This is a genomic window from Pseudoalteromonas shioyasakiensis (assembly GCF_022398475.1).
In the GTDB taxonomy this organism is placed as follows: domain Bacteria; phylum Pseudomonadota; class Gammaproteobacteria; order Enterobacterales; family Alteromonadaceae; genus Pseudoalteromonas.
In genome coordinates, this window is sequence record NZ_JAKEVM010000013.1 from 1 (window position 1) to 52606 (window position 52606).

Annotated in this window: 45 protein-coding genes; 26 read left to right on the top strand and 19 right to left on the bottom strand. The window is 41.7% G+C overall.

The genetic code is table 11. The features are described 5' to 3' along the window. The first annotated feature begins 236 nt into the window (after positions 1 to 236). From L1D51_RS04370 to L1D51_RS04390, 5 genes are all read left to right on the top strand, one after another. Entirely contained in the window at positions 237 to 899 is a 663-nt protein-coding gene (locus L1D51_RS04370) for a tRNA-uridine aminocarboxypropyltransferase (protein ID WP_055197840.1), read from the top strand. 790 nt (positions 900 to 1689) lie between these two features. After that, a complete protein-coding gene (locus L1D51_RS04375) occupies positions 1690 to 2694 on the top strand; it encodes a Fe(3+) ABC transporter substrate-binding protein (protein WP_239962818.1) in 1005 nt (334 codons plus the stop codon). Between the two features lie 77 nt (positions 2695 to 2771). Continuing rightward, positions 2772 to 4406 (top strand): ABC transporter permease, encoded by a 1635-nt coding sequence (locus L1D51_RS04380; protein ID WP_054562781.1) that lies wholly within the window; start codon positions 2772 to 2774, stop codon positions 4404 to 4406. After that, positions 4403 to 5446: an ABC transporter ATP-binding protein gene (locus L1D51_RS04385; RefSeq protein WP_055021165.1), complete on the top strand. Its 1044-nt coding sequence runs from the start codon at positions 4403 to 4405 to the stop codon at positions 5444 to 5446. Before L1D51_RS04380 ends, L1D51_RS04385 begins: the two co-directional genes overlap by 4 nt. Positions 5447 to 5507: 61 nt before the next feature. Continuing rightward, on the top strand, positions 5508 to 6407 hold the full coding sequence (locus L1D51_RS04390) for a Dyp-type peroxidase (RefSeq protein ID WP_054562779.1): 900 nt from the start codon (positions 5508 to 5510) through the stop codon (positions 6405 to 6407). On the opposite strand, the gene argR is transcribed toward L1D51_RS04390, so the two are convergent. Next, complete coding sequence (gene argR, locus L1D51_RS04395; RefSeq protein WP_054551012.1) at positions 6404 to 6871, bottom strand: transcriptional regulator ArgR; 468 nt, start codon at positions 6869 to 6871, stop codon at positions 6404 to 6406. The two genes, L1D51_RS04390 and argR, sit on opposite strands and share 4 nt — an antisense overlap. 225 nt (positions 6872 to 7096) lie before the next feature. On the opposite strand from argR, the gene mdh reads away from it, so the two are divergent. Continuing rightward, a complete protein-coding gene (mdh, locus tag L1D51_RS04400; RefSeq protein WP_054562778.1) occupies positions 7097 to 8032 on the top strand; it encodes a malate dehydrogenase in 936 nt (311 codons plus the stop codon). 89 nt (positions 8033 to 8121) lie between these two features. Here the strand turns inward: mdh and ispB are convergent, their stop codons facing one another. Then, positions 8122 to 9093 (bottom strand): octaprenyl diphosphate synthase, encoded by a 972-nt coding sequence (gene ispB, locus L1D51_RS04405; RefSeq protein ID WP_239962820.1) that lies wholly within the window; start codon positions 9091 to 9093, stop codon positions 8122 to 8124. Between the two features lie 410 nt (positions 9094 to 9503). Between ispB and rplU the strand changes: the two genes are divergently transcribed. The 5 genes from rplU (at position 9504) to L1D51_RS04430 (ending at position 12411) form a co-directional block, all read left to right on the top strand. Continuing rightward, positions 9504 to 9815 carry a 50S ribosomal protein L21 gene (gene rplU / locus L1D51_RS04410; protein ID WP_036965957.1) on the top strand — a complete coding sequence of 104 codons (312 nt, stop codon included), beginning with the start codon at positions 9504 to 9506 and terminating at the stop codon, positions 9813 to 9815. Between the two features lie 16 nt (positions 9816 to 9831). Further along, complete coding sequence (rpmA, locus tag L1D51_RS04415) at positions 9832 to 10089, top strand: 50S ribosomal protein L27 (RefSeq protein WP_054551015.1); 258 nt, start codon at positions 9832 to 9834, stop codon at positions 10087 to 10089. A gap of 150 nt (positions 10090 to 10239) precedes the next feature. Beyond that, a complete protein-coding gene (cgtA, locus tag L1D51_RS04420; RefSeq protein WP_054562776.1) occupies positions 10240 to 11394 on the top strand; it encodes an Obg family GTPase CgtA in 1155 nt (384 codons plus the stop codon). 80 nt (positions 11395 to 11474) lie between these two features. Continuing rightward, positions 11475 to 11954, top strand: a complete 480-nt coding sequence (gene folA / locus L1D51_RS04425) for a type 3 dihydrofolate reductase (RefSeq protein WP_082401652.1) — start codon at positions 11475 to 11477, stop codon at positions 11952 to 11954. A 79-nt stretch (positions 11955 to 12033) separates the two neighbouring features. After that, entirely contained in the window at positions 12034 to 12411 is a 378-nt protein-coding gene (locus L1D51_RS04430) for a DUF3718 domain-containing protein (RefSeq protein WP_054562775.1), read from the top strand. Positions 12412 to 12590: 179 nt separating this feature from the next. On the opposite strand, the gene L1D51_RS04435 is transcribed toward L1D51_RS04430, so the two are convergent. The 7 genes from L1D51_RS04435 to lptD all read right to left on the bottom strand — a co-directional run bounded on the left by L1D51_RS04435 (position 12591) and on the right by lptD (position 21319). Next, positions 12591 to 14606 (bottom strand): methyl-accepting chemotaxis protein, encoded by a 2016-nt coding sequence (locus tag L1D51_RS04435; protein ID WP_054562774.1) that lies wholly within the window; start codon positions 14604 to 14606, stop codon positions 12591 to 12593. 141 nt (positions 14607 to 14747) lie between these two features. After that, positions 14748 to 15563 carry a symmetrical bis(5'-nucleosyl)-tetraphosphatase gene (locus L1D51_RS04440; RefSeq protein WP_055197656.1) on the bottom strand — a complete coding sequence of 272 codons (816 nt, stop codon included), beginning with the start codon at positions 15561 to 15563 and terminating at the stop codon, positions 14748 to 14750. A gap of 6 nt (positions 15564 to 15569) precedes the next feature. After that, positions 15570 to 15959, bottom strand: a complete 390-nt coding sequence (gene apaG / locus L1D51_RS04445) for a Co2+/Mg2+ efflux protein ApaG (protein WP_054550996.1) — start codon at positions 15957 to 15959, stop codon at positions 15570 to 15572. Next, positions 15943 to 16749: a 16S rRNA (adenine(1518)-N(6)/adenine(1519)-N(6))-dimethyltransferase RsmA gene (rsmA, locus tag L1D51_RS04450; RefSeq protein ID WP_054550997.1), complete on the bottom strand. Its 807-nt coding sequence runs from the start codon at positions 16747 to 16749 to the stop codon at positions 15943 to 15945. Before rsmA ends, apaG begins: the two co-directional genes overlap by 17 nt. Beyond that, positions 16746 to 17738, bottom strand: a complete 993-nt coding sequence (gene pdxA, locus L1D51_RS04455) for a 4-hydroxythreonine-4-phosphate dehydrogenase PdxA (RefSeq protein ID WP_054562772.1) — start codon at positions 17736 to 17738, stop codon at positions 16746 to 16748. Before pdxA ends, rsmA begins: the two co-directional genes overlap by 4 nt. A 5-nt stretch (positions 17739 to 17743) precedes the next feature. Further along, entirely contained in the window at positions 17744 to 19036 is a 1293-nt protein-coding gene (surA, locus tag L1D51_RS04460) for a peptidylprolyl isomerase SurA (protein ID WP_054562771.1), read from the bottom strand. 36 nt (positions 19037 to 19072) lie between these two features. Then, positions 19073 to 21319 (bottom strand): LPS assembly protein LptD, encoded by a 2247-nt coding sequence (lptD, locus tag L1D51_RS04465; protein ID WP_054562770.1) that lies wholly within the window; start codon positions 21317 to 21319, stop codon positions 19073 to 19075. Positions 21320 to 21422: 103 nt separating this feature from the next. Here lptD and L1D51_RS04470 point away from each other — a divergent pair, with 103 nt between their 5' ends. From L1D51_RS04470 to djlA, 3 genes are read left to right on the top strand one after another with little or no spacing between them, the layout of a single operon-like run. Continuing rightward, a complete protein-coding gene (locus L1D51_RS04470) occupies positions 21423 to 22424 on the top strand; it encodes an aminoglycoside phosphotransferase family protein (protein WP_239962822.1) in 1002 nt (333 codons plus the stop codon). Then, positions 22421 to 23077, top strand: coding sequence for an N-acetylmuramate alpha-1-phosphate uridylyltransferase MurU (gene murU / locus L1D51_RS04475; protein WP_055197664.1), 657 nt, complete (start codon positions 22421 to 22423; stop codon positions 23075 to 23077). Before L1D51_RS04470 ends, murU begins: the two co-directional genes overlap by 4 nt. Positions 23078 to 23100: 23 nt before the next feature. Further along, the gene (djlA, locus tag L1D51_RS04480; RefSeq protein WP_054562767.1) at positions 23101 to 23973 is read left to right on the top strand and encodes a co-chaperone DjlA; all 873 of its coding nucleotides are present in this window, start codon (positions 23101 to 23103) and stop codon (positions 23971 to 23973) included. Here djlA and L1D51_RS04485 read toward each other — a convergent pair. Both L1D51_RS04485 and rluA read right to left on the bottom strand, forming a co-directional pair. After that, positions 23956 to 24888 (bottom strand): DUF3530 family protein, encoded by a 933-nt coding sequence (locus L1D51_RS04485; RefSeq protein ID WP_239962824.1) that lies wholly within the window; start codon positions 24886 to 24888, stop codon positions 23956 to 23958. The genes djlA and L1D51_RS04485 overlap by 18 nt on opposite strands. Positions 24889 to 24968: 80 nt before the next feature. Beyond that, positions 24969 to 25622 carry a bifunctional tRNA pseudouridine(32) synthase/23S rRNA pseudouridine(746) synthase RluA gene (gene rluA / locus L1D51_RS04490; RefSeq protein ID WP_082401641.1) on the bottom strand — a complete coding sequence of 218 codons (654 nt, stop codon included), beginning with the start codon at positions 25620 to 25622 and terminating at the stop codon, positions 24969 to 24971. Positions 25623 to 25755: 133 nt separating this feature from the next. On the opposite strand from rluA, the gene L1D51_RS04495 reads away from it, so the two are divergent. Next, positions 25756 to 25986, top strand: coding sequence for a hypothetical protein (locus L1D51_RS04495; protein ID WP_055197672.1), 231 nt, complete (start codon positions 25756 to 25758; stop codon positions 25984 to 25986). A gap of 56 nt (positions 25987 to 26042) precedes the next feature. On the opposite strand, the gene rapA is transcribed toward L1D51_RS04495, so the two are convergent. Beyond that, positions 26043 to 28937, bottom strand: a complete 2895-nt coding sequence (gene rapA / locus L1D51_RS04500; protein ID WP_239962826.1) for an RNA polymerase-associated protein RapA — start codon at positions 28935 to 28937, stop codon at positions 26043 to 26045. Between the two features lie 299 nt (positions 28938 to 29236). Here rapA and L1D51_RS04505 point away from each other — a divergent pair, with 299 nt between their 5' ends. From L1D51_RS04505 to L1D51_RS04515, 3 genes are all read left to right on the top strand, one after another. Beyond that, a complete protein-coding gene (locus tag L1D51_RS04505; RefSeq protein WP_055197676.1) occupies positions 29237 to 30634 on the top strand; it encodes a PhoH family protein in 1398 nt (465 codons plus the stop codon). Between the two features lie 62 nt (positions 30635 to 30696). After that, on the top strand, positions 30697 to 34125 hold the full coding sequence (locus tag L1D51_RS04510) for a response regulator (RefSeq protein WP_239962828.1): 3429 nt from the start codon (positions 30697 to 30699) through the stop codon (positions 34123 to 34125). After that, positions 34094 to 35017, top strand: a complete 924-nt coding sequence (locus L1D51_RS04515; RefSeq protein WP_054562760.1) for a GGDEF domain-containing response regulator — start codon at positions 34094 to 34096, stop codon at positions 35015 to 35017. The genes L1D51_RS04510 and L1D51_RS04515 overlap by 32 nt, the downstream gene beginning before the upstream one ends. A 32-nt stretch (positions 35018 to 35049) precedes the next feature. On the opposite strand, the gene L1D51_RS04520 is transcribed toward L1D51_RS04515, so the two are convergent. Both L1D51_RS04520 and L1D51_RS04525 read right to left on the bottom strand, forming a co-directional pair. Beyond that, a complete protein-coding gene (locus tag L1D51_RS04520; protein WP_054562759.1) occupies positions 35050 to 35430 on the bottom strand; it encodes a DUF3192 domain-containing protein in 381 nt (126 codons plus the stop codon). Positions 35431 to 35592: 162 nt separating this feature from the next. Beyond that, positions 35593 to 36537, bottom strand: a complete 945-nt coding sequence (locus tag L1D51_RS04525) for a D-2-hydroxyacid dehydrogenase (RefSeq protein ID WP_239962830.1) — start codon at positions 36535 to 36537, stop codon at positions 35593 to 35595. A 94-nt stretch (positions 36538 to 36631) separates the two neighbouring features. On the opposite strand from L1D51_RS04525, the gene zntR reads away from it, so the two are divergent. The 4 genes from zntR to L1D51_RS04545 all read left to right on the top strand — a co-directional run bounded on the left by zntR (position 36632) and on the right by L1D51_RS04545 (position 40102). Next, a complete protein-coding gene (zntR, locus tag L1D51_RS04530; protein WP_082401639.1) occupies positions 36632 to 37045 on the top strand; it encodes a Zn(2+)-responsive transcriptional regulator in 414 nt (137 codons plus the stop codon). Continuing rightward, positions 37029 to 38309 (top strand): SO_0444 family Cu/Zn efflux transporter, encoded by a 1281-nt coding sequence (locus tag L1D51_RS04535; protein WP_239962832.1) that lies wholly within the window; start codon positions 37029 to 37031, stop codon positions 38307 to 38309. The genes zntR and L1D51_RS04535 overlap by 17 nt, the downstream gene beginning before the upstream one ends. A 155-nt stretch (positions 38310 to 38464) precedes the next feature. Next, on the top strand, positions 38465 to 39595 hold the full coding sequence (locus tag L1D51_RS04540) for a 1-acyl-sn-glycerol-3-phosphate acyltransferase (protein WP_054562756.1): 1131 nt from the start codon (positions 38465 to 38467) through the stop codon (positions 39593 to 39595). A gap of 261 nt (positions 39596 to 39856) precedes the next feature. Beyond that, positions 39857 to 40102 carry a DUF1289 domain-containing protein gene (locus L1D51_RS04545; RefSeq protein ID WP_055021180.1) on the top strand — a complete coding sequence of 82 codons (246 nt, stop codon included), beginning with the start codon at positions 39857 to 39859 and terminating at the stop codon, positions 40100 to 40102. Here L1D51_RS04545 and L1D51_RS04550 read toward each other — a convergent pair. Beyond that, entirely contained in the window at positions 40099 to 40800 is a 702-nt protein-coding gene (locus L1D51_RS04550) for a type 2 periplasmic-binding domain-containing protein (protein WP_235575491.1), read from the bottom strand. The two genes, L1D51_RS04545 and L1D51_RS04550, sit on opposite strands and share 4 nt — an antisense overlap. Positions 40801 to 40953: 153 nt before the next feature. Here L1D51_RS04550 and L1D51_RS04555 point away from each other — a divergent pair, with 153 nt between their 5' ends. The 3 genes from L1D51_RS04555 to L1D51_RS04565 are packed head-to-tail and all read left to right on the top strand — an operon-like array spanning position 40954 to position 46097. After that, positions 40954 to 41154, top strand: coding sequence for a DUF3283 family protein (locus tag L1D51_RS04555; RefSeq protein ID WP_054562754.1), 201 nt, complete (start codon positions 40954 to 40956; stop codon positions 41152 to 41154). Positions 41155 to 41156: 2 nt separating this feature from the next. Then, complete coding sequence (locus L1D51_RS04560; protein WP_054562753.1) at positions 41157 to 41582, top strand: GNAT family N-acetyltransferase; 426 nt, start codon at positions 41157 to 41159, stop codon at positions 41580 to 41582. Positions 41583 to 41597: 15 nt separating this feature from the next. Further along, a complete protein-coding gene (locus L1D51_RS04565; RefSeq protein WP_239962834.1) occupies positions 41598 to 46097 on the top strand; it encodes an EAL domain-containing protein in 4500 nt (1499 codons plus the stop codon). A 27-nt stretch (positions 46098 to 46124) separates the two neighbouring features. Here L1D51_RS04565 and L1D51_RS04570 read toward each other — a convergent pair whose 3' ends face one another. Both L1D51_RS04570 and L1D51_RS04575 read right to left on the bottom strand, forming a co-directional pair. Then, positions 46125 to 47078: an ion transporter gene (locus tag L1D51_RS04570; protein WP_239962842.1), complete on the bottom strand. Its 954-nt coding sequence runs from the start codon at positions 47076 to 47078 to the stop codon at positions 46125 to 46127. Between the two features lie 10 nt (positions 47079 to 47088). Then, positions 47089 to 49758 carry a bifunctional acetate--CoA ligase family protein/GNAT family N-acetyltransferase gene (locus L1D51_RS04575; protein ID WP_239962836.1) on the bottom strand — a complete coding sequence of 890 codons (2670 nt, stop codon included), beginning with the start codon at positions 49756 to 49758 and terminating at the stop codon, positions 47089 to 47091. 169 nt (positions 49759 to 49927) lie between these two features. Between L1D51_RS04575 and L1D51_RS04580 the strand changes: the two genes are divergently transcribed. Next, positions 49928 to 50644, top strand: coding sequence for an SIMPL domain-containing protein (locus L1D51_RS04580; protein WP_054562750.1), 717 nt, complete (start codon positions 49928 to 49930; stop codon positions 50642 to 50644). On the opposite strand, the gene L1D51_RS04585 is transcribed toward L1D51_RS04580, so the two are convergent. Together L1D51_RS04585 and L1D51_RS04590 are read right to left on the bottom strand one after the other, a co-directional pair. Beyond that, positions 50633 to 51889 carry a lipopolysaccharide biosynthesis protein gene (locus L1D51_RS04585; protein ID WP_239962838.1) on the bottom strand — a complete coding sequence of 419 codons (1257 nt, stop codon included), beginning with the start codon at positions 51887 to 51889 and terminating at the stop codon, positions 50633 to 50635. The genes L1D51_RS04580 and L1D51_RS04585 overlap by 12 nt on opposite strands. Positions 51890 to 51893: 4 nt before the next feature. Next, positions 51894 to 52577, bottom strand: coding sequence for a hypothetical protein (locus tag L1D51_RS04590; RefSeq protein WP_239962840.1), 684 nt, complete (start codon positions 52575 to 52577; stop codon positions 51894 to 51896). Positions 52578 to 52606 lie beyond the last annotated feature (29 nt).

Here is a 52606-nt window from a genome sequence, read left to right on the forward strand (position 1 = left end):
CCACTAACCACTAACCACTAACCACTAACCACTAACCACTAACCACTAACCACTAACCACTAACCACTAACCACTAACCACTAACCACTAACCACTAACCACTAACCACTAACCACTAACCACTAACCACTAACCACTTAGATTAATATCTATTCCCCATATTTTTAGCTACAATACGCGCCGTTTAATTTTCTGGTAAATACGCAGTGGCTACTATCTCAAATAATTCAGTGTTAATGCTTCGTGCTCAGCAAATGACTGAGTCTCGTCGTGAATTTAAAGCGCGAGGAGCAAAGCTAACGCGTTGTGAGCGTTGTTTATTAGCGGAACACTATTGTATTTGTGAAGGCGTTGAGCAAGCTCAGTGTGATGCCGCGGTCTGTTTACTTATGTACCATAATGAGAGTTTTAAGCCGTCAAATACTGGCCGTTTAATTGCTGAAATCGTGCCAGATAACCATGCCTTTAAGTGGGATAGAACAAATCCAGATGAAGCCTTATTAAGCTTGTTGGCAAATCCTCAGTATCAGCCAATGGTTATTTTTCCTGCCAGCGATGTTGATGATGAAGAGCGGGTGATCACCGAAGTAACTCCTGTTGAAGGTAAGCGTCCTTTGTTTATCTTTTTAGATGGGACTTGGCGCGAAGCAAAGAAAATGATCCGTAAAAGCCCTTATCTAGATAATTTTCCTGTGCTTTCAATTACGCCTGAAAAGCTATCTGATTATCGATTACGTGTTGCTCCGCATGAGCATCAGTTAGGCACCGCTGAGGTGGCTATTATGGTACTTGCCCTTGCGGGTGAAGACGAGGCTACACAAAAGCTTGAGCAACATTTTATTAAGTTTAGAGATGCTTATCTGCTAGGTAAGCGTAATAAGGGACGCCCAGAGCAATAACTCTTTACTAAATTTTAGGCAAAAGAAAAGCGCGTACTATCTCTAGTCGCGCTTGCGGAATCTTCTTAATTTTTTGCATCCTGCAATTGAATCTAATCAACTCCCTAAACTTTGCCAATCCATGCGATTACACTTTACTTATTGGTTCTGTGCAATATAAGGCAATCCCGCCTTGTTTCCTTGTTAGTCCTTTACATCCATGCTGGTAATTACTTTACCACTCCCTTACGTGCCATCCTGACACTATCCCTTTGTTTGCAAATCCATTGCGATGCCCTAACGGCCTGTCCTTTATTCCACTTTTTGAACTTCCTGTATAACAACGTCCTGTTGTCATGCCATTCCACATCATCCTGATGTTGTCCGTAGGTTGTCACTCCATTGCGTTACTCTTCCTGAGCCTGTCCTTGATTCCTTATTCTCCTAATGAACCTTATTCCGCGGTATTATGAGTAATGCTTCCTTATCCATCTACTCATTAAGCTTCTTGCTTAGTTGATGTAAGTAATTATAGAGAAATGGGCGAAGCTGAGTAGGTCAAAATCTTACTTAATCTGCTGGTTATTTTATTGTCATTTAAAAGATGTTGTTGTATTTCAAGCGCTTATATTGTTTTGTGCAGTGTTTGCTGGTGGTTTTTACTCAATAACTGCCATGTGGGTGAGATATGTCTTACATGCAAATTCCTAAATGGCAGTTAGGTTGATTGAAATATAAGTTTAAACGGGTGCACTTTGCCTTAACTCTAGGTAAAATATTTTGATAATTGTTACTATTTAGGTGCTATAAAATGAAGAAAACAGCCTTAGTATTACTTAGCGCATTATTAAGCGCGCCTACATTCGCTGCAGATGTAGTAAATATTTACTCGTTTCGTCAACCATTCTTAATTCAGCCTATTTTGGATGATTTCACTAAGCAAACAGGTATTAAAACTAATGTGGTTTTTGCCAAAAAAGGTTTAATTGAGCGTGTAAAGCGTGAAGGTAAGCACAGTAAGGCTGATTTAGTATTAACCTCAAATTTTAGTGCGCTGATTCAATTAGAAGATTTAGGCTTAACGCAATCAATTAATAGTGATGTGGTTAATGCGAATGTGCCAAGCACTTTTCGCGATGCCGACGGTCAATGGATAGCACTTACTAAACGTGTACGTAATGTTTACTCTGCAAAAGAGCGTGTTGGTGCACTTGCTGAATTAACTTACGAGGATTTAGCCGATCCAAAATACAAAGGTAAGATCTGCACTCGATCTGGTAAACACCCTTACAATTTAGGTTTAGTTGCTTCTATGGTTGCTCACCATGGCGAAGCAAAAACTAAGCAATGGCTTGAGGGCGTAAAAGCCAATTTAGCACGTAAGCCGCAAGGTAATGACAGAGCGCAAGTCAAAGCCGTAAAAGAAGGTTTATGCGATCTGGCGTTAGGCAACAGCTATTATTTTGGCAAAATGATGCAAGATGATCAGCAAAAATCATGGGCTGAAGCGGTTTATATTAACTTCCCTAACCAAACAAACCGTGGCTCTCATATCAATGTATCGGGCGTTGTTATGACCCGTTATGCTAAAAACCCTGAAAATGCCTTGAAACTGGTTGAGTATATGACCGACAATAAGGCGCAAAATATGTATGCTTCAGTTAATATGGAATACCCTGTAAAGCAAGGGGTTGCATTATCTGAGATGGTTGCATCATGGGGTGAGTTTAAAGAAGATAGCCTTCCTCTTGATGAGATCAGCAAATATCGCCCTGTGGCACTGAAGCTGATTGACGAAGTAAAGTTTGATTTATAACGAGGATATTTCTCGTAACACATTTTTATAAAAGCTGTTTTTTAACAGCTTTTATTTTATCTGGTATTAATCCACTTATGCATGTGAAGTTTTCGCTGTCGCGTTGGCAGCTTATAGCCTGGCTTATTGGCCTGTTGCTTGTTACGCCATTAGGCTTTTTACTATTTGAATCTCTGCAAGGAGATTCAGATGTATTTCAGCACCTTTTCGATACTGTGCTGTGGGATTATACCCGTAATACTCTCATACTCATTGCAGGGGTAGGGCTGCTGAGCTGTGTAATAGCATTGCCGTTAGCTTGGTTAACTGCATATTGTGAGTTTCCTGGGCGTAAGCAATTTGAATGGGCATTAATGCTTCCATTAGCAATGCCAACTTATCTAATCGCCTATGTGTATACTGACTTACTAGATTACGCTGGGCCAGTACAAATCGCCCTTCGAGACTGGTTTGGTTGGCAGTCACCAGACGATTACTGGTTTTTTGATATTCGTACATTATCTGGGGCTATTATTATGATTGCCTTGGTACTCTATCCCTACTTATTCCTTATTTTTAAAACGGCACTCAGAGAGCAGTCTTTTAAACTAGTACAAGCTAGTCAGCTGATGGGGTTATCGCCATTACAAAGCTTTCTGCGCGTTAGTTTGCCTCTTGGTCGTGGGGCGATTGTGGCAGGGGTTACATTAATCAGTATGGAGGCCATGGCTGATTTTGCTACCGTCAATTACTTTGCTGTAAGTACGCTCACTACCGCTGTATACGATACGTGGCTTGGCTATTACTCATTAACGGCAGCGGCGAAAATTTCAGGTATCATGTTATTGATTTTGTTTTTAACCATCATGGTTGAACGTTTTAGTCGTCGTAATCAAGCTGTGTATGAACGTCAGTCAAGCGTTAACAGTGCAACCTTGTATCGCTTAAAAGGCAGTGCCGCATGGGCTGCAAGCTTGGCTTGCACAGTTGTGCTGGTATTGGCTTTTATCCTACCGGTTGGGGTATTAGTTAAATACGCTATTGTCTATGCAGATGAAGCATGGAATGGGGCATTTTTTAATTACGCTTGGCAAAGTTTTAAAGTGGCTGTTGTGGTGAGCATTGCAACTATCCTATTGAGCTTATTGGTATTGTTTTATCAGCGCATTGCGAAACAAGCTTACCCTTTGATCCCAGGACGTTTAGCAAGTACTGGCTACGCCTTACCTGGTACTGTGTTAGCTATTGCCGTATTACTACCATTAACTCAGCTGGATGATGCGTTAAACAATTGGCTTGAGCCTTTTGGTTTATCACCAGGATTACTTTTGAGCGGCACTTTATTTGCGATGATTTTTGCTTATGTTGTACGTTTTTATGCGATTGCGCATGGCGCGCTTGAAAGCAGTTTTTTACGTATTAGCCCATCGCTAGATATGGCCAGTCAATCAATGGGCAAAGGGCCCTTACAAACCCTTTGGCGAGTACATTTACCGCTATTAAAACGCGGCATTTTAACAGCTGGCTTGTTAGTGTTTATTGAATGCATGAAAGAGTTACCTGCGGCTTTATTACTCAGACCTTTTAATTTTGAAACCCTGGCAACTCATGTTTTTCAATATGTTAGTGATGAGCAATTGGAGCTTGCGTCAATTTCAGCCTTGTTTATCGTGTTAGTTGGGTTAATCCCTTTGTATTTCGTTAATCGTTCGATGGAGCAAAATCACTCATGAGTCATTTGATAATTAAAGACTTAGCTTATCAGTACAATGCGACTCAGGTGTTGAGTGAACTAAACCTCAATGTTGAACAAGATGAAATCGTCTGTTTGCTTGGCGCAAGTGGCTGCGGCAAAACTACTACCTTAAAGGCAATTGCCGGGATTTTACAGCCTGAGCAAGGCTATATGAGTATTGATTCAAAAGTGGTTAACGATAGTGGGCTGTTTGTTGCACCGGAAAAACGTAATATTGGCATGATGTTCCAAGACTATGCGTTGTTTCCTCATTTAACGGTAAGCGACAACATTGCGTTTGGCCTAAGCAATATTAGTAAAGCGCAAAAGCGCGAGCGTGTAGATGAAATGCTTAGCCTTGTTAAACTCGATGGTTGTGCACAGCGATATCCGCATCAGCTTTCTGGTGGACAGCAGCAACGAGTGGCAATAGCCCGTGCACTTGCTTACAAACCAAGTTTATTACTACTTGATGAGCCATTTTCGAATATTGATACACAAGTGCGTTTTGAGCTTATTGCCGATATACGTCGCATTATTAAAGATCAGCAGGTTTCTGCGGTATTTGTTACCCACTCGAAGGAAGAAGCTTTCGCGTTTGCCGACACGCTTGCGGTTATGCATGGTGGAAAAATCGCCCAACAAGGCTCTCCTGAGCAGTTATTTAGCCAACCTAACTCAAAGGTGGTTGCAGAGTTTCTTGGTACGGGCATATACTTAACGGCAAAAGTATTAACGCCAACTGAATATGAGACGGCGTTTGGTGTGGTTCACTCTTTGACGGCGAACAATGCAGATTGTCAGCAAGGCCAAGTGTATATAAGGCCGCATCATATTCAGTTGTGTGAAGCTGCGCACAGTGACGCAAACAGTTTAACTATCTTGCACAGGCGCTTTATCGGTACGCGTTATGTTTATCGTATCAATATTGCAGGGCAAGAGTGTGAAGTTGCTGCAGAGCAAGACCGCGTGTTAGCTGTTGAGCAGCCTGTAAAAATAAAAATAATGCCGCACACAGTCAATTTTTTTCATGATTAGTAATAAATAACAATCTTGAATCCTTGGCTTTGTGCAAATAACGAGAAGCTAAGGATTCACTATGGCGCAAGCGCAATCTGGGATTTGTGCTGAAGCAAACTTACATGGTTTGCACCTGTTTTTTAATGTTTACGATGGCCATGATGAGTCATTACGTAAAAAACTAAAACGCGTTAGCGTCATTCAAGATGAGTTTGCTGATCAGTTCTCAGAAGCCATGCTATCGTGTGTGGTTGCCCTTGGCGCTCAGTATTGGCCGCATATTCTGCCCGAGTTTATCCCTAGCCAATTGCAAAGCTTTCCGAATGTGACTCATAGTGAGCATGTGATTAGTGCGCAGCCATTTGACTTGTTTGTGCAAATTCGTTCAGACCGTGAAGATGTAAACCATCTATTTGCTCTGCAAATTCTAAAATTATTAACACCGGATGTTGAGCTGGTGGAGCAGGTCCGTAATTTTCGGTTTTTAGATGGACGTGATTTTAACGGCTTCATTTATGCAGGCGATACACCCCATGGCCGTCAAAAACGTAGTACAGCACTTATCGATAAACCGGGTCACTTTGAAGACCAAGGCAGTTATATTCATGTTCAGCGCTTTGTGCATGATTTGAGTGTCTGGCAGCATTTATCGTTGTCTGAGCAAGAGCAAATCATGGGGCGCACGCGTCTAGATAATACCTTGATTGTGCCTGCTGTAGAAACCAGTCATGCGGTTCGTAGTGAATTAAAAGATGAGCATGGCCAGCCACTTTTGCTAAACCAAAGCATGCCATTTGGTGATGTGCATAAGCAGGGAATTTTAATGGTTTCGTGTGCTGCGCAAGGGGATGCGTTTGAGCAGGTATTAAAGAGTCGCTTGGGGCAGGGCGATTGCTATGATCATTGGCTCGATTTTACTCAAGCCGATATGGGATCTGCGTTTTTCGCCCCGTCAGTAAACTTCTTAAAGCAACTTTAAACGGTATCGAATAAAGTGCGTACGCGATCAAGCGTTACATCGATTTCAGAAATCTTCGCAGGGGCGATAAAAATAGTGTCGTCGCCTGCAATGGTACCGAGTACACCATCCGCCTTACCGAGTGAATCAAGTAAACGAGCAATTAATTGTGCTGCGCCTGGACTGGTGCGAATAATAATCATCATTTCGTTATGCATAATATCAATAACAAGCTGACGCAGTGGGCTTTTCGCTGTTGGCACACCCATTTCAGCCGGTAAACAATAGACCATTTCTTGTTTTGCATTACGAGTACGTACTGCACCGAACTTGCTTAACATGCGAGAGACTTTACTTTGACTAATATTATCAAAGCCTTGCTCTTTTAATGCTTCGACAATCTCACCTTGTGAGCCGAAGTTTTCTTCTTTTAATAGCGCCTTAAACGCTTTGATCAGTGCTTCTTGTTTGTCTTGTGGTTGCATGTTGCCGTTTCTTTATTCATAAAATGTAGGGTAATTCTACACAACTCTGCATATTTATGCAGTATTAGTTTACAAAGTCGTCCAAAATGCTGTGTCTTTACAGCTAAGTTTACAACTATGGTCGAAATTATACGCGAAATAAGCAGGATAAATTTGTTTTTAGTCGCTAATTTCATTATCTTTAGGGCCACAAATATTTCCTACCTCAAATTACGGAGAATTCCAATGAAAGTTGCTGTTTTAGGCGCAGCTGGCGGTATCGGCCAAGCATTGTCTTTATTATTAAAAACAAGTTTACCTGCAGGTTCTGAATTATCGTTATACGATGTTGCCCCTGTTGTTCCTGGTGTAGCGGTTGATCTTTCTCACATCCCAACAGACGTTAAAGTTGAAGGCTTTGGTGCTGACAGCCTAGACGCAGCATTAGCTGGTTGTGATATCGTTCTTATCCCAGCGGGTATGCCACGTAAGCCAGGCATGGACCGTGCGGACCTTTTCAACGTAAACGCAGGTATCATCAAAACATTAGCTGAAGGCATCGTTAAAAACTGTCCTAAAGCGTTAGTAGGTATCATCACTAACCCAGTAAACGGCACTGTGCCAATCGTTGCTGAAGTATTCAAAAAAGCGGGTACTTACGATGCTAACCGTGTATTCGGTATCACAACGCTTGACGTCATCCGTTCAGAAGCATTTGTTGCTGAACTTAAAGGTTTAAGCGCAACTGATGTTAAAGTTCCAGTGATCGGCGGTCACTCAGGTACTACAATTCTTCCTCTTCTATCTCAAGTTGAAGGTGTTACTTTCACTGACGAAGAAGTTGCAGCATTAACTCCACGTATCCAAAACGCTGGTACTGAAGTTGTTAACGCTAAAGCGGGTGGCGGTTCAGCGACTCTTTCAATGGGTGCTGCTGCAGCACGCTTCTGTATGTCTTTAGTTAAAGGCTTACAAGGTGAAGAAGTAGTTGATTACGCATACGTTGCAGTTGAAAACGGTGACGCAGCATACTTCGCACACCCAGTTCGTCTAGGTAAAAACGGCGTTGAAGAAATCCTTTCTTACGGTGAGTTAAGTGCATTCGAAGAGCAAGCTAAAAACGACATGCTAGCTACACTTAACAAAGACATCCAAGAAGGTGTTGATTTCATCAACGGTTAATTCCGACAGATGATAGGCGGTTTTTTAAATCGCCGAAAACAAAAAAGCCTGCAAATGCAGGCTTTTTTAATGGCTCGAATAAATAGCGTTTAGTGATCGCGGGCAACGGCGATACGGGCCAAACTCTCTAAGGCTTGTTTGTACGGTGTATCTGGTAAGAACTCAATACAAGCAATTGCTTTGTCAGCTTCTTGCTCAGCTTTTTGCATTGCAAACTCAAGGGCCTTAGTGTCAGCTAATGCCGCTAGAATGCTCTCTAAGTGGTCCATACCATTACCAAGCTCAATTGCTTCTCGTACTAGCTTAACTTGCTCTGGTGTGCCTTTTTGCATTGCGTAGATAAGCGGTAGGGTAGGTTTACCTTCAGCTAAATCATCGCCAATGTTTTTACCAAGTTGCTCGGCATCAGCATTGTAATCTAGAACATCATCCACTAATTGGAATGCAGTGCCAAGATGCATTCCGTATAAGTTTAATGCTTCAAGGGTTTGTTCGTCTTGCTCGGTAATAATTGCAGCAAGGCCGGTTGCAGCTTCGAACAATTTTGCCGTTTTGCTGTAAATAACCTGCATATAGCTTTGTTCTGTCGTGTCAGGGTCATTACAATTCATTAGCTGTAATACTTCGCCTTCAGCGATGACATTGGTTGCATCAGCTAAAATTTGCATGATTGGCATTTTACCTAGGCCAACCATAAGCTGAAATGAACGTGTATAGATAAAGTCACCCACCAAAACGCTCGCTGCATTACCAAACTCTGCGTTGGCTGTAGGCGTACCACGGCGCAAATGTGACTCGTCGACAACGTCGTCATGCAATAAAGTTGCGGTATGAATAAATTCGATGATAGTGGCAAGCGTAATATGGTCTTTGCCCTCATAACCAAGTGCTTTTGCCGCTAAAATGGCCAACATAGGACGAACGCGTTTACCGCCACTGTTTACTATGTATAAACCGAGTTGGTTAACCAATGCGACATCTGAGCGCATTTGGGCATGTATAAGTTGATTGACGTCATCCATTTCATTTTCGATTAACGTCTGGATAGCTTTTATATCCATTGATCTCCGAGCCAATATTTATGGGTATACGGGGCTGATTGTACAACAAAAAAAGCGCTTGCTCGATATTTTGTGATGATTCAGTAAAAAAACACTGTAAAGTTTTTTATTTGAGATCAATTTAGCCAAGATAAATTTATAGTCTTGATTAATAAGTGATCAGCTTTTTGAATTTTCAAGGTGCGTATTATTAGCGTAATTTAATTGTCATGAGATCGTAAAAACCGCTTGGCATGTGGTGTTTTTAGGATAGAATAGGGGAAAATATTGAATTGCTCTCAATGCAGCTATTTTTTATTCATTTTATCGAAAAAGAGGCTTGCTAGTTTTTGCACATTAGCGTAAACTTCGCGCCCTATTGAAGAATATTTTAGTTGCGTCGATTTGAGGGCGCACAGACGGAGTTAATTATGTACGCGGTTTTCCAAAGTGGTGGTAAACAGCACCGTGTGACTGAAGGTCAAACAATTCGTCTTGAGAAATTAGACGTTGAAACTGGTGCAGCAGTTGAATTTGATTCAGTACTTTTAGTTGCTGATGGTGAGAAAATCGAGATCGGTGTACCGTTCGTAAACGGTGGTAAAGTAACAGCTGAGGTTGTTTCACACGGTCGCGGTGAGAAAGTTAAGATTGTTAAATTTAGACGTCGTAAGCATTCTCGTAAGCAAATGGGCCATCGTCAATGGTTCACTGAAGTTAAAATCACTGGCATTAGCGCTTAATTAGAGGTACTGAGAAATGGCACATAAAAAAGCAGCTGGTAGTACTCGTAACGGTCGCGATTCAGAAAGCAAACGCCTAGGTGTTAAGCGTTTTGGTGGCGAATCAGTTCTAGCGGGTAGCATCATTGTTCGTCAACGTGGTACTCGTTTCCACGCTGGCGCAAACGTAGGTATCGGTAAAGACCACACTATCTTCGCAAAAGCAGATGGTAAAGTTCAATTCGAACAGAAAGGTCCTTTAAACCGTAAATACGTAAATATCGTAGCTGAGTAATCATCTCGATATTTGAAAAACCCCGCCTTTGCGGGGTTTTTTGTTTTAAGGCTCATAAATATATACCTAAGCGCCTTGGCATTGGGTGCTGAATAAGGCACTTAGGTATATAATAGAGTTATTAACAAGCCAATCTTAAAGTGAGTAATCATGAAGTTTGTAGATGAAGTAGAAATTCGTTGTGACGCGGGTGATGGCGGCAGCGGTGTCGTATCTTTCCGACGTGAAAAATATGTACCAGATGGCGGTCCTGATGGCGGCGACGGCGGCGATGGCGGCAGCGTTTATCTACAAGCCGATGAAAACTTAAATACGTTAATTGATTACCAATTTGAGCGTTTTCATAAAGCAGAGCGCGGCACAAATGGCCAAAGCCGTAACATGACTGGTAAAAAAGGCGCTGATTTAACGCTTAAGGTGCCTGTTGGTACACGTATCATTGATGTTGATACTGAAGAGTCATTAGGTGATTTGACCCAGCATGGTCAAAAGGTTGTTGTTGCAAAAGGTGGTTTCCATGGCTTGGGGAACGCACGTTTTAAATCAAGTACAAACCGTGCGCCACGTCAAAAAACACTAGGTACACCTGGTGAAGTTCGCAGCTTACGCTTAGAGCTAATGCTACTTGCTGATGTTGGCTTACTTGGTTTACCAAATGCTGGTAAATCAACGTTTATCCGCAGTGTTTCTGCAGCTAAACCAAAAGTGGCAGATTACCCGTTTACGACGCTTATTCCTAATCTTGGTGTAGTACGCCCAGATGCGAATAAGTCATTTGTAATTGCTGATATTCCAGGTCTAATCGAAGGGGCTTCAGATGGTGCAGGCCTTGGTATTCGCTTCTTAAAGCACTTAGAGCGTTGTCGTGTATTACTGCATATCATTGATGTTATGCCTGTTGATGGCACAAATCCGGTTGATAATGCCTTTGCGATTATTAATGAGCTACACCAATATAGCCCTAAGCTTGCTGAAAAGCCGCGCTGGTTAGTATTTAACAAAATTGACCTATTACCAGAAGATGAAGCTGAAGCGCTGTGTAATGAAATTGCCGAAGAGCTAGGTGAAGAGGTTAATGTTTACCGTATCTCTGCAGCAAATAAGCAAAATACTCAAGCACTATGTCATGACATTATGGCGCTACTTGATAGTATGCCGAAAGAGAAATTCGCTGAAGAAGAGAAAGAAGAAGTTGAATTTAAGTGGGATACTTATCATCAGAAAGCAACATCTCAAGACGATGATGATTGGGATGACGACTGGGATGATGATGACTACGATGTAGAAGTTATCTACCAACGATAAAATTTTAAAACTGAAAAGGAGCCATGCGCTCCTTTTTTATTAATAAGAAAAAAGTATTAAGGTTTAGTGTGAAAATTTCAATGATTGCTGCTATGGCAAATAACCGAGTAATTGGCCAAGACAACCAAATGCCATGGCATTTACCCGCCGATCTGCAACACTTTAAAAAAGTAACCATGGCAAAGCCTGTGATCATGGGCCGTAAAACATTTGAATCAATAGGTCGGCCTTTACCAGGTCGTCAAAATATTATTATCACGCGTAATGCTGATTACACAGCTGAAGGTATTGAGGTGGTTACTTCACCAGAGGCTGCGCTGGAATTGGTTGCTGATGTTGAAGAAGTAATGATTATAGGTGGCGGAAATATATACGAACAATTTCTATCTCAAGCAGATCGTCTATACTTAACATTCATCGACCTTGAAGTGGCCGGTGATACGCAGTTTCCAGATTACGAAAGTGTTGCTAATTGGACAGTTGCCGAGCAAGAAAAGCATCAGCCTGATAACAAAAACCCTTACTCGTATACTTTTGTAACCCTGTATAAAAACTCGTAACATTATTGCGGTAAAATTAATTAGTTGGTACAATATTACACAATCTTGGTAAGAAGAAAGTATTACATAAGGGCAAAATATGATGAAGTTACCAAATATGTTACTTGCAGCGGCTGTTGTTTCAGCGTCAGTTGCGTATACAGCACCAGCAAAAGCTGATGATCAATTAGCGGTTTCTATCTGTGAGTACATCGCAGCTGATGATAAAAACCGTTTACGTAGTAAGCTTAAAAGCTCACGTGTGAAAATTCGTAACATCTTTGATGCTGTAAAATGTAACGGCAACAATATGCTTCGTCATGCAATTGAAAGCGGCGCTGCGGATGCTGGTGAATACATCGTTAAGAACTTATCTAAAAGCTCTTTAGCAGACGGTGCAGACATCGCATGGGCAGAATCAAACGGCCACGGTGGTTCTCCACTAATCGCTGTTATTAAAGACCGCGCAGGCCTTTAATTGAAACGCCAATAGAATTTAAGAAACCGCACTCGTTGCGGTTTTTTTGTGCCTGAATAACACCTTATAAAGTGAATACATACAAAAAACCGTGTTTGTTTTCACAAACACGGCTTCTATCTTTGTTAACTCGTAACTCGTAACTCGTAACTCGTAACTCGTAACTCGTTTACAGCTTCTTAAACTTTAAACGCGTCTACCGATAAACGTAGTTCTTCGGCTAACTTAGCAACTTCTGAACTTGAAATATTGGTTTGGTTTGCGCCCTCAGCTGTTTGCTCTGCAATTGCCACAATTGACTCTAAGCGTTCACTAATTTCTTGCGATACTTGTTGCTGTTCGTGAGCGGCTGTCGAGATCTCTTCACTTACATTATGCGCTTGTGCAACGGCTGCTGTGATTGAGTCAAGGGCTGTGTTGGCAAGGTCTGATTGCTCAACACAAGACTCAGCCTGTTGCTTACCTTTCGACATTGCCGATACAGCAGCCTCTGCACCAACCTGAAGCGATTCAATCATAGCTTGGATCTCTTGCGTCGATTCTTGAGTCTTACTCGCTAGAGAGCGTACTTCGTCAGCTACAACAGCGAAGCCTCGACCTTGTTCACCGGCACGGGCTGCTTCAATTGCAGCATTCAGTGCAAGTAGGTTAGTTTGCTCTGCAATGCCACGAATAACATCTAAGATGCCACCAATTGATGCGCTATCTTTGTGTAGCTTATTGATAACTTGTGATGCATCATCAACTTCACGAGCAAGTTGTTCAATAGTCGCTTTGTTTTGCGAAGAAATACCTTTAACACGGTCAGCTTCTTTATCTGCGTTCTTGATTTCACTAAGTGCCTGTTGAGCACTGCTGCTTACCGCTTGTGATGTGCTGCTCATTTCCGTGGTTGCTGTAGCAGCTTGTTCTACTTGCGCTTGTTGATTACGAATAGCTTGGCTTGATTCTTCAGTGATTGCTGAAGTTTCTTCAGATGCAGCTGCAAGCTGTGTAGAGCGAGAGATAATGCCTTGAATAAGCGTACGTAAACTTTCGATTAGCGTATTACAACTACGTGATAGCTCACCAAACTCGTCTTTAGCAGAGTCGTCTAGGCGTTGAGTCATATCGCCGCTAGCAACAATATCAAGAATACGGTTTACTTCAGAAAGTGGTTTAGTAATACGGCTAACAGTAATTGCTGCAACAGCAATTGCAATTAAAGTGGCGATAACCATGGCAATCCAAGTCCAGATGGTTGCTGTAGATACGTTACCACTTACATCTTGCTGTAAGTCAAAAGCAAGTACAGTTGCTTGGTCAACAAGCTCTTTAAGTTGTTTTAGGGCTTCAGTCGTTGATTTCTCTGCATTTGCAAGTTCAGCTTGAGTTTGTGCAATTGCATCAATTAAACGCTTTTTATTTGCTGATAGGCTGTTGTTGCCACGTACGTTATTTACAAGGTTTTCAACATAACTGTTTAGGTCATTATATAAATCAGCATTACTTTCAATGATAGCTGGGCGAATAAGGCCAAGGCTGCGCTCAACTTCTTCTAAGTAATAAACTTGTTCGTTTTTCACGATATCTAACGTGTTAAGAGTTTTAACCGTTAGCATATCGGTACTGTTAGTTACTACCGACTGGAAGTTGTTTTCCATGTTGTTAGCAGCTTGGTAGGCACGTGAATGGTTCTCTTCAAGACCATCAATATCAATTATATCAAGCACAACAGAGTTAGCATCTTCTGCGCTGATCTCAATATCTTCAAGCTGGGTGCGCAGCGTATTGTTAAGTTCAAGTTGAGTTTGTTTATCCTTAAAAAGGTTATCGACAGACTTGGCAAAGCGCTTATAAGTTTGCTCAACTTCTTGACTGCTTTGTTTTAATTTAGGGTCGTTACTCACTATTTGTTGTAGGTCTTGATAAGAGCTATCGTAACGCTTTTTCTGCTCGGTAAAGTTCTTGCGAATAGTTGCTAATTCATCTTGTGATGTAGTGTAAAAACTAGCTTGCGCTGATTTACTCATCAGGATGAATTCAACCTGCAACTCATAACTTTTGTCGAGGGCCGGTAATGACAGCTGATTAACTCGCTGTGTCGATTGATCAATGTTGGTAATTCTGATCAACGAGTTACCACCAATAAATAGCAGGAGTAACGTAATAACAATAAAGCCACCCCAAATACGCTGTCTAACGGTCAAGTTCATATGTAATTCCAGAAAATAGTACTAATCAACACTTATCGGCAAGGTTGCCAATTAGTTAAGTATTTAAATTTAATTAGCTTAAAATTAAATTAACTTTAATTGTTATAAATCTAACAGATGTTCAGCTATTTTTCAGTTTATTTAGATAAAAGAGTGGGATTTTTCGACAAAACAGTCTTTTTTGCTGAGTTCCATGAGGGTCATCGCGCCTCCCCATACACAGCCAGTGTCGAGGGCATGAATATTTTCGGCTTTAACTTTACCTTCTAAAGCAGCCCAATGACCAAATGTGATCTGTTGCTTGAGCTTACTTATACTCGGATGCTCAAACCAAGGGATTATTGAGCTATCTTCACTAATGCTGGTTTTATTGCTGAAATCGAGTTCACCAAGCAAATTAACGAAGCGCATGCGCGTGAAGTAATTAACGATATAACGAAATTTAGCCTCGTTAGGTAGCGTTGATTGCCATTCTAATGGGTGGGGTTCATACATATTGGCAAAGTAATGATAGGCATCACTACCTTGGTAGCAACTTTCGGCAAAGCGAGCGCGTTTTAATGCTTTTTTTATTGACCAATTTGGATTTAAGCCAGCATGGCTTATCAGCATGTCATAGCGTTCAAGCCAAATCGCTAATGGTTGTTGTTGCAAAAAGTGAATATATTCAGGGAGCTTTGGGCTGTCAAAAACACCAGCAAGCTTATCTTTTGGATTTGCTGGTTTATTTAGATAATGACAAGCAATTAGGTGTAAATCATGATTACCAAGAGTAATAGTTACACTGCCTTGCATAGTATGAAGGCGCTCGAGGCAAGCGAGTGAATCTGGACCTCGAGCAACAATATCGCCAACTAAGTAAAGGTGATCTTGGCTTGGGTTGAAGTTGACACGTTTTAGTAACGCATCAAATTCACTATAACAGCCTTGTAAGTCACCAATTGCGTAGTTAGCCATTATTACCTAATGCAATATGTTTGGACGAGCTAAACGAAACACCTCGATTGGCGCTTCAAACTCAGTCCCAAATTCGTTACGCATGGTGTAATGGCCTTGCATCGTCCCAACAGGAGTATCAAGCACTGCACCACTGGTGTATTTGTAGCTTTCACCTGGGGCAATGGTAGGTGTTTCACCCACAACCCCTTCACCTTGTACTTCCACTTCTTTGCCGTTGGCATCGGTAATTAACCAGTAACGACTCAATAGCTTAGCACTGCATAAACTGTGGTTTTTAATGGTGATTGAGTAAGCAAAAACGTATTTATCTTGTTCAGGCTCTGATTGACCTTCTACATAGAAGGTTTCAACCGACACCTTAATTGGAGAACCTAAATTACTGCTTGTTGTCATAAATCCAATTAGCTATATCAATAAATTGTTGTAAAGATAGGCTTTCAGCACGCAGAGTGATATCAATGCCGATGCTTGTTAGTTCTTCAGCTGTCAGTAAGTTAGATAAACTATTACGTAAAGTCTTACGGCGTTGATTAAAGGCTTCTAAACATACCGTGTTTAGTAACTTAGTGCTTTTAGCTGAACGTTGCTCAGGCTTTTTAGGGATCAAGCGAATAACTGCTGAATCTACTTTAGGTGCAGGCTTAAAGCACTCTGGCGGCACATCAATCACTGGCATTGCGTGACAGTAATATTGTGTCATCACGCTTAAGCGACCAAAGGCTTTACTGCCCGGGCCTGCGACCATACGTTTGACCACTTCTTTTTGCAGCATAAAATGCATGTGCTCTACGTTATCCGCGAACTCAAATAAATGGAAGAGCAGTGGGGTCGAAACGTTGTATGGTAAGTTACCAAAAATCTTTAACTTTTCGTCAGACTTGATCAAAGAGCTAAAATCGAATTTCATTGCATCGCCTTGATGCACTGTTAACTTTGGCCCTAAGAATGGGTGGCTCGTTAAACGTTCAGCTAAGTCTTTATCTAGCTCAACAACCGTTAGGTGGCCACTTAAATCAGCGACTGGCTCAGTGATTGCACCAAGACCCGGGCCGATTTCTACTAAATTGTCTTCAGGTTTAGGATCGATAGCCGTGACGATTTTGTCGATGATCATGTCATCGTTTAAAAAGTTTTGACCAAAACGCTTACGAGCGCGGTGTCCTAAATGTACTTTATCTGTCATTGATTCTGTGCTTTTTCATGGGCGAGCTTAATTGCTTCGCGGATCGCTAATTCAAAACTACCTACATCAGCAGTACCTGTGCCGGCTAAATCGAGAGCCGTACCGTGATCTACAGAGGTGCGAATAAATGGCAGGCCAAGGGTGATGTTGACCGAATTGCCGAAACCTTTGTATTTTAGCACAGGTAATCCCTGATCGTGATACATTGCAAGCACGGCATCTGCTTGCGAGAGGTATTTATCTTGGAACAAGGTGTCAGCAGGCAAAGGTCCAATTAAGTTCATGCCTTGATTATTTAACAGCTCTAAAGTTGGCGCTATGGTATCAATTTCTTCAGTGCCTAAATGACCATCTTCGCCAGCATGTGGATTTAGACCACAGACGAGGATACGCGGTTTTTCAATACCAAACTTAGTTTGTAAGTCATGGTTTAAAATAGTGGCAACTTTACTTAAACGTTCAACGGTGATTGCGCGCGATACATAAGCAAGCGGTATATGCGTCGTAACAAGCGCTACACGTAAGCCTTCTGTAGCTAACAACATCACTACATCGGCAGTATTCGATTGCTGCGCAAAGTACTCAGTGTGACCGCTGAATGAGATACCTGCTTTGTTGATAATCCCTTTATGCACAGGACCTGTTACAACAGCGGCAAAGGTACCATCCATATTTTTTTCACTGGCAATGCGCAGTGTATCCAGCACGTATTGACCATTGGCGTCATTAAGTACGCCCACTTCAACGTCAGAGCCTAAATCTACTTGATGTAAGTAAACGCTGCCTGCAGGGGCAATGCTTGGGGCTTGGCTGTCATCGAAGTCAATTAAATTAATATCTAAACCAAGCAATTTAGCGCGCTGTTTTAACAGCGCGCCATCAGCAATCACCACCAGTTGGGCATCCCACTGGTGCTGGGCTAACTTAATAAGTAAATCAGGGCCAATACCGGCTGGCTCACCTGGGGTAATTGCAATTCTAATGGTCATAATTTTTATTCTGTTGGGAAAATATCAACGTGCGCTTGTTCACGCATTTCTTGCTGCCAGTTGAAACTTTCTTCTTTAAATTTACGATTAAACAGTAGTTGGTGAGCGCGGTTACGCTTAGCTTGCTCTGTTTTATCAGCTACACGCTTATCAAGTAGCTGTACAATGTGCCAACCAAACTGTGTTCTGAATGGCTCGCTGATTTCATTTTTATCTAGAGAAAGCAGGGTATTTTTAAATTCTGGTACATAGGTGCTTGGATCAGTCCAATCGTACTCACCACCTTTTAATGCTGAACCCGGATCTTCAGAGTATTCTTTAGCAAGTTCACCAAAGTCAGCTTTACCTTCACGTAGCTCTTTTGCAAAACCTTTTAGCATGTCACGCGCTTTTTCTTCGCTTAAGATGATAGAAGGCTTAATTAAGATGTGACGTGAACGAACCTCTGTTGTTTCAACAACTTGGCGACCACGAACATCTTGCACTTTAATGATGTGGAAACCAGCACCTGAACGAAGCGGGCCAACGATATCGTCTTTTTTATGGCCTTTTACCGCTTCTGCAAATAGTGATGGCATTTCGTTGATGCTCATCCAACCTAGCTGACCACCTTCAAGGGCTTTTGAACCGCTAGAAGATGAAATAGCGATACGCTTGAACTCTTTGCCTTCTTTTAAAAACTCGATAACTTTATCTGCACGTGTTTTAGCACTGGTGATTTCATCAGCTGTTGCATCACTTGGGATATCAATCAAGATATGACCAATATCATACTCTTCGGCATTCTTGCCTTGAGTTTCCATGATTTTAAGAAGGTTATCGATTTCTTGTGGGCTAATGTAAATACGGCGGTCAACGTTCGCACGCATTACTTGTTGCGTGGTGATTTCTTTACGAATTTCTTCACGGTATGCTGGGTAGCTCTCGCCTGCTGCCTCTATAGTGCGACGTAAATCAGCGATTGTACCGCCTTGCTCACGAGCCATATTTTCAAGTGTTTGGTCTAACTGAGAGTCAGAGATTTCTAAACCCATGCGCTCAGCAAGTTGCATCATCAGAGTTTGGTTTACTAAACGCTCGATTGCTTGAATGCGAAGCGTATCATCAGAAGGTAATTGCTGACCTTGCTCTTGCGCTTGAGTTTTTACGCGATTGATAATGGTGTCTACTTCACTTTGTAAAATAACACCTTGGTTAACTACACCAACGACTTTGTCAATTTCGACAGGTTTTGCGAAAACGCTTTGGCAAAGGCCAACTGTTAATAATGCAGATGCAAATAATTTTTTTAAATTCATACTTTTTCTAATACTCTTGCTAATAGTACTGCGGTACTAGTTATTAAGAAAATACGGTCTACGATAGCCAAAAATACCTTGTTGTAATAATTTTTGTGCATCATAACGGCTTTTACTTCCAAGCCCTTTTAATACGATATTGAAGCCAATACTGGTATCAAAGGTTGCTTGCTCTTGACCAATCGCCTGGTTTAAATCAGTTTCGATTTGACGACGGCCTGTGATTTGAAACGCCCAACAGCACGATTCATACTGAAGACCGCTGAAAACCTCAATGCTACGACCACTTTCTAAATCGCGGTGATAGCTGCCAACAAACTGCCAATCTTGCGATAGCGGAATGCTGGTAAATAGACCAACTTGCTCGATTGTATTGCCTGAGACATCATTTGCATAGCGATGGTTCAATTGCACGAGCTGTTTATCGTCACCTTTATAATCTAAGGTGATATTTGATTGAATAATTTCTTTACCATCAGTGTCGTATTGAATACCACCTGATAGATACCAGCGACGGTGCCAATGTAACATGGTTTGCGCTGCGAACAAGGCATTGTAGTTAGTATCAACATTAATACCTTGTGATGTAGGCTTGGCATCATCACTTAAATAGAAGATTTGGCCTGCGCTGAAATTAAATACTTCTTCGTTTTCATTGCTAAATAAGCGAGTAGTCGCACCTAACGTAAATTGGTTCGCAGTAGCAATACGGTCGATACTTGAGAAACGACGATCTCTAAATAAACCAAAAAAGTCATCTTGTAATTTTGCCGTATCGTAAAGGCCAATATTGGATTGGTCTTTATTTGGCGTATACAAGTACTGAATTTGTGGCTCAAGAGTTTGAATACCATCTTTGAAGAAAAACGCAGTATCACGTTCAAAATTTAATTGGCTGTATAAACGCACTTTTGGCAGGGTACGGGTGACTTTTTCGTCGTAGTCTGTCCCTGCTAAATCACCATGCTGGTTATATTCAGTATGTAATACGCTGAACTCAGATAAAAATGACCATGCGTATTCTTGATAACCAAAGCTTGCTTTAGGTTCTATGTGAACACGGCTTGCTTCATCAATAACTGCGTCATCATTCGTGAAATAACTAAGCTCACCATCAAGGGTCAAATCAACGCCATAAAAATCATACGCATCAGTTTGCGAAAAACTAATTTGTGGCAGTGCCGCATACGATTCGCGGTGATCACCAAGTACTTCAAAACTCTGTAGCTTAATATTGGTGCGCCAAGTGTCACCTAAGTGGGTGAGTGAACCTGTACGGTATAACTGAGTATCTGTGCGAGTCGCATAGCCAGAATTTAAATCGGTTAAGTAGTTATCATCACTAACGTTAGTAATATCGATATTACCGCGCCAGTTTTCACCAAAGTAACTTTGCTGTTGCCAATGGAATAGATAACGCGAGTCAACATTTGGCTCTTCATCATCTTTATCTAGATACTCAACGGCAATGAGACCGTTGTTTTGCTCAGTTAAATAACGAAACTCACCAATCATTTGCAAACCGCGTTTAGACATGTAGCGAGGCGTAATGGTGGCGTCGTAATTTGGAGCAATATTCCAGTAATACGGAGTGATAGTTTCAATACCGTAGCGGCCTGAACTAGAGAAGTTAGGCGTTAATAAACCTGATTTACGACGGTCATCTAACGGAAACGTAAAATAAGGAACATAAAGAACTGGCGTATCAAATACCCGTAATACGGTATTGTGGGTCTCGCCCCAGCCATCTTCGCTTGATAAGTCAATTTCGTCAGCTTCAATCGCCCACACAGGTGTTTCGCCCGGACAGGTAGTAAAGCTTGCGTTCATCAGGTTTAGGCCAGACTCGTTGACTGTTAGTTTTTCTGCGCCACCATGACCAAGTTGGTCGGTGAGCTTATAATCAGCACCAAGCAAGCTTAATTCAGAATTATTTAAATCCGCATTGAGCCCAGAACTATTAATTTGGCTTACTTTATCGCGATAAACGATAGGGCCGGTTGCATTAAGTAACCCACGTTGTTTGTCAATCAGTGCACTTTGTGCGGACAAATTCATCGTTAGGGTGTTAATATCTACATTACCGGTAAATTCTGCGCTTTGGGTACCCAATAGTTCAATATCATCGGATTTGATATCGATCATATTAAGTTCAAGGCCAGGGAGCGGTTGCCAAGCTCTGGTTTGCATTGAAGTGCCACAAAAATTGTGTGTCAGTTCAGTTTCGGCGAACGATGGTGCGCTAAGTACGCTTAGCATCATTATGCCCCAGGTTTTGCTCATTTAATGACCTTAATGCTCTTTGGTTGGATATAAGCTAGACATAATAAAGGAAAACAATGGCAAATACAGTAATTGACTTAGTGAAAAATAGATATCTTACTAAATGAATCGTTATAAAAGTTTACAGCAGTTTTTAAATCCTCATTTTAAAGAGGATGAATATCAATTAGCCGCCATCACTGGGGATGCGAGTTTTCGCCGTTATTTCCGCGTAAATACAAGTGATCAGAGCTATATTGTCATGGACTCAGATCCAGATAAATTAGATAACACGCCTTATATAGAGCTCAATAAAGTGTTTTCTCAGCATGGCTTTAAATTACCAAAAATTCTTCAAGCAGATGAAAAGCAAGGCTTCTTCTTGCTGAGTGATTTAGGCAATACTCATTTGGCTGATTTACTGGGCGACGAAGACCGCACTTTACACTACAAACATCTAATAAAGTTAAGTGCACAATGGGCGAAAATCCCGCCAGCCCAATACATGAAAGTATTTGATGGCGAGTTTTTACAATTTGAACTGAGCATTTTTAGAGATTGGTTAGTCGATAACTTTATTGGTGAGCAACTTTCTGCTGATGAGCAGCAAATGTGGCAACAGGCTTGTGAGTTATTAGTTAACAATGCCCTTGAACAACCAATTGTTACAGTGCACCGAGACTTCCATAGCCGCAATATTATGCGCACGGGGCAGCAATGGGCAATTATCGATTATCAAGATGCGGTACAAGGGCCAGTGTGTTATGACCTTGTGTCGTTATTAAGGGATTGCTATTTCAAGTTACCAGAGCAAGAGCTAGATTACCTTTTACATTACGCTTATGACGAATTCAGCGAGCAACAGCTATTGCAAGACACCTCATTTGCGATGTTTAAGCGCTGGTTTGACTTAACCGGCGTGCAGCGTCATTTAAAAGCTGCAGGTATATTTTGCCGCTTAAAATTACGTGACGGTAAGTCTGGTTATTTGAATAATGTGCTGCCAACCCTTACATACATTAGTAATGTCAGTAAAGAATACCCAGAGTTAACAGCCCTTGGCCAGTGGATAGAGCAGACTATTATTCCACAGACTAAGCAGCGATTAACGAAAGAGTCCAAATGAAAGCAATGATCCTAGCGGCGGGCCGTGGTAAACGCATGATGCCGCTAACAGAAACGATGCCAAAGCCGATGCTAAAGATTAACGGCAAGCCATTATTAGAGCATCATATTAATAACTTACGCCAAGCAGGCATTACCGATATTGTCATTAACCTTGCCTGGCAAGGTGACAAAATAACAGAGTATTTCGGTAATGGTTCGCAGTTTGGTGTATCGATCACTTACAGCCAAGAGCAGGCTGGGGGGCTTGAAACCGCCGGGGGCATCATTCAAGCATTGCCGTTATTGGGTGAGCAATTTATTGTCATCAATGGTGATGTGTTTACTGATTATGATGTGACTTCGTTGATGCAGCTTCATCTGCAAGCAGGGGAGGCGCATATTGTCCTTGTTGAAAATCCTGCGCATAACCCTGATGGTGATTTTGCACTGAGTCACCTAAGCCCAGATAGTCAAAAGTATACTTTTTCCGGTATAAGTCGCTATCATGCTGATTTCTTTAAAGGTCTAAGCGTAGGTATTCGTCCACTTGGGCCCATTTTGCGAGAAAAGCTCAGTGAACATCAAGTTTCGACTGAGCTTTATTTGGGGCAATGGGATGACATTGGCACACCTGCCAGACTCGACGAAATCAATCAACGTTTCGCTTTGTAATAACAACAGAGGTTTGCCAAATTATGTGGGGAAAAGTACTCGGTTTTTGTTTTGGCTTTATGTTTGGCAAATTTATAGGAGCCTTACTGGGCCTATACCTAGGCCATATGTTCGATCGCAGCTTAAAACAAGACTTTGATAAAGCAGGTGGTTTTTCTGGTTTGTTTAAAGGCGATGATATTAACGAGCGCCAAGCACTTTTCTTTTCTAGCTGTTTTGCGGTGATGGGGCATATCGCCAAATCGAATGGTCGCGTTAGTGAAACGCATATTCGTGCTGCAAGTCTGTTTATGGACGAAATGGGCTTATCGGGTGATGAGCGAAGAGAAGCACAAGATGCCTTTCGTAGTGGTAAAGAAAGCGACTTTTCATTAAAAGAAACCGTTCATGACTTTAAAGAGCGCTTTGCTCGACGCCATGATTTATTGCAACTGTTCCTCGAAATACAAATTCAAATGGCCTTTTCAGATGGCCACCTTGCAGAGCAAGAAAAGCAGCTATTGCAAGAGGTGAGCAAGCAGTTAGGTATTTCACGTACTCAGTTCGCATTTTTATTAAAACGCTACCAAGCTGAATTTGCATTTCGTCAGCAACAGCAGCGTTTTTATGAACAGCAACGTCAACAAAGCCAGCAAAATCGCAGTAGTCATAGTGAACAAAGAGGGCACAGTGTGCCACCAAATAATGGTATGAATCGCGCCCAAGCGTTGGCTCTTTTAGGCTTAAATAATGATGCTTCTGCGAGAGATATTAAAGTTGCTTATCGAAAGCTTATGGCTCAGCATCACCCCGATAAGCTGGTATCGCAAGGTTTACCAAAACATATGATGGAAGTAGCGGTAAAGAAAAGCCAAGATATTCAAGCGGCTTATGAGTATTTAAAAAAGGCGGCGTAAAAAGCCGTCTACTTCTTTAAGCAGTCGCTGGTGCTGCTCAGGCTCTGAAGGCACACCAAATAACTCTCTTTGACGGTAGTCATATTTAGCGTGTTTTCTTACCCAGCGTTTTCTGTCTTTTACACTTTGCAGCGTGTCAGGGTTACCCTCACTATAAAAAATATCCAGTAACGGTGGGCTGATAGTTGAAAGCGTCGCATTGAGATGCTGGTTACGAACACTGTTAGGTAAATAACTACCTAGGCTAATAAAAGCGTTTAGTTCGTTATTTGGAAAGCTAGCATAATGCTCTATCAATAGCCCCGCACTGGCACCTTGTGCCACCACAATAATATTGCCGCCTTCATCCATTGCACTGTTATACAAGGCATTGAATCTGGCAATTAGCTTTAATTTGTAATCATCAAGCACGGCTTCACTGATATTGGGCTCACCCGTAACAAAATGCGGCGCTTGTTGCGTTTGGGCTGGTGGAGCAGAAGCTGCTTGCTCATCGCTTTGTTCAACAGTTTGTGTTGACTCATGTTCAGAGCTCTCAGGTGACTCGGGCGTTGCCATATCGGCAGGATGCCAATCAATGTCAGGCATGGTCATGGCAAGGGTTGCATAGCCAATTTCGTTTAACTGCTTGCGCAAAAAGTTAATACCAGCATTATTAGTGGGTAAGTGCTGCCAATCAGGAATGATTAGCACAATGCCGCGTTGACTGGCTGCCATCGATTGACGATATAAGCTAATGAACTCATCTTCACCAGCAAGTAGAGTACGTACTTCATCGCTTGGTAAAAAGCGTTGAATATCGTTAGTGACCAAACTTGACCAAGGGGTGGGTTTAATAAAATCGGCAGCATTCACATTACCCATCGACGCAAAACAGGCTGCGTAAAGTAAGCGATGTGCGGGTTTTAAATTCATGCCGATATTACCTGAGTCTTTAATTAAATCAGTTATTGATTAACTATCGGCAGTATTTATTAAATATTTAGCGAATTGTCTTAAAACTCAGGAGCGGCTTCAAAAATCAATGTTTCACCGCTGGCTGGGTGAGCTAAGGTTAGCATTTCAGCATGCAGTTGTAAGCGAGGGGCCATGGCGAATGCCTCGGGGTGAGCATACAACTTATCGCCTAAAATAGGGTGACCCAATGACAGCATATGCACACGTAGTTGGTGAGAACGCCCAGTAATAGGGGTAAGCTCAACACGAGTTGCATTCTGTTCATATTCAAGCACTTTAAAATGGGTTAATGACGGTTTGCCATTATCGTGATCAACCATTTGCTTTGGTCGGTTCGGCCAATCACAAATAAGTGGTAAATCTACCGATCCAGTTTCTTGCTCAAGCTTACCAAATACACGAGCAATGTAGCGTTTTGCAGTTTTTCTATCTTGAAACTGAATGCTTAAATTACGATGCGCTTCTTTGTGCATGGCTAAACAAATAATGCCAGAGGTCGCCATATCAAGGCGATGAACAATTTTTGCCGTTGGAAAAACGCGATTAATGCGAGCAATAAGGCAGTCGGCGTGTTTTGGATCTTTTCCCGGCACAGTAAGTAAACCACTTGGTTTATTCACAATAAGCAAGTCATCGTCTTGATAAACAATACTTAAATAAGGTGTCATTGGGGGATTATAATTGAGTAACACAGCCAGCCTCGATGATATGCAAGTGCGCTATTTTAAAGGAGTATGAGCGCATACACAATGCCAGTGCTGGTTTTCGAGTAGCAGCTAAGATACAGTAAATTCAGCTATGGAGTTTAAATAAAAGGACAAGTGAATGTTTCGCCTTGGTTTAATTCGCAGTAAACCTTGTACACGTTGTGGCTTAGAAGTTAATGACCTTGAGCCAGAGTGTCCGCATTGTAAAGGCTTTTCAGACCTACAAGCAGTATATTTGAAGCAAGCTTACAAAGACGATTTAATAAAAAGAAACAAAAGCTTAGCTAAGTTATTTTGCAAGCTAGCGGCATTGGCCGTAATTATTACCCTTGTGGTGTTTTTTGTATAAAAAAACGCGATGTGAAAGCACATCGCGTTTGTGGTTTTGAGTTTAGCGCTTCAACGTTAGTGTGAAACGACAATTAAACGAATTGCATCCAGTTTAACTTGGGCTTTTTCGATGTAAGTCGTGAGTTCGCTACGCTGTTTATCAAAGAAGCTAAGCTCTTCATCACGAATATTCGGGTTGATCTGCTTAAGTGCCGTTAAACGAGCTTGCTCTTCACCAAGGGCAGTTTGCATTTTCTCTAGTGATTCAGCACGCAGTGCTTCTAGCTTGGTTTGTGCCATGCCTTGTGCGCTGGTGATCATTGGGTGAATGGCACTTTGTAGCGCGCTGGCTAATTTACTTGCCGTTTGGCGACCAACCGCAGACAACTGCTGATTGAAAGCATCAAAAGCAACATTATCAGCCAGATTGTTACTACCTTTATCTAATAAGATACGAATAGGCGTTGGTGGCAAGAAGCGGCCAACCTGAAGTGCTTTAGGCGCCATCGCCTCCGCAATGAAAATAAGCTCAACAAAGAAGGTACCAGCAGGTAGCTTTTTGTTTTTCAGTAACGCCACAGAGGCAGTACCAAAGTCATCATCACAAATCATGTCTAAGCTGCCTTGCACCATAGGGTGGTCCCAGCTGATGAAATGGGCGTCTTCTTGCGAAAGCGAGGTGCTGCGATCAAACGTTACTGTGATGCCATCATCTTTTAAGCATGGGAAAGATGGATTTAGCATGTGCTCAGTTGGTTTTAAGATAATGGTATTTTCACCTTTATCTTCTTGGCTTACACCAAAGGTGTCGAACACATTGATCATATAGCTTGGCAGCGTGAATTGGTCGTCTAATTCTTCGATATCAGCAACAAGACTTTCTGCTCGGCCTTGGCCACTTGAGTGCAGCTCTAATAAACGGTCACGACCACTTTCCATTTGCTTACGAAGCTTGGCATTTTGACCAGCAACTTGTTCTAGTAGTGGGTCTAGCTCTTCTTCGTCGCAATTGTGTGCACCGATAAACTCAAGTAGTTCTTCGCCATACTCTTTATACAGCATTTGCCCTGTTGTCGATGTTGTTTCAAACGCATCTAAGCCTTCGTTGTACCAACGAAGTAACACTTCTTGTGCGGTGTTTTCAAAATACGGCACGTGAATGTTTACGTCTTGAGTTTGACCAATACGGTCAAGACGACCTATACGTTGCTCAAGTAAGTCTGGATTAAGTGGTAAATCAAACAATACTAAGTGATGCGAGAATTGGAAGTTACGACCTTCAGAACCAATTTCAGAACAAAGTAGAATTTGCGCGCTGTCGTACTCGTCGGCAAAGTAAGCCGCTGCACGGTCACGTTCAACAATCGACATGCCTTCATGGAAAACAGAGGCTTTAATTGCTTCACGCTCACGTAAAATCTGTTCTAGGCTAAGTGCGGTTTCGGCTTTAGCACAGATAAGCAGTACTTTTTCGTGTTTAAGGGTTTTTAAGGTTTCGATTAACCAATCAACACGTGGGTCAAATGCGCCCCAGCTTGCATTTTCACCTTCAAACTCTTGGAAGATCTTTTCAGGGAATAGAGCGCGAAGTGCCGTTAGTTCAGCATTTTGAATGCCGCCCATGTTACCCAGTACCGACATCGCCGTTTTATATTGTTTAGGCATTGCCATAGGGTATGCATGAAGCTTACGGCTTGGGTAACCATCAATACCGCTGCGGCTATTTCTAAATAAAATACGACCCGTACCATGGCGGTCCAGCAGCATTGATAAAATTTCGTTGCGCGCCGTTTCATCACCTTGCTCCGCTTTCGCTAAAAGGTCAGTAATGTCGGTTTCTTTTAATAGCTCTTTTAATGTTGCACGAGATGCATCATCAAGGCCTTGTTCACCCAGTAATTGATTAGCAGCTTCAGCAACTTCTTTGTAGTTACTTTCTTCTTCAACAAACGCATCGTAGTCGTAGAAACGATCTGGGTCGAGTAATTGTAAGCGGGCAAAGTGACTGCGGTGACCAAGTTGATCTGGCGTTGCAGTTAATAAGATAAGGCCCGGAATGTCTTGGCTTAACTCTGCCATGCGTTGGTATTCAGTGCTTGGCTTACCATTATTGATACTTAAATGGTGCGCTTCATCAACAACCAATAAATCCCAATCAGCTAGGGTTGCTTGCTCAAACCAGCGCTTTTTCTTGCTTAAGAACTCAAGGCTAGTAAGTACTAACTGTTCTGTTTCGAATACGTTTGGAGAGTCTGCGAATGCTTCATCACAACGTTCTTCATCAAAGATTGAAAAACGTAAGTTAAAGCGGCGTAGCATTTCTACTAACCACTGATGCTGTAAGTTTTCAGGCACAACAATCAATACGCGGCTAGCACGGCCACTGATGATTTGTTGATGTAAAATCATACCTGCTTCAATGGTTTTACCTAAACCCACTTCGTCAGAAAGTAATACGCGTGGTGCAAAACGTTTACCCACTTCTTGTGCAATGTAAAGCTGATGTGGAATAAGGTTTGCGCGCTGACCAATTAAACCTTTTAAAGGGGATTGTTGGCGCTCAAACTGGTGCTGCCAAGTTTGGTAGCGAAGCGTGTAGCGGTCAAAACGGTCCACTTGACCTGCAAATAAACGGTCTTGTGGTTTATTGAATTTGATAAAGTGATCTAAAAAGGTTTCTTTTAACTGCGCTTTTTCACCATTATCAACACGAATGCCGTGATAGCATAGTAACTCGCCTTGCTCTTCAACAGACTCGACTTCTAATTCCCACTCTTCAACGCTGCGAATAATATCACCTGGATTAAATGCGACACGAGTAACAGGTGCTTCTGTTAAAGAATAAACTCTGTTTTCTCCACTGGCTGGAAATAAAATGCTGACCTGACGGCCTTCAAGGGCAACAACGGTGCCTAATCCTAAATCTGACTCAGTATCACTGATCCAACGCTGACCTAAGGAAAAATTCATGTATGTCTCGTCTATGAAGAAAAAAGGCGGCTATGTTACCTGTAACGCCATGCTACTTCAAGGCAGTAAACTCGCCGCACACAATTAAATTTAGTCAACCTTTTTAAGCCATTATTAACGGTAAAAATTGTATGTATTTTAACCAGTTAAATAATTGTATATTTGTTTGTCATAAAAAGGACTTTTGTCGTAAATAGACTAAACTGAGTATATACCTGACGAATAAACCATAGCTTCATCCGCCGCTTGTTTAGTTTATTGGGTATAGCATAAAAATCATAAAACGTAAGGAAAGTGCTATGGAAAAAGCTTCGAACCTTGATAGTAAAATGTATGTGCTCGATACTAATGTATTACTCCACGAACCCCTCGCTTATTTATCTTTCCAAGAACATGATGTTGTTATCCCCATGACAGTATTAGAAGAGCTCGACCACATTAAAGATAGGAAACATGACGTTAGCCGTGACGCCCGTGTTGCTATTCGTGGTTTAGATGAAGTGTTAAAGGACGCTTCGCCAGAGCAAATGTTGCAGGGTGTCGCGCTTCCTAGTAACAAAAAGGCTAAATCAGAATCTCGTGGCCGCTTAATTATCGTTAATGACCATTTATTTGCAGACAGTATTTCGGGGTTACCGGGCAACGAAAACGACCACCGCATCATCAATTGTGCTGTTCATTTACAGAAGCAACACAGCGATAGCAAAGTGGTGCTTGTCACTAAAGACATCAATATGCGCCTAAAAGCGAAAGGGGCAGGGCTTAAATTTGTTGAAGATTACAGAACAGACCAATTAATTGACGACATAGCGTTGCTTACTAGCGGCTATAAAAAAATTGAAGGTGATTTTTGGCAACAGGTTGGAGAATGCGAAACAGAGCAGCAAGGCCGAGATACCTATCATCATGTGGCTAAAAGCACGATTAGCGATGTGTTCTGTAATGAATATATTTTAGATGAAAGCGACCACTTTGCGGCTCGAGTAACAAGCTACGATGATAAACAAATTACTTTAAAGGATATTAGTGTTGAGCGCTTGATGAGCCATACCGCTTGGGGCGTTAAGCCAAAAAATGTTTATCAAGGGATGGCACTTGATGCGCTACTTGACCCAAGTATTGAATTGGTGATTTTAACTGGTCCTGCCGGCTGTGGTAAAACCTTGCTCGCTCTTGCTAGTGCCCTCGAAATGATTATAGAAAAAGGTATTTACGATAAAGTGATTGTTACTCGCAATACCCCAGAAATTGCTGAATCAATTGGCTTTTTACCTGGCACTGAAGAAGAGAAAATGGCGCCGTGGTTAGCTGCTATTACCGATACCTTAGAAGTGCTGCATAAAGGAGATGAAAATCCAATTTCGAGTCGTAATTACATTATGGAAAAAGCCAACGTACAGTTTAAATCAGTAAACTTTATGCGCGGCCGTAGTATTCAAAACGCGGTTGTTATTTTGGATGAAAGTCAAAACTTAACCGCTTCACAGCTGAAAACCATTATTACTCGCTGCGGTGAAGGCACTAAACTCATTTGCTCAGGTAACTTGGCGCAAATTGATAGTAACTACCTCACGCCAGTTACCTCAGGCTTAACCTATATTGTTGAACGTTTTAAAGATTTTCAGGGCAGTGCTACCGTTAATTTAAACGGTGTGGTACGTAGCCGCTTAGCCAGCTTTGCTGAAGAAAATTTATAACTTGCCAGTATTCCTATGCCTCGTTAACCTAGCTGTTATCGAGGTAAGGTACTTATAAGCCAGTGAATTTTTTACCGTTAAAGCATTATTATCGCTCTTTGGCAGTGGCACTTATTGTGCCGCTGCTGGTGGCGTTTTTTTTGTGTTTACACTTATATAATTTAAAACTTGAGCGGGCGATAGAAAGCAGGCAAAACGGTTTTAATAATATTTCAGCTCAGCTTAGCCATGCTATGCGTGCCGCAGATGGCCTTATAGACACCATGTTCAAGCTATATGAGCAGCCACTTTCTTATGATTTTGATCCTAGTTGGGCACGCAATGTGAATCAATACGATCACTATTACTACCAAAGTGTGGGCGATGGAGTGGGGGAGATAGTCGGGCAAGGAAAGTTTGCCTCAACCGCTTACGCAATTAATCAATGGCGACGAGTTATTGCCCTCGGTCCCTCGTTTAATACCACGCTGTCGCTTATTCAATCTTTAGAAGCGGTTGCTTATGTTAATGAGCAAGGCTTTGTTTATATTAAGCGCCGTAACACAGCAAAAAGTGAATTTCTGACCAGTGTGTTAGATAACAAATTTCGACCTTTATCAATCAATAGCAACAAGCTTGCTTCGAGCTCTGTGTTGACCATAAATGGCCATGCCTACTTTGCTATTGGCAAGCAACGAGCCGCTAATAGTCGTGATTACATTGTGTTGATTTATGACCTTAAAGCAATTTCTAACTGGTTAAAAAAAATAGCGCCTAACTATGGTGAGTATATTTTTATAAACCAAGATAACCAAGTCATTGCCAGCTCAAAGACAGAGCCTAATACTGCCATAAGTGCCAGCGAGCATTGGCCGAATGTCGCGATAGATATGAGCAAGAATAACCACAGTCATTTAGTGCAAGAAGCAACAAACTTACCTATTTACACTCGTTTCTATGAATCAAAGCAAGCCCTGAGTGAACCTGTAGGCTACGACATTTTTTTAGAATTCGCATTTTTGAGTGTGTTTTTAGTGATGATGTTCAGCGCTGTTTTTTGGTTGAGTCAGCGCATTTTTGTAAAACCAATGACGCACTTAATGAATTATCTTGAGCAGCATGATGAAGGCAAACAAGCGTTAGTTCATTATCGTATTCCTGTTGATTGGCAGCCTTGGTTCAGCCGTGTGAAAAAGGTGTTTAGCCGTAATGAAGAGCTCGTTCAGTCGTTACAAGAGGCAAATAAAGCGCTTGATTCGCAAGTACAGGTAAAGTCAAAACAATTGCGTCGTAGTATTGATGCGAAAGAGCGTCATTTAGCGCTATTAAATACCATGCTCAATAACGTACCTGACCTAATTTATTTTAAGAATATTGATGGCTCGTTTTTAGGCTGTAATAAGGCGTATGAGCGCTATATCGGCTTGCCACAAGAGAAGTTAGTAGGGCAGCAAATATGTGATATTAGTGATGATAACGGTGAGTTAAACGAGCTTGAAAAGCAAGTACTCAAAGACCGCCAAGCTTATCAAAAAAGATTGACCACAGAAGATAACAGTTATCTATTTAGCATCGTGCCATTTTATAACGAGCATCAGCAATTTCTTGGCACTATGGCAATTGGTCGTGATATTACCGAGCAGCATAATGCGCTCAATGCATTACAAAGCTCCGAAGCAAAATTACGTAGCGCCATGGAGTATGCCGCTAATGGGGTGCTGTTGGTATCGCTTGACGATCAGGTGCTGCAAGCAAATAAAGCGGCACGTAAAATCTTTGCAATTGAAAACGCCAATGGCCTCAAATTAATAGACTTATTTGCTGAGACGTCTTATCAGACATTAAAAAATACCCTGACAGAGCTGTTGCATGAGAAGAAAAAAGTTTATCACTTTAGTCTTGAGCAGCAAGATCTACAACGCTGGCTACAAATTAGTGTGTCATTAGTTTGGAATGCCGAGCAAACACCTGATTACTATGTTGTTCATGTACAGGATGTGACGGACTTAGTAAAAGCAAAAGATGACGCAGAGCGGGCAACATTAGCTAAGAGCCGCTTCATTGCAAACCTTAGTCATGAAATACGCACACCACTCAATGCTGTACTAGGCTTAATTGATGTCATCGCTTTACAAGGTTTAACACAGCCGCAGCGTAATCATGCCGAACAAGCAAAATCAGCAGCCAATAGCTTGCTTACTTTATTGAATCGTATGCTCGACTTTGCCCGCGCTGAAAGCTCGCAAGTACAACTTAATAAAGCCCCTTTTAGTGTGCCTGATTTAATCGACTACTGTCAGGGAATAACAGCCCCTTTATGCGCAAATAAAGATATCGAGTTTAAAGTCGAATGCGATAAAAGCATTAGCGATAACTTAGTGGGTGATCAAATTTGCTTGCAGCAAGTACTGGCTAATTTACTGACCAACGCTGCCAAATTCACCGAACAAGGCACAGTGACATTAAACTTAATGCTGGTGGAAGAGTCAGCTGAGCAGCAACTCATTTGCTTTACTGTTAAAGACACGGGCATTGGTATTAGCAAGGCAGATCAAAGCCGCTTATTTGATGCATTTACTCAAGGTGATGAATCATTAACGCGCTCTCATCAGGGGGTTGGCTTAGGCTTAGCGATTGTTAAGTACGAAGTTGCGCTAATGGGAGGCGAAATTAAGCTGGAAAGCGAAAAAGGTAAAGGCAGTGAATTTTGCTTTTGCTTACAGCTAGATAAAGCCGCGGAGCCTGTGAAAAAAGAACTGGTTTCATTGCCTTCTAGTACTGATTTATCTGGCATGTTAGTGCTGGCTGTGGATGATAACCCGCTTAATTTAAGCATTATTAAAAGTATTTTAGAGCAAATTGATGTCACCGTTGTGTGTGCACACAGTGGTGAAAAAGGCATTGAACTGGCAAATAGCTTAAGGCCCGATCTCATTTTTATGGATATTCAGATGCCAGAAATGGATGGTTGTCAGGCAACGCGTATTATTCGTCAGTCATTCACCAAAGAACAAATGCCGATTTACGCACTCACTGCACACAGTGAAAGCGAAGATATTGAGCATTCAATCGCGGCGGGTATGAATAAGCATTTAACTAAACCGATTGTTGCTAGTAAGTTGTTTTTAGCAATGAGTGAACTTGATAACACAAAAGAAGTCTTTTTTGATCAAGCTTTTATACTGTCTCAGTTTGCAAACAATACTAAGTTAGTATTAACTATGTTGTCGAAGTTTGCGACTATGGCAGCAGAGCAGTTATTACAAATCTCTACATTAAAAACTACCGATGAGTTGGTCCGTGTGGTTCATAATGTAAAAGGGTCAGCCGGAAATCTCGGTTTTAAGCGATTGTCAGCGTGCGCTCAGCAATGTGAAGCTAGGCTTAAAGCAGATGGCGAACTGCCCGAACAATTAAATGATGAGTTGCAATGGCAAATAAAACAGGTCATCGCATTTATCATAGAACAAGGATCTACTGATGTTGAAAAGAGCCAAGGTACTGATTGTTGATGACGATCCGTTAAACCGCTTGGTATTAGAGAAAACATTGCAGCAAGACTATGATGTTTTTTGTGTTGAGAGTGGCGAAAAAGCACTGACGTTTTTAAAAACGCAAACTGTTGATTTGTTGATCTTGGATATTGTGATGCCCGGCATTGACGGCTACGAAGTGCTTACTAAGTTAAAAGAAAGCGCGACCACTAGTATGCTGCCTGTAATATTTATTTCTGCCAATACCAGTCATGATGATGAAGCGAAGGGCCTTGAATTAGGCGCGATGGACTACATCACTAAACCATTTAGTGCTGCTATTGTGCGTGCTAGAGTGCGCAATCAGTTGCTGATCAAACAAAAAAATGACTTACTCGAAATGCTCGCCTCAATTGATGGCTTAACAGAGATCCCAAACCGACGTTATTTAGATGAAAATTTAGCGCGAGAGTGGCGTCGTTGCCGTCGAGATCAAACCCCGCTATCTGTGTTATTGATGGATGTTGATCACTTCAAGCGTTACAACGATTGCTATGGTCACCGAGCAGGTGATGATTGCTTAAAACAAATTGCTCATGCCTTAGTTGGGGCGTGTGAACGAGGCAGTGACTTTGTTGCTCGTTATGGTGGTGAAGAGTTTGCTGCGGTGTTGCCCAATACTTCAGCTAAAGAGGCTATGTCGTTTGCAAATAAACTGCGCAATGCGGTGAATGATTTAAACATCCCACACAAAGCGTCGCTAAATGCCGACCATGTCACAATTAGTATTGGTATTGCGACCACAGAAAATGGTCAGGTTTATGCAGAACAAACCTTACTTGAAGAAGCTGATTTAGGTCTTTATCAGGCTAAAGATGCCGGGCGAGATCAGATAGTATCGAGAATGATCGCAGTAAATGAACATGAGTAGGCAAAGCCTACTCATCCGTTTCAAACTATTTATTAACCATTGCTAAGTGATTTATAAATCGTATCACCCACGCCAATTAACTTATCATTTTTAAATACGAGTGGCGTACACTCGTCTTTAGTCATCTTGCCATCAGAGTGAATACTATGCGTTGCATAGAATAATACTTGGTAAACATCATCACCTTGCTTTAATAACTCGGTAAAGTTAGGTGTATTTAGTTTATTTAATACAGTTTGGTAGCTCGTATCTAATGCAAGGTTAGAAATCACTTCACGGTTATTTTTATGCTGTTTTTGCCAGCTAGAAGAGTTACCAGCCCAATGTGTGTCGGCTTCACCGTCAGAAACAGCAATGACACAACCAGTTAAAAATGGAGCAGTTAGCGCGGCAATAAGAAGTGCTTTTTTCATGTTATTTTATCCCGAAGAAATTGTTTTATAGTTACCCTTTGATAGCAAACGGCTTGCCAAACTTTTAAATTTCTATTTTATCAATAGGTTATGTCGTTTATCGTCAGTAGGCTAAGTAATAAATTACTAATTACTTAGCTCTATTGACTAATAAATTGCGGTTTAGACCAACCTGTTACGTGTTTCGCCTAGATTAAATGCTTGGATATTTAACGCAATTTCGTTAACTAAGCGCACAATAGATTCTTGGCTCGCCCATGCAATGTGTGGAGTAAGTAATAAGTTTGCACCTTTGTATAGTGCCAGCGGGTTTTCTTGCTCTGCGGGTTCTTTACTGAGTACATCAACACCAGCTCCGGCTATGACATTATTAGCTAATGCGTCAGCTAAATCGGCTTCATTGATGATCCCACCACGAGCAGTGTTAATGATGATAGCTGACGGTTTCATCATGCTTAATTCTGCCGCAGCGATTTGGTTGCGCGTTTCATCAGTAAGCGGGCAGTGAACACTAATGATATCGGCTGTGGTTAGGGCATCATTGAAACTAACACGACCTTCACGAGGCGTTTGGCCTTTTCGTTCACTAATGATGACATTGGCACCAAAGGCGCGTGCTACATCGGCAACGGCTTTACCCAGTGAGCCATAGCCAACAATAGCCAGTGTTTTGCCGGCAATTTCATTAAAGCTGTAATCTAAACGGCAAAACATAGGGCTTTGCTGCCATAAGCCTTGCTGGCAATCATTAATGTATCTGTGAGTATTGCCCAGTAAATTAGTGATGAGAGTAAAGGTATGTTGCACCACACTCGGTGTTGAATAGCCCGCTACATTTGTCACTGCGATGTTATGCTCTTTGGCTGCACCTAAATCAATGTTGTTAGTCCCTGTCGCTGCAACACATATTAATTTTAAATTAGTTAATTTGCTCATGGCGTTCTGATCAATCACCACTTTATTACTGATAACGATATCGGCATCTTGGCAGCGCTTAACAACCTGTTCTTGAGCGGTTAAATCGTAACAGGTTAACTTACCTAATTGCGCTAAGGCATCTAACGAAGTGTTGGCTAATGTCGCTGCATCAAGGACAGTAATATTCATGTGCTTTCCTTTTTTAATTTATTGCTTGACCTTGGGGTGTACTCCAAGGTTTATAGTGAGCATAATAAATAAACGCTTCACAATGGAGACGGTGATGAAAATAGGTGAGTTTGCCCGTCAGTTGGGTGTCTCAACAGATACGCTACGGTACTACGAAAAGCATGGTTTGTTAACGCCTAGTTCGCGTTCAGACGTGGGATATCGTTTTTATTCTGAGAATGACTATAAACAAATGGCGTTTATTCTCAGAGCAAAGAATGTTGGCTTTAGTCTGGCTGAGATCAAAGAGCTACTGCAAATTAAGTTTCATAAAGATCAGCATTCTTGTCATGAAGTAAAAGAGATGACGATACAAAAACGTGATCTCGTTGCACAACGAATTGCAGAGCTTACTCGCTTTTATGACTCACTATCATTATTAGCAGATAAATGCTGTGGCGGAGAAGAGCCTGCTGAAAACTGTTCAATACTAACGACGCTGGAGGATATCGATGGACTTACTCAATAATTTTTGGCATCTGTTTTTACTTTCAGCGCCTTGGTTAATGTTGGGCTTATTCATAGCTGGTCTTCTCAATGTGTATTTGCCTGCTAACTTTCTTAACCGGCATTTAGGCAAAGAAGGGTTATGGACCACAGTTAAAGCAGCCTTTATTGGTGCCCCAATGCCCTTGTGCTCATGTGGTGTGATCCCTGCGGCCATTGGTTTAAGAAGGGCAGGGGCGTCAAAAAGTGCTACCACAGCATTTTTAGTTTCAACCCCTGAAACTGGGGTCGATTCGGTTTCGGTATCTTATGTGTTGCTTGGCCCATTTATGGCGGTAATACGTCCTATTGCCGCCGTGTGCAGTGCCATTGTGGCCGGTGTATTAGTGGGGAAAGACAGTGAACTTCATCAGCATCAAAATACAGCATCAGATGAAAAAGACTCAGAATCAACATCTTGTTGTAGCAGTAAACAGCCTGAGCCTGTGACTACAGCGAGTTGTTGTAGCAAAGAGGCATCTACTAAGCCCGCACAAAGTTGTTGTAGTAAGCAATCACCTCAAGAACTTGAGCCTGCTAAAACAACAAGTTGTTGTAGTAGCAAGGAATCGCAACCAACACAGGAGCCGCAACACAGTAGCGCAACTGAAAAAGCACCACCTTCGCAGAAAAGCTGTTGCAGCACTGAGCAGTCAACTAAAGCCGTTGAAAGTCGTTTTAGCAAACTGAAACGCGCGGTGAGCTTTAGTTGCAACAAGCTGCTTGAAGACACCATGATTTGGCTAATGATCGGTTTATTCTTTGCTGCTCTAGTACAAACTTATGTACCAGAATCTTTTTTAAGCCAGTGGGGTAATGGCATTCTTGCGATGCTGGTGGTTATTTTAATCAGTATTCCTATGTATATTTGTGCTACTGCATCGACACCTATTGCGGCAGGCTTATTACTCAGTGGTGTGTCTCCAGGGGCGGTGTTGGTATTTATGTTGGCAGGGCCGGCAACCAACATTGCAACGCTTGGTGTGGTTGGAAAAGAGCTTGGCAAGCGTGCGGTATTTGCCTACTTAATAGGGGTGATTGGCACGGCGCTGGCATTTGGCTTTTTAACCGATTATTTAGTGGCGCAATATGGTTTTGTGGTGGCGCCGATGATGGGCGAAGAGCATGAAGTTCTACCACATTGGTTAAGCCTTGTGGCAGGTATTGTGTTGGCAATTTTAATGCTTAGATTACTGCTAAAAATGGTATTAAAAAAGGCGTCGCAAACTGGTAAGAGCATTGCTTAATTATTTGTTATAGATATATATTTTCTACATTAATTGGCATTTAATTTGGTTAACTATCGCGTCTCGGTTCGCATTTAAAATTGCCTGAGTTATAATCCGCCAATTATTTTTAACGGCACGCTGAGCGTGCCGTTTTTTAACTTAAGTAGTTTTTAATGAGTGAAAGTGTGGATAAATACGCCGACATAAGACCTTACAATGATGATGAAGTAGCTGATTCAGTAGCGCGTTTGATTGCTGATAATGCCTTTGTAGATGTAATCGCTAAGTATAACCTACCGCGCTTTTTATCGAACTTCCCATTTATTACTCGCCCATTAGTGCGCAGTCAGCTGCGTAAAAAGTGGGGCAACACCGCATCGGTTGAGCAAGTTCAGCATGAAGTGGCTGATTATTTAAATAAACTAATCACCCGTACGACTTCAGAAGTAACGTTTTCGGGCATCGATAAACTAGACCCAAAACAAGCTTACTTATTTATCTCTAATCACCGCGATATAGTGCTTGATCCTGCGTTGGTGAATTGGGGCTTGTTCAAGCACAACATGCCGACAGTTCGCATCGCAATTGGTGATAACTTGCTGCAAATTCCTTATATCACTGAGTTAATGCGTTTAAACAAGAGCTTTATTGTAAAGCGCTCAGCGAAAGCTCCAAAAGAGATGCTTAAAGCATTGTCGCAGCTGTCTGCTTATATCTATGACTCACTTGCTGAAGGCCACTCAATTTGGATAGCGCAAAAAGAAGGCCGAGCAAAAGACGGTTTTGATCAAACAGATCCTGCCTTACTTAAAATGTTGCAGTTACAAGGTCGTAAGCAGAAAAAAGAATTTGCTGAGTACGTACGCGAATTAAAAATTGTGCCAGTGTCTATCTCTTATCAATACGAGCCATGCGCGATTGCAAAAGCGAAAGAGCTTTATCATAAACAGCAACATGGTCAGTATGTGAAACAGCAAGGTGAAGATATTGCTAGTATTGTTGAAGGTTTTAGTACAGCTAAAGGGCATGTACATTTAGCGTTTGGTGAACCAATTGAATCGGGCTGCGAATCACCTGAAGAGCTGGCAAAAACCATTGATCAGCAAATTGTTGATTCGTTTTTCTTACACCCTGGTAACTACATAGCGGGTGGTTGTACGCAAGCTGTGATTGACGAAAAAGATGCTGCAGCTTTTAACGAGCGACTAGCAAAAGTGCCAGAGGAGCTAAAACCTTTGGTATTAGCTATGTATGCTAAACCTTTTCATCGTAAAGCAGAACTTGCCACAAGCGAATCTGAGTAAGCGAAACAATTATACCAATCCGCAATAATACTTAATCATTTTGAGGGATTAAACCTGTCGCTACCTGCGTTAAAAATTTCTCATTTAGAACAACTAAATAACGAAATTTTTCCTTGTTATCAACAAGGTTTTCTTGCCTCAAAATAAACTACTTAATTAAGCGAATTGGTATTAGTTCAAGAAGCCACTTTTTAAAGTGGCTTTTTTTATGGTTAATTTTCAGGCTATACTTTTAATATTACTTATTAACCGGCATTTGTGATGCAACAGATTGAAATATTTGAAATTCCAAGCCCTTGCAAAGGGATATGCCAAGTTAATAACCGAGGCTATTGTAAAGGTTGCTACCGCAGTCGTGATGAGCGTTTTTATTGGAATAAGTTTACCAATGCAGAAAAACGTAAAGTCATTAGCTTATGCCAACAGCGTTATAAACGTTTCCTTCAGAAAAAACAGCAGGCAGAGCAGCAACAAACAAATCCTGAGCAAGGCGGTTTTGATTTTTAAAATTTACTGAGGTTGTATTTCGATTTTAAAAATTGCACCGTGCCGTTTTCATCAAGCTTTTTAAGTACTTTAGTCAGTTGCGGAATTATCGCTTTATGCCGTTTATGCACAAAGTGAAAGCTCTGCATCGGCATTAAAACCTGTTTATGAAAGGCTGTTTGATCAAACCCCGGATGCTTAGTCGACAATAAAAAGTCTAGTAATATTGTCCCTTCAACACGTTTTTGCGTGAGTAAATTAAGCTGCGCAGTGACATTTCTAACCTTGATCACATCGCCTGCAAATGGGTGGTTATCGATATAACTCTGGGCTGCCGGGTAGCTTGACTGAATTGCTAACGATTTAAGCTGTTCATATTGGCATTGTCGGCAATTTTTCAGTAGCACTAGATTAAAATCAAAAAGCGCATAGTCTACTTTCAATAAATTAGGATAATCGTCTTTAACATCGGCAATGCGGCCTAGTTGCCCATCGAGTACTCCTTGGTTAGCAGCAACCAGCGCATTTTGATGATTAAAATCGATTATATGGATCTCATAGCCAATTTCTTTGTATGCCATTTTCATTAAATCAATAACATAGCGAGCTTGTGGTGTATCGGCGGGGCGATTAAAGATCAGTAAATTAGTGCTGGCACTACTTGAGAAGCAAAAAAACAGCAAAAATAAGGCAAATCTGTGACTCAGATACTTCGACAACGTGCGTTCCTTGCGTACATAAATTGCTCGTTAATTTACTGATATGTGTTTCCAAAATCAAGCTTATCCCTGGGCTTTTTAAGCTAATAAAAGGGATTAAAGCCTGTTAATTTTGTTATACTTGTGAAATCAAAAATTTATTGCTGAGAAAGTATGAGTTTCAATCTATGTAAATTGCCACGAGAGCAAAAATATCAAATTCAATTGGATTACGAAGCGTCTTTTTGGGCTTATCAAATAAAGCGTGGTAAGAACACCCGCGAAGGTGTTTACACTGCAATAAATAGTCGTCCAATATCTGAGCAAGCGTTCTTAAAGCAGCAGTTTGAGCATTACCTTTCGCTAATGAGCTAACCATGGCTGCGTTTAGATTTTGTTTACTTGAGCCAATTAAAACGCCGTTAGTAAACAAATTTTATGATAAACACAAGGCTCGCGGCCGAGCGAGCAAAGCTGACCAAGTATGGGTTGCTTACAAAGAAACAGAAATAATTGCCGCTTGCCGAGTTCAAAACCAAGCTGGGCTGTTATTTTTGTCTACCCTTTATGTTGATGAAGTATGGCGGGGTCAAAAAATTGCCTCACAATTACTTGCGGCTGTCACCGCCGCACAAAAAGGGACAGTTTTTACCTTCGTGTACCAAAATCTGATTGATTTTTATCTACAAAATGGGTTTAACTATGCATTAACATTACCCAATTCTTTGCAATCGTTGTTTGAGGTATATGCGCATCGAAACGTAGTTGCGATGCACTTTACGCGTGACACAGTGCCAAGTTAGCAATTTGGAACGTCAATGACTAAGTTCTTCTCCAGTATAGCGTTATTTTTTATTTTGACCTATGGCTTGTTTAGCCATCCCGCTATCTCTCAGGTAAAACGTTTATCAACCAGTGAAGGCTTATCGCAAAGTTATGTAAACACTATGCTTATCGATAACAGTGGCTACTTGTGGTTATCGACTGAAGGTGGCCTCAATCGCTACGATGGTTATCAGGTGGTTCATATCAAAGGTCCTAATGGTGAGCTTGAAGATGCCATCATTGACCGTATTTACCAAGATCCACAAGGCTATATCTGGATAGCTTCACTACAAGCGGGTTTATTCCGCTATGATCCCACTTCCGATACTTATCAGCAGTTTATTGCTAAACCAACCACTGAAGAGCAAATTTTTATTGAGTCGGTGTTTAGCATGGTATCTGTTGATGACAAAACACTTTGGCTAGGGCGAGGCTGGGATTTTGCCAAACTAGACTTAGAAACGAAAAAAATCACCTCTATTTTTGAAATACCTGAACGCGTAAAAAGCAGCGTTATTCGAGAGCTTTTCGCGTACCAAGGTTATATTTTTATGGGCACTAGTAATGGTGCTTATGTCTATGAGCTGGCATCAGGTAAAGTCCGTAAACTTGAACATCTCCAAAATGAGCCAAGCCATATTTATCAAAATTATGTGAAATCGTTCGCTATTATCAATGAACAAACGTTGCTAGTGGGCGCTGTTAGAGGTCTTTATCAGGTTGATATTAGCAATTTAAAAGCAATGTTCGAGACTCCAGACATCGCCTTTAAAAATAAAACACTCATTAGTGAATTAAATATTTGGAAGATTATACCTGAGGCTAACTCTATTACGCTTGGCACTGATAAAGGGTTATTTGAATATAACCCTGAAACGGGTGAGTTAGCTAAGAATATGCGCCTAAAAGAAAGTGGTTATACACTAGCTGACACCAGCATTATTGATATTGTGAAAGACCGCTCAGGTGGAATGTGGCTGGCAACCAAAAATGATGGGGCGTTTTATCAGTCATACGACAATTACAATTTTATCAATGTAACAGCCAACTCATTAACAGGCGATGGGCTATCTCATCATTCAATTTGGAGTATCACTGAGTTTCAAAATCGTCTCTGGCTTGCCACCCATAATGGTTTAACAGCGGTTGATTTAGAAACCTACGAAAGTGAAGTGTTTTTAAAAGATTATCAGGTTGACCTGATTACTACTGAATTCAGTATTTACCAAATCATGCCCTACAAAGATAAGTTATGGCTGCACACTAATCGCGGTATTTTAAGCTTTGATCCGAAAACCGGGCAGGCCTCCCCAGTCAAAGCCGCAAATCCCGAGAACCAGGTTTTAATTAACGATTGGGTGCATGGCATATTGTTGATGCCATCGGGGGATCTTTACTATGTTCACCCTGATTACGGCATGTTTGTTTATAATATCGATAGCCAAAAAGTGACCCGACTAGGCGGCAAGTTTGATGAGTTTGAGCCGTTTTTAGCCTACGGATTTTTACCAGCGTTGTCGTCAAATCCAGAAGCGCCATTATTTTATAATGCGGGTATTCTGTATCAAGTTGACCCTGATACATACGAGCTCTCGACGATATATAAAGTGCCTGAACAACATGAAAATGTTGCTGTGAATGTGATGTCTTACATCATAGATAATAACAATGTGTTGTGGTTATCGCTTTCAAACTTTGGCCTAATCGGCTTAGATGCCAGCACTTACGAGCATATTTATACCATCGACCTTGAGAAGAATAAGTTAGGTACCTTGTTATACGACATGGTACTTGATGAAGCAGGTATGATATGGATGAGTAGCCACAAAGGACTTTGGCGACTGAACCCAGATAATTTACATTTTCAGCAATTTACTGGCTCAGAAGGGTTATTCTCAACCGAGTTTAATAGTGGAGCTTTTACTAAGCTTGAGTCAGGGCAAATTGTCTATGGTACGCTAAAAGGCTTTACCTACTTTTACCCTATGGATAACCACTATCAGCAAGCTTTAATTGATCACGTAAATATTACTAACCTTGATTTGATGTCGCGTGATTTACCCGCTGAGCTAAAACAGCCTATCGATAGTGTCGTCCTTGAGCATGATGATATAGGCCTTGAAGTTGCCTTTTCTGCGATGGCATTTAACTATCAAGAACGTATCATTTATGAATACCAGCTAGGTGATGGTCAAAAAACTTATACCCGCAATAACAACCGAGTACTCTTCCCAAAACTCAGTGCAGGAAAATACCACCTTAAGGTATGGGCAAAAGATCCATTAACCGGAGAGTTAACGCCGCCCGCTATTTTGAATATCGAAGTGAAATACCCACCTTGGCGTGCACCTCACTTTATTGTTTTATATGTGATTTTGGTTGCACTGTTTGTTGCTGCTTGGGTGTTTAGGCGTAACCGTATGCAACAAATATTACTAGCCGCCCATAAAGAGAGTAAAGAGAGTGAAGCACGATTGAAGCTTGCTCTTGAAGGCAGCCATTCTGGAGTATGGGATTGGTCATCGCAAAGCCCGATTATTTATCAACCGCGTCTTAAAAATGAATTAGGCTATGAAACAGACAGCGTTAATTTAGATGATTATTTAGCAAAGATTCACCCACATGATAAACAAACTTTCAGGTTAGAGTGGTTAGAGTTTTTATCTACACAAAAAGGCTATTTCAATTGCACTTACAGACTACGTCATGCTGATGGTAATTGGCGCTGGTATAAAGACTTTGGCAAAGTGGTTGAGTGGCAAGACAGCGCTCCTGAAAAAGTAGCGGGCACCTACACAAATATGACCCGTGAACTGGTATTTGAAGAAAATGCCCGCTTGTTTGGTGCAGCATTTGAGCAAACTCGCGACTGGGTGTTCATCTTAGATAAAAATCTGCGTATTCGCGCTACCAATAAGTCATTCCAAGATGCCTTTGGTTTTCCAGCAGAGCCTCGCTCTAGTCGCTCGCTCACACTTGGTATGCCTATATCAACTCGTATCCATTACTTACGCATTATGCAAAAGCTTGAGTCGGGTGAGCACTTTTCAGCTGAAGATGTTGTTGAAGTTGCTGGCGGTGAAAAGCGCCAAGTATTAATAAAAATAAGTGCGGTTGCAGGCAATAATCGCCAACTTGATAGCTATGTGATTATAGTTACTGATATTAGCGCGCAAAAGCTGGCTGAAAACGAGCTGCATCTACTGGCCAACTACGATGCTTTGACAGGGCTGCCAAATAAAACCTTGTTCAACGACCGAGTCGTTCACGCTATTGAACAAGCTGATTACCATCAAACAAAAGTGGCGTTATTAAACGTTAATATTAAGCGCTTTAAGCACTTTAATGATTCGCTAGGCCGTGAAGAGTCTGATGAATTAATTAAGCGTGTTGCTAAGCGTTTAAAACACGTGTTGCGTCCACAAGATAGCGTGGCTCGTTTCGATGGTGACGAGTTTGTGATCCTTGCCGAAGATTTTAAACAGCTTGATGAGTTACTGCTGTTATGTGCAAAAGTGATGGATTGTGTCGATACCCATATTGAACTTAGCCAGCAAGCTGTAAAAGTGAACCTTAGTGTTGGTGTTGCTGTTTACCCTGATGATGCAAAGGACACCAAAGCCTTATTAAAAGCCTCTAATGTGGCACTGTACCACGCGAAAAGTCATGTCGAAGGCTGTTATCAGTTCTATAAGCAAGAAATGAACTTACAAGTGCAGCGTACTTTGCATCTTGAATCACAGTTAAGTAAAGCTTACCAAGAACATGAGTTTTGTAATTTTTATCAGCCAATCGTGAGCGCAGAGACTCGCCAAGTGGCGGGGCTTGAAGTGTTGTTACGTTGGCCGAGTAATGATGAATATAAACCAGAAGACTTTGCAAATGCAGCAGAAAGCTCCGGGCTAATTACCAAAATTATGCTGCAGACTTTATCAAGAGCATTGATTGAGCTGCGCCAATGGCGTACCACGCATCCTGATTTATATATTTCTATTAATCTCTCAGCCCTAGATTTTGAAAGCGAAAATCTGGTTGAGAAAATACATCAATCAATAAGCGCAATTAAAGTTCCTGCGAGCGCGCTAGTGTTTGAGATCACCGAATCAGTGATGATGCACGATTCAGATAAAGCGCAGCAAAGTATGGAAAAACTCAAAGCCTTAGGCTGTCGTATTTATATGGATGACTTTGGAACGGGTTATGCGTCACTGACCTATTTGAAACGTTTTCCGGTTGATGTGCTGAAAATAGACAAAAGCTTTGTTAATGACATTGGTATTGATAAAGGTGATGAAGCGATTATCAATTCAACGCTTACTCTTGCAAAAAGCTTGGGTAAAGAGTGTGTAGCAGAAGGGGTTGAGAACCGCACGCAATTGCAGTTCTTACGCTCTTTAGGCTGTGAGTATTTCCAAGGTTACCTGTTTAGCAAACCTGTGGCAGGTGATGAGGTGAAAGCGCTTTTAGATACCCAGTGGGATGATGAATTTTAGGGTAAAGCGAAAACTTTACCCTTTTCGTTAATCTTGGCGTTTACCACAGTGGCGGCAATACAGATTGCGATTGCGGTTTTTAAGCTCGTTATGAATCGCTTTATTCGCCTCTTGCTGACTTAAACCCAGTTTATACCGTAAGTTTTCTAAGTGCTCTTCTTCAACAGGCGATAAGTGCCCATCTTCAACGGCTTCATGCACTGCATCGGTAAACACTTGTCTGCGTTTACGTAACTGCTCAGAAAAGCTTGAGGCCAACAAACCAGTTGGAATAGCCACCATGCCCATACTTACCAGTGTAATAGCACCACCAAATAAGCGACCAAGGGGAGTCACAGGCACGACATCGCCATAACCAACGGTTGTTAATGTCACCATTGCCCACCACATTGCAGCAGGGATAGAGCCAAATTTATCTGGCTGTACATCGTGTTCAATTAAGTAAATACCGCATGAAGCAATAATCAGCACTACGGCCATAATAAAAAAAGCCGCAAGCAGTGAGCTGCTTTCTTCTTTGAACGAGTTTAATAACAGCTGCATCGCCCTTGAATAGCGTGTCAGCTTGAAGATACGCATTAACCTAAGCACTCGCAAGAAGCGTAAATCAACACTCACAAAGACCATCAGAATGGTGGGTAAAATCGCGATAAGATCAATCAGCGCCAACGGCGAAAAGAAATACTTAATACGAATTTTTGAATTTGTTAACGGGCTTTCTTTATGCACGCTTTTATCTACACAGCACCAAAGCCTGAGCACATATTCTAAGGTAAAGATACCGACAGAAATCAGCTCGATCATTAAAAATTCGTGATGATATTGCTTTGCTAAAGGGCCGACTGACTCCAACACTATCGCCACTACATTAATCATGATCAACGACATCAAAAATACGTCGAGAGCTCGTCCTATACGTCGATATTTACCGTTACCTTCAAAAACTCGTGCAGTGTAATTTCTTAAACGATGCAAAATAATGATCCAGTTTTTAGTTAAGTTTTAGCACCATATTAATGCTGCCTTCTTCAAAGTCGCGGGTGATCTTAAACCCGAGTTTTCGTGCCAGTTCAATCATGCCGGTGTTTTCTGGCAAGGTAATACCAGCAATTTGTTTTACGCCTTGGTTTTTACAATGCTCAATTGCCGCATTCATTAATATTGTGCCAAGTCCTAAACCTTGGCAATCAGAGCGCACCACAATTGCAAACTCAGCATCGAGTTTGTCTGGATCCATAAGTACACGAGACACCCCTAATGTACAGGCTGAACCATTTTGCTCTTGGCTGACAATAAACGCCATTTCTCGGTCATAATCAATTTGCGTCATTTTCGCGAGCTGATCATGGTTAAATTGCGGTAATTCACCGAAGAAGCGTTTATATCTGTCTTCTTTACTTAATGATTGATCAAACTCTAAGTGAGCTTGCTCATCTTCCGGTTTAATTGGTCTTAGCTGTGCTTGGGTATTGTTTTTAAGGGTTACCTCTTTAACCAATTCAATCGGGTAGGGGCGAATACACAAGCGTTTACGATTCGCTTTTGCTTTGTAACGGCTAAGGCCGATAGTCGCATCAAGGACTAAAAACTGCCCGTTGCTGGCTAAAATAGGGTTTAGCTCAACACTGGTAATGTCAGGTTGGTCGATAACAAGCTGCGAGATGCGGGTGAGTAGGGCGCATAAACGGTATTTATCGACCTTTTCTGGTAGTACGCGGTCTTTAAGTACGCCTTTATCGTGCGCCGCAGCAATCAGGTATTTTGCCAAGTTCATATTCAGTGGTGGTAATGCCACTGCAGCTTGAGCGAATTCAAGTCCGGTGCCTGCTTCACCCAGTAAGATCACTGGGCCAAAGTTCGGCTCTGTTTTAATAGCGATTCGTAGCTCATTAGCACCTGCTCGCGGCGCCATCTTTTGCAATGAAAAGCCTTCAATATGGGCGTCAGGGTAGGTGTTTTTGATTCGTAGCAGCATGGCAAAGGCTGTTTGCTCAACTTCTTGTGCATCATTTAAATTAAGGACCACACCACCGACTTCTGATTTAGAAGGAATACTTGGGCTTATTAGTTTTAACGCTACAGGAAAACCTAGCTCAATGGCTTGCTCTTTGGCTTCAGTTGGCGTGTAAGCAACTTCAGTTTGAATACAATCAATACCATAATGAGTGAGTATTTGGCTTGCTTCATGGGTTGATAAATAGCTTTGCTCTTCGGCTAAAAACTCATTTACTACAATGCGTGCTGCGTCTTTATTTATTTTTGCATCATCGGTGTTTGATTCTGGCGTTTGCGTTAAATGCTTTTGGTTACGGCGATAACTTACCAAGTGCATAAACGCACCAACCGCACCTTCAGGTGTACGGTAGGTCGGAATGGCATTATTAGCGCAGACTTTTCGCGCAGCATACGCGGCATCTTCACCCATAAAGTTTGTCATAACATAAGGGCGAGCCATCTTCGGGATTTTCTCTAAGGTTTCGACAATGATCTCAGCATAGTCTTCACTCGGTGCAAGCGCAGAAGGGGTATGAATGATCAGCAGGTTTTTAACTTCTTTAGCTTGCAGTAAAATTTCTAAGGCTTGTTGATAGCGCCTTGGTGCTGAGTCACCAAAAATATCCACCGGATTCGAGGTCATCTCTGATTGCGGAATCACTTTATTAAGCGCAGCTCTGGTCTCGTCGCTAAGCTCTGCTAGTTTTCCTGAGCTTTGCAAGAGCGTATCCACAGCCATAACACCTGGGCCGCCGCCATTGGTTAAAATAGTCAGTTGTTCGACTTTAAGTAGTTTGGGGTGCATTGCCAGCGTTTGTGTTGCTGCAAAAAGCTCTCGTAAGTCGTTTACCCTTAGCATACCCGCTCGCTGAAACAACGCATCATAGACCGCATCAGAGCTTTGTTTGCCACCAGTGTGTATTTCTGCAGCAAGGGCACCGGCGCTGGTTTTACCGGTTTTAATGGCAATGACAGGTTTGCTAAACGCAGCAGCTCGCGCTGCGGAAATAAAGCTGCGAATATCTTCAATATTATCGATATACAACAAGATAGCCTTGGTTTTAGCATCGCGACCTAAAAAGTCGAGTAACTCATCAAAGTCGATATCAAGGCAATCACCTACAGACACAAAATATGAAAAGCCAATCTCTTTGTTCTTCGCCCAATCAAGAATCGTTGAGCAAACAGCCGCTGATTGCGATACAAAGGCGAGCTTTCCGGGGCTTGCAACTGTATGCGAAAAACTAGCATTTAAGCCAATATGAGGAATAAGTAAGCCCAAACAATTAGGCCCAAGTAAAGAGACATTTGCCTCAGTAGCTGCTTCTTTTAATGCGTACTTTTGGTCGGCGTTTAAGCCGGCTGCAATCACCACTGCATGTTTACAGCCAAGCTCCCCAAGCTCGTTAATGATGTTGATTAAGGTGTTTTTATTAGTACAAATAACCGCAAGGTCAGGTACTTTTGGAAGTGCAGCAATGCTCGGATAGGCTAGTACGCCGTGTACAGCGCTGTGATTTAAACTAACAGGCATGATTGGGCCTTTAAAGCCCCCTTGTAAAAGGTTGCGCATAACCACAAAGCCCGCTCGGTTAGGGGAATTTGAGGCGCCAATGACCGCGACTGATTTAGGGTTAAAAAATTGGCTAATACGTTTAACGCTCATGCTGTTTCCTTCGCTTGCGCTGTTTGTTAAAACTTCAGGGTCTGTTAAGTTTAATACACCCAAACTAGAACCGACACGCTTCTAAAGTATTAAAAGTTATACTCATAAGATAACCTGTTTATAACTACTTTTCGAGTCAAAAACAGTGACCTACATCAAGGAGAAAAGCATGAATAAAGCGCAACCATTTAATATCGTTATTGCAGCGTGTGCATTGGCGGTTGGTTTGCTTGGATTAGGTTTTATTTTGAAAAGTGCAGCCCTTGATGTGAAAGGCATGGAGCGCACTGTTCACGTTAAAGGGTTAGCTGAAATGGAAGTGCCTGCCGACACCGTAATTTGGCCATTGCAGTTTTCTGATGCCGATAACAACCTTGAAAAATTAGTAGGTCGCGTTGAAGAAAAAAGCGATGCAGTTGTCGCCTTTTTAAAGCTGCATGGCTTTAGTGATGAAGAAATTAGTCTTGGTAGTCAGTCAATTATTGATAAACAAGCCCGCGAATATGGCGGCGAGAATCAGCAGTTTCGTTATATTGCCCGTAATAATGTCATTGTTTATTCAAATGACATCGAAAAAGTGCAACATGCGTTAGGCGCTGTAAGCCAATTAGCCAAGCAAGGCATTGCGATAGTACAAGACAATTACGAAACGCGTATTCAATATTTATTTAATGGCTTAAATGAAATTAAGCCAAATATGATTCAAGAAGCAACCGAAAAAGCCCGTGAAGTGGCAATGAAATTTGCCAAAGATTCACAGTCTAAATTAGGTAAAATTAAAACAGCACGTCAGGGGCAGTTTTCAATTTCTGATAGAGATTCAAACACACCTCAGCTGAAAAAAGTGCGTGTTGTTACCAGTGTTGAATATTATCTATCTGACTAAACCCAATACCACAGATAAAGGCAGCCGCATGCGTGTGCATACAATTACCATGCGGCAAAGCGCTCCAAGCATAAAGCCACCACTAAATGCCACAGCCACCCCCAATAAGCCAAACTGATCTTTTAACAGTACTGCCATTAAAACCGTGACACTGGTTGCGCCAAGTAATACGTACAAGTTAATAAGCGGGTTGCCTTTTAATTTGATCATACTACTGGCTAAAATTCTTGCTGGTAATAACAGTTGCCCGAGTAACAGCAGCATTAAAATCCAAAACCCTTCCTGCAATTGGCTTTCGCCATAGAGAGTGAGTAGTGGCTTTGCGAGCAGAGCAAGTAGCAAAATAGCGGCAAAGTTAAAACGCCATACCACTTTCATTAATTCGCTAAGTTGCTGCTCGGTCGTTTCATCTGCCATTAAAATGGGTTTTAAATATTGGTTGGCGGCATTGCCTAAAATAGTCAGTAAGCCAGCAATCACTACCGCAGGAAAGAAGATACTCACGCCTTGTGCACCAAACCAGTGATGCACCAGTAAGACATCGAGTTTTGCTACTAATACGGTGCCTGCGCCACTGGCGAGCATGATCAAGGAGTCTTTACACCATTGCTTGGTTTGGTATCGGGCTGTACTTGCGACGAGCATTTTCTTGATTAACCAATATTGATAAATGACTACGCACAAGATGCTACAAAACAACAAGATACAAATCTCGACTAAAGATAAATCGCCACGTATTAAGTACACGAAAAAGCAAAACCCCGCGGTTAGCAATTCAAAAATACACTGCTGTGTTACTAGGCCAATTTTTGGTTTATTCAAAGCTACTAAAAAAGCCGATTGGCTTTGCATAATGGCGCCAATCGGCACCAGTAATAGTAAATAGACCACATGCTCTTGAGCGCTTTGGTGCGGTGAAATAGCCTGAAAGCTAATCACCACAGCAGCGACAAAAATCACCCCGAATAAACACGATGCAGCTAAATAAACATGTTTTAAGCCACGTAGTAAATCATGTTGCTGAGCTTTGTAGAGCGGGTAGCTAATACGCATTAAAGATGATGCAAAACCCATACTCGCGGGTAATAACAGAATTTCACACAGTGCGAGTAACGCGGCGAAAGTACCAAACTCATCAGTACTTAATAACCTTGCAAGGCACAAGGTAAGTACAATACGGCTACCATGGTTAAGGGCGGTAAAACTACTGAGCGATAAAAACGCTTTAACAACATCCTTATTCATGAAGTTATTGATTGAGCGCGTTTAATAACTGCGCCGTTGGCACTTGCAAATAGGCCGCGCAAAGCAGCACTTTACTGTCGCTACTCGTTGGTTGATTGGCACCATAAAATTGCTTAAGGGTATTTATTAAGGCGCTGACTGCGCTAGGGCTGTGGCTTTGGTCGACTTCCATCATGGCTAATAGCGCAGAGAACTCATGTTTGGCTAGCATTTGGGTCGTGCTGTTTTGCGCTATAAAGCAACCAATAGGAGTGAGCTGCTGTTTATTTAATGTTTTTAACGCTATGCCTAAGCTTTCGTTGCTTTCAAATAACATTAACGAACGCAAGTAATTAAAGGGTAGGTTATCAGCCTGACACTGCGTAAATAAATGATGTAGTAAGGTATTGCCCTGACTGTCTGTTACACAAAAAGCATTTTGAAACTTAAGACCAGGCGTGAAAAAGCTCAGTTTATCGATATCATCAATTAAGGCTACAGCTTCACTTGGCAGCGGGCTTGCTTCGAGTAAATGCGCTGCCACATTTTGTAAAAACAAGTATTTAACTTCACTACTGTAAGCTAATTGATAAATGTGCTGTAATTGTGCCGCTTGCAACACTCCCGATAAACTTTGGTAATCGGCAATGAGTTCTTTTAACTGATGATGTTGAAGCCGGCTGTTCAATTGCTCAATCGCGCTTTGCATGGAGATACTCGTTTTTTATTATTTATACA

What these genes read in the sequence shown, in the direction of transcription:
- L1D51_RS04370 (WP_055197840.1), top strand. Translation starts at nt 237, where the DNA reads ATGCTTCGTGCTCAGCAAATGACTGAGTCTCGTCGTGAATTTAAAGCG.
- L1D51_RS04375 (WP_239962818.1), top strand. Translation starts at nt 1,690, where the DNA reads ATGAAGAAAACAGCCTTAGTATTACTTAGCGCATTATTAAGCGCGCCT.
- L1D51_RS04380 (WP_054562781.1), top strand. Translation starts at nt 2,772, where the DNA reads ATGCATGTGAAGTTTTCGCTGTCGCGTTGGCAGCTTATAGCCTGGCTT.
- L1D51_RS04385 (WP_055021165.1), top strand. Translation starts at nt 4,403, where the DNA reads ATGAGTCATTTGATAATTAAAGACTTAGCTTATCAGTACAATGCGACT.
- L1D51_RS04390 (WP_054562779.1), top strand. Translation starts at nt 5,508, where the DNA reads ATGGCGCAAGCGCAATCTGGGATTTGTGCTGAAGCAAACTTACATGGT.
- argR (WP_054551012.1), bottom strand. Translation starts at nt 6,871, where the DNA reads ATGCAACCACAAGACAAACAAGAAGCACTGATCAAAGCGTTTAAGGCG.
- mdh (WP_054562778.1), top strand. Translation starts at nt 7,097, where the DNA reads ATGAAAGTTGCTGTTTTAGGCGCAGCTGGCGGTATCGGCCAAGCATTG.
- ispB (WP_239962820.1), bottom strand. Translation starts at nt 9,093, where the DNA reads ATGGATATAAAAGCTATCCAGACGTTAATCGAAAATGAAATGGATGAC.
- rplU (WP_036965957.1), top strand. Translation starts at nt 9,504, where the DNA reads ATGTACGCGGTTTTCCAAAGTGGTGGTAAACAGCACCGTGTGACTGAA.
- rpmA (WP_054551015.1), top strand. Translation starts at nt 9,832, where the DNA reads ATGGCACATAAAAAAGCAGCTGGTAGTACTCGTAACGGTCGCGATTCA.
- cgtA (WP_054562776.1), top strand. Translation starts at nt 10,240, where the DNA reads ATGAAGTTTGTAGATGAAGTAGAAATTCGTTGTGACGCGGGTGATGGC.
- folA (WP_082401652.1), top strand. Translation starts at nt 11,475, where the DNA reads ATGATTGCTGCTATGGCAAATAACCGAGTAATTGGCCAAGACAACCAA.
- L1D51_RS04430 (WP_054562775.1), top strand. Translation starts at nt 12,034, where the DNA reads ATGATGAAGTTACCAAATATGTTACTTGCAGCGGCTGTTGTTTCAGCG.
- L1D51_RS04435 (WP_054562774.1), bottom strand. Translation starts at nt 14,606, where the DNA reads ATGAACTTGACCGTTAGACAGCGTATTTGGGGTGGCTTTATTGTTATT.
- L1D51_RS04440 (WP_055197656.1), bottom strand. Translation starts at nt 15,563, where the DNA reads ATGGCTAACTACGCAATTGGTGACTTACAAGGCTGTTATAGTGAATTT.
- apaG (WP_054550996.1), bottom strand. Translation starts at nt 15,959, where the DNA reads ATGACAACAAGCAGTAATTTAGGTTCTCCAATTAAGGTGTCGGTTGAA.
- rsmA (WP_054550997.1), bottom strand. Translation starts at nt 16,749, where the DNA reads ATGACAGATAAAGTACATTTAGGACACCGCGCTCGTAAGCGTTTTGGT.
- pdxA (WP_054562772.1), bottom strand. Translation starts at nt 17,738, where the DNA reads ATGACCATTAGAATTGCAATTACCCCAGGTGAGCCAGCCGGTATTGGC.
- surA (WP_054562771.1), bottom strand. Translation starts at nt 19,036, where the DNA reads ATGAATTTAAAAAAATTATTTGCATCTGCATTATTAACAGTTGGCCTT.
- lptD (WP_054562770.1), bottom strand. Translation starts at nt 21,319, where the DNA reads ATGAGCAAAACCTGGGGCATAATGATGCTAAGCGTACTTAGCGCACCA.
- L1D51_RS04470 (WP_239962822.1), top strand. Translation starts at nt 21,423, where the DNA reads ATGAATCGTTATAAAAGTTTACAGCAGTTTTTAAATCCTCATTTTAAA.
- murU (WP_055197664.1), top strand. Translation starts at nt 22,421, where the DNA reads ATGAAAGCAATGATCCTAGCGGCGGGCCGTGGTAAACGCATGATGCCG.
- djlA (WP_054562767.1), top strand. Translation starts at nt 23,101, where the DNA reads ATGTGGGGAAAAGTACTCGGTTTTTGTTTTGGCTTTATGTTTGGCAAA.
- L1D51_RS04485 (WP_239962824.1), bottom strand. Translation starts at nt 24,888, where the DNA reads ATGAATTTAAAACCCGCACATCGCTTACTTTACGCAGCCTGTTTTGCG.
- L1D51_RS04495 (WP_055197672.1), top strand. Translation starts at nt 25,756, where the DNA reads ATGTTTCGCCTTGGTTTAATTCGCAGTAAACCTTGTACACGTTGTGGC.
- rapA (WP_239962826.1), bottom strand. Translation starts at nt 28,937, where the DNA reads ATGAATTTTTCCTTAGGTCAGCGTTGGATCAGTGATACTGAGTCAGAT.
- L1D51_RS04505 (WP_055197676.1), top strand. Translation starts at nt 29,237, where the DNA reads ATGGAAAAAGCTTCGAACCTTGATAGTAAAATGTATGTGCTCGATACT.
- L1D51_RS04515 (WP_054562760.1), top strand. Translation starts at nt 34,094, where the DNA reads ATGTTGAAAAGAGCCAAGGTACTGATTGTTGATGACGATCCGTTAAAC.
- L1D51_RS04520 (WP_054562759.1), bottom strand. Translation starts at nt 35,430, where the DNA reads ATGAAAAAAGCACTTCTTATTGCCGCGCTAACTGCTCCATTTTTAACT.
- L1D51_RS04525 (WP_239962830.1), bottom strand. Translation starts at nt 36,537, where the DNA reads ATGAATATTACTGTCCTTGATGCAGCGACATTAGCCAACACTTCGTTA.
- zntR (WP_082401639.1), top strand. Translation starts at nt 36,632, where the DNA reads ATGAAAATAGGTGAGTTTGCCCGTCAGTTGGGTGTCTCAACAGATACG.
- L1D51_RS04535 (WP_239962832.1), top strand. Translation starts at nt 37,029, where the DNA reads ATGGACTTACTCAATAATTTTTGGCATCTGTTTTTACTTTCAGCGCCT.
- L1D51_RS04540 (WP_054562756.1), top strand. Translation starts at nt 38,465, where the DNA reads ATGAGTGAAAGTGTGGATAAATACGCCGACATAAGACCTTACAATGAT.
- L1D51_RS04545 (WP_055021180.1), top strand. Translation starts at nt 39,857, where the DNA reads ATGCAACAGATTGAAATATTTGAAATTCCAAGCCCTTGCAAAGGGATA.
- L1D51_RS04555 (WP_054562754.1), top strand. Translation starts at nt 40,954, where the DNA reads ATGAGTTTCAATCTATGTAAATTGCCACGAGAGCAAAAATATCAAATT.
- L1D51_RS04560 (WP_054562753.1), top strand. Translation starts at nt 41,157, where the DNA reads ATGGCTGCGTTTAGATTTTGTTTACTTGAGCCAATTAAAACGCCGTTA.
- L1D51_RS04565 (WP_239962834.1), top strand. Translation starts at nt 41,598, where the DNA reads ATGACTAAGTTCTTCTCCAGTATAGCGTTATTTTTTATTTTGACCTAT.
- L1D51_RS04575 (WP_239962836.1), bottom strand. Translation starts at nt 49,758, where the DNA reads ATGAGCGTTAAACGTATTAGCCAATTTTTTAACCCTAAATCAGTCGCG.
- L1D51_RS04580 (WP_054562750.1), top strand. Translation starts at nt 49,928, where the DNA reads ATGAATAAAGCGCAACCATTTAATATCGTTATTGCAGCGTGTGCATTG.
- L1D51_RS04585 (WP_239962838.1), bottom strand. Translation starts at nt 51,889, where the DNA reads ATGAATAAGGATGTTGTTAAAGCGTTTTTATCGCTCAGTAGTTTTACC.
- L1D51_RS04590 (WP_239962840.1), bottom strand. Translation starts at nt 52,577, where the DNA reads ATGCAAAGCGCGATTGAGCAATTGAACAGCCGGCTTCAACATCATCAG.